Annotated in this window: 58 protein-coding genes and 1 tRNA gene (1 of these 59 only partly in view); 24 read left to right on the top strand and 35 right to left on the bottom strand. The window is 56.2% G+C overall.

All coding sequences use genetic code 11. The annotated features are described in order from the left end of the window. The 5 genes from QPJ95_RS07635 to QPJ95_RS07615 all read right to left on the bottom strand — a co-directional run. A protein-coding gene (locus QPJ95_RS07635; RefSeq protein ID WP_270920415.1) for a flagellin crosses the window boundary here: on the bottom strand, positions 1-763 show its 5' portion. It extends 242 nt beyond the left edge of the window; 763 of the gene's 1,005 nt are visible here — the first part of the coding sequence; it begins with the start codon at positions 761-763; the stop codon falls past the left edge of the window. A gap of 3 nt (positions 764-766) precedes the next feature. Then, positions 767-2,212, bottom strand: a complete 1,446-nt coding sequence (gene flgK, locus QPJ95_RS07630; RefSeq protein ID WP_270920416.1) for a flagellar hook-associated protein FlgK — start codon at positions 2,210-2,212, stop codon at positions 767-769. Between the two features lie 42 nt (positions 2,213-2,254). After that, positions 2,255-3,556 (bottom strand): flagellar hook protein FlgE, encoded by a 1,302-nt coding sequence (locus QPJ95_RS07625; protein ID WP_270920417.1) that lies wholly within the window; start codon positions 3,554-3,556, stop codon positions 2,255-2,257. Positions 3,557-3,672: 116 nt separating this feature from the next. Next, entirely contained in the window at positions 3,673-4,509 is an 837-nt protein-coding gene (locus QPJ95_RS07620) for a flagellar motor protein MotB (RefSeq protein WP_270920418.1), read from the bottom strand. 265 nt (positions 4,510-4,774) lie between these two features. Then, complete coding sequence (locus QPJ95_RS07615) at positions 4,775-5,224, bottom strand: Lrp/AsnC family transcriptional regulator (protein ID WP_270920419.1); 450 nt, start codon at positions 5,222-5,224, stop codon at positions 4,775-4,777. A gap of 168 nt (positions 5,225-5,392) precedes the next feature. On the opposite strand from QPJ95_RS07615, the gene QPJ95_RS07610 reads away from it, so the two are divergent. The 4 genes from QPJ95_RS07610 (at position 5,393) to QPJ95_RS24175 (ending at position 9,256) form a co-directional block, all read left to right on the top strand. After that, positions 5,393-6,583 (top strand): diaminopropionate ammonia-lyase, encoded by a 1,191-nt coding sequence (locus tag QPJ95_RS07610; RefSeq protein ID WP_270920420.1) that lies wholly within the window; start codon positions 5,393-5,395, stop codon positions 6,581-6,583. Then, on the top strand, positions 6,576-7,742 hold the full coding sequence (locus QPJ95_RS07605) for a M24 family metallopeptidase (RefSeq protein WP_270920421.1): 1,167 nt from the start codon (positions 6,576-6,578) through the stop codon (positions 7,740-7,742). The genes QPJ95_RS07610 and QPJ95_RS07605 overlap by 8 nt, the downstream gene beginning before the upstream one ends. Positions 7,743-7,752: 10 nt before the next feature. Further along, the gene (locus QPJ95_RS07600; RefSeq protein ID WP_270920422.1) at positions 7,753-8,502 is read left to right on the top strand and encodes a maleate cis-trans isomerase family protein; all 750 of its coding nucleotides are present in this window, start codon (positions 7,753-7,755) and stop codon (positions 8,500-8,502) included. 421 nt (positions 8,503-8,923) lie between these two features. Continuing rightward, on the top strand, positions 8,924-9,256 hold the full coding sequence (locus tag QPJ95_RS24175) for a PilZ domain-containing protein (protein WP_390923790.1): 333 nt from the start codon (positions 8,924-8,926) through the stop codon (positions 9,254-9,256). 32 nt (positions 9,257-9,288) lie between these two features. Here QPJ95_RS24175 and QPJ95_RS07595 read toward each other — a convergent pair whose 3' ends face one another. The 7 genes from QPJ95_RS07595 to fliF all read right to left on the bottom strand — a co-directional run bounded on the left by QPJ95_RS07595 (position 9,289) and on the right by fliF (position 15,115). Further along, positions 9,289-10,449, bottom strand: coding sequence for a DUF6538 domain-containing protein (locus QPJ95_RS07595; protein ID WP_313851670.1), 1,161 nt, complete (start codon positions 10,447-10,449; stop codon positions 9,289-9,291). Positions 10,450-10,514: 65 nt separating this feature from the next. Further along, positions 10,515-10,590 (bottom strand) — tRNA-Thr (locus QPJ95_RS07590). Positions 10,591-11,149: 559 nt separating this feature from the next. Beyond that, positions 11,150-11,671 (bottom strand): hypothetical protein, encoded by a 522-nt coding sequence (locus tag QPJ95_RS07585; RefSeq protein WP_270920424.1) that lies wholly within the window; start codon positions 11,669-11,671, stop codon positions 11,150-11,152. 154 nt (positions 11,672-11,825) lie between these two features. Beyond that, positions 11,826-12,569, bottom strand: coding sequence for a flagellar type III secretion system pore protein FliP (gene fliP, locus QPJ95_RS07580; protein ID WP_270920425.1), 744 nt, complete (start codon positions 12,567-12,569; stop codon positions 11,826-11,828). Next, entirely contained in the window at positions 12,566-12,862 is a 297-nt protein-coding gene (locus QPJ95_RS07575) for a FliM/FliN family flagellar motor C-terminal domain-containing protein (RefSeq protein WP_270920426.1), read from the bottom strand. Before QPJ95_RS07575 ends, fliP begins: the two co-directional genes overlap by 4 nt. Continuing rightward, positions 12,855-13,451 carry an ABC transporter ATP-binding protein gene (locus tag QPJ95_RS07570; protein ID WP_270920427.1) on the bottom strand — a complete coding sequence of 199 codons (597 nt, stop codon included), beginning with the start codon at positions 13,449-13,451 and terminating at the stop codon, positions 12,855-12,857. The genes QPJ95_RS07575 and QPJ95_RS07570 overlap by 8 nt, the downstream gene beginning before the upstream one ends. Next, positions 13,451-15,115 (bottom strand): flagellar basal-body MS-ring/collar protein FliF, encoded by a 1,665-nt coding sequence (fliF, locus tag QPJ95_RS07565; protein WP_270920428.1) that lies wholly within the window; start codon positions 15,113-15,115, stop codon positions 13,451-13,453. The genes QPJ95_RS07570 and fliF overlap by 1 nt, the downstream gene beginning before the upstream one ends. A gap of 119 nt (positions 15,116-15,234) precedes the next feature. On the opposite strand from fliF, the gene QPJ95_RS07560 reads away from it, so the two are divergent. The 10 genes from QPJ95_RS07560 (at position 15,235) to QPJ95_RS07515 (ending at position 25,462) form a co-directional block, all read left to right on the top strand. After that, a complete protein-coding gene (locus QPJ95_RS07560) occupies positions 15,235-15,756 on the top strand; it encodes a flagellar basal body-associated FliL family protein (protein WP_270920451.1) in 522 nt (173 codons plus the stop codon). A gap of 9 nt (positions 15,757-15,765) precedes the next feature. Continuing rightward, complete coding sequence (locus QPJ95_RS07555) at positions 15,766-16,212, top strand: hypothetical protein (RefSeq protein WP_270920429.1); 447 nt, start codon at positions 15,766-15,768, stop codon at positions 16,210-16,212. Further along, entirely contained in the window at positions 16,212-16,823 is a 612-nt protein-coding gene (locus QPJ95_RS07550; protein ID WP_270920430.1) for a MotE family protein, read from the top strand. Before QPJ95_RS07555 ends, QPJ95_RS07550 begins: the two co-directional genes overlap by 1 nt. Positions 16,824-16,900: 77 nt before the next feature. After that, positions 16,901-17,770, top strand: coding sequence for a flagellar motor stator protein MotA (motA, locus tag QPJ95_RS07545; RefSeq protein ID WP_270920431.1), 870 nt, complete (start codon positions 16,901-16,903; stop codon positions 17,768-17,770). After that, the gene (locus QPJ95_RS07540; protein ID WP_270920432.1) at positions 17,767-20,163 is read left to right on the top strand and encodes a hypothetical protein; all 2,397 of its coding nucleotides are present in this window, start codon (positions 17,767-17,769) and stop codon (positions 20,161-20,163) included. The genes motA and QPJ95_RS07540 overlap by 4 nt, the downstream gene beginning before the upstream one ends. Positions 20,164-20,314: 151 nt before the next feature. Next, positions 20,315-21,103, top strand: coding sequence for a transglycosylase SLT domain-containing protein (locus tag QPJ95_RS07535; RefSeq protein WP_270920433.1), 789 nt, complete (start codon positions 20,315-20,317; stop codon positions 21,101-21,103). Positions 21,104-21,175: 72 nt separating this feature from the next. Further along, a complete protein-coding gene (gene flhA, locus QPJ95_RS07530) occupies positions 21,176-23,209 on the top strand; it encodes a flagellar biosynthesis protein FlhA (RefSeq protein WP_390923789.1) in 2,034 nt (677 codons plus the stop codon). Beyond that, entirely contained in the window at positions 23,206-23,982 is a 777-nt protein-coding gene (locus QPJ95_RS07525) for a flagellar biosynthetic protein FliR (protein WP_270920435.1), read from the top strand. The genes flhA and QPJ95_RS07525 overlap by 4 nt, the downstream gene beginning before the upstream one ends. Further along, the gene (flhB, locus tag QPJ95_RS07520) at positions 23,979-25,064 is read left to right on the top strand and encodes a flagellar type III secretion system protein FlhB (protein ID WP_270920436.1); all 1,086 of its coding nucleotides are present in this window, start codon (positions 23,979-23,981) and stop codon (positions 25,062-25,064) included. Before QPJ95_RS07525 ends, flhB begins: the two co-directional genes overlap by 4 nt. Further along, positions 25,064-25,462 carry a hypothetical protein gene (locus QPJ95_RS07515; RefSeq protein WP_270920437.1) on the top strand — a complete coding sequence of 133 codons (399 nt, stop codon included), beginning with the start codon at positions 25,064-25,066 and terminating at the stop codon, positions 25,460-25,462. The genes flhB and QPJ95_RS07515 overlap by 1 nt, the downstream gene beginning before the upstream one ends. Positions 25,463-25,662: 200 nt before the next feature. Here the strand turns inward: QPJ95_RS07515 and QPJ95_RS07510 are convergent, their stop codons facing one another. The 10 genes from QPJ95_RS07510 to QPJ95_RS07465 form a co-directional block, all read right to left on the bottom strand. Then, entirely contained in the window at positions 25,663-26,556 is an 894-nt protein-coding gene (locus QPJ95_RS07510) for a glycosyltransferase family 2 protein (protein ID WP_270920438.1), read from the bottom strand. Positions 26,557-26,799: 243 nt separating this feature from the next. Then, positions 26,800-27,291 (bottom strand): nucleoside triphosphate pyrophosphohydrolase family protein, encoded by a 492-nt coding sequence (locus QPJ95_RS07505; RefSeq protein WP_270920439.1) that lies wholly within the window; start codon positions 27,289-27,291, stop codon positions 26,800-26,802. A gap of 8 nt (positions 27,292-27,299) precedes the next feature. Beyond that, positions 27,300-28,040, bottom strand: coding sequence for a flagellar basal body L-ring protein FlgH (gene flgH, locus QPJ95_RS07500; RefSeq protein ID WP_270920440.1), 741 nt, complete (start codon positions 28,038-28,040; stop codon positions 27,300-27,302). Beyond that, positions 28,040-28,456 carry a flagellar basal body P-ring formation chaperone FlgA gene (gene flgA, locus QPJ95_RS07495; protein WP_270920441.1) on the bottom strand — a complete coding sequence of 139 codons (417 nt, stop codon included), beginning with the start codon at positions 28,454-28,456 and terminating at the stop codon, positions 28,040-28,042. Before flgA ends, flgH begins: the two co-directional genes overlap by 1 nt. Beyond that, entirely contained in the window at positions 28,456-29,241 is a 786-nt protein-coding gene (flgG, locus tag QPJ95_RS07490; RefSeq protein WP_270920442.1) for a flagellar basal-body rod protein FlgG, read from the bottom strand. Before flgG ends, flgA begins: the two co-directional genes overlap by 1 nt. A 22-nt stretch (positions 29,242-29,263) precedes the next feature. Then, positions 29,264-29,977 carry a flagellar hook-basal body complex protein gene (locus QPJ95_RS07485; protein WP_270920443.1) on the bottom strand — a complete coding sequence of 238 codons (714 nt, stop codon included), beginning with the start codon at positions 29,975-29,977 and terminating at the stop codon, positions 29,264-29,266. Next, on the bottom strand, positions 29,977-30,249 hold the full coding sequence (locus QPJ95_RS07480) for a flagellar biosynthetic protein FliQ (RefSeq protein ID WP_270920444.1): 273 nt from the start codon (positions 30,247-30,249) through the stop codon (positions 29,977-29,979). The genes QPJ95_RS07485 and QPJ95_RS07480 overlap by 1 nt, the downstream gene beginning before the upstream one ends. 3 nt (positions 30,250-30,252) lie before the next feature. Next, positions 30,253-30,549 (bottom strand): flagellar hook-basal body complex protein FliE, encoded by a 297-nt coding sequence (gene fliE / locus QPJ95_RS07475; protein ID WP_270920445.1) that lies wholly within the window; start codon positions 30,547-30,549, stop codon positions 30,253-30,255. Between the two features lie 22 nt (positions 30,550-30,571). Further along, positions 30,572-30,964 (bottom strand): flagellar basal body rod protein FlgC, encoded by a 393-nt coding sequence (flgC, locus tag QPJ95_RS07470; RefSeq protein WP_270920446.1) that lies wholly within the window; start codon positions 30,962-30,964, stop codon positions 30,572-30,574. Between the two features lie 14 nt (positions 30,965-30,978). After that, complete coding sequence (locus tag QPJ95_RS07465) at positions 30,979-31,368, bottom strand: FlgB family protein (protein ID WP_270920447.1); 390 nt, start codon at positions 31,366-31,368, stop codon at positions 30,979-30,981. A gap of 86 nt (positions 31,369-31,454) precedes the next feature. Here QPJ95_RS07465 and QPJ95_RS07460 point away from each other — a divergent pair, with 86 nt between their 5' ends. Beyond that, positions 31,455-32,783: a FliI/YscN family ATPase gene (locus tag QPJ95_RS07460; protein WP_270920448.1), complete on the top strand. Its 1,329-nt coding sequence runs from the start codon at positions 31,455-31,457 to the stop codon at positions 32,781-32,783. A 90-nt stretch (positions 32,784-32,873) separates the two neighbouring features. Here QPJ95_RS07460 and QPJ95_RS07455 read toward each other — a convergent pair whose 3' ends face one another. The 6 genes from QPJ95_RS07455 to QPJ95_RS07430 all read right to left on the bottom strand — a co-directional run bounded on the left by QPJ95_RS07455 (position 32,874) and on the right by QPJ95_RS07430 (position 36,197). Further along, on the bottom strand, positions 32,874-33,665 hold the full coding sequence (locus QPJ95_RS07455) for a DUF1217 domain-containing protein (protein WP_270920449.1): 792 nt from the start codon (positions 33,663-33,665) through the stop codon (positions 32,874-32,876). Continuing rightward, on the bottom strand, positions 33,662-34,066 hold the full coding sequence (gene flbT, locus QPJ95_RS07450) for a flagellar biosynthesis repressor FlbT (protein ID WP_286018252.1): 405 nt from the start codon (positions 34,064-34,066) through the stop codon (positions 33,662-33,664). Before flbT ends, QPJ95_RS07455 begins: the two co-directional genes overlap by 4 nt. 1 nt (position 34,067) lies before the next feature. Next, positions 34,068-34,439: a flagellar biosynthesis regulator FlaF gene (gene flaF, locus QPJ95_RS07445; RefSeq protein ID WP_270921322.1), complete on the bottom strand. Its 372-nt coding sequence runs from the start codon at positions 34,437-34,439 to the stop codon at positions 34,068-34,070. A 76-nt stretch (positions 34,440-34,515) separates the two neighbouring features. Beyond that, positions 34,516-35,361 carry a flagellin N-terminal helical domain-containing protein gene (locus QPJ95_RS07440; protein ID WP_286018251.1) on the bottom strand — a complete coding sequence of 282 codons (846 nt, stop codon included), beginning with the start codon at positions 35,359-35,361 and terminating at the stop codon, positions 34,516-34,518. A 210-nt stretch (positions 35,362-35,571) separates the two neighbouring features. Further along, positions 35,572-35,931 (bottom strand): flagellar biosynthesis protein FlgN, encoded by a 360-nt coding sequence (locus QPJ95_RS07435; RefSeq protein WP_270917527.1) that lies wholly within the window; start codon positions 35,929-35,931, stop codon positions 35,572-35,574. Next, the gene (locus tag QPJ95_RS07430) at positions 35,928-36,197 is read right to left on the bottom strand and encodes a rod-binding protein (protein WP_270917820.1); all 270 of its coding nucleotides are present in this window, start codon (positions 36,195-36,197) and stop codon (positions 35,928-35,930) included. Before QPJ95_RS07430 ends, QPJ95_RS07435 begins: the two co-directional genes overlap by 4 nt. Before the next feature lie 200 nt (positions 36,198-36,397). Here QPJ95_RS07430 and fliK point away from each other — a divergent pair, with 200 nt between their 5' ends. From fliK to QPJ95_RS07415, 3 genes are all read left to right on the top strand, one after another. Further along, on the top strand, positions 36,398-37,888 hold the full coding sequence (fliK, locus tag QPJ95_RS07425; protein WP_270917528.1) for a flagellar hook-length control protein FliK: 1,491 nt from the start codon (positions 36,398-36,400) through the stop codon (positions 37,886-37,888). Between the two features lie 4 nt (positions 37,889-37,892). Then, positions 37,893-38,558, top strand: a complete 666-nt coding sequence (locus QPJ95_RS07420) for a flagellar hook capping FlgD N-terminal domain-containing protein (RefSeq protein ID WP_270917529.1) — start codon at positions 37,893-37,895, stop codon at positions 38,556-38,558. A gap of 78 nt (positions 38,559-38,636) precedes the next feature. Beyond that, positions 38,637-39,497, top strand: coding sequence for a phosphotransferase (locus QPJ95_RS07415; protein WP_270917530.1), 861 nt, complete (start codon positions 38,637-38,639; stop codon positions 39,495-39,497). On the opposite strand, the gene QPJ95_RS07410 is transcribed toward QPJ95_RS07415, so the two are convergent. The 5 genes from QPJ95_RS07410 to QPJ95_RS07390 form a co-directional block, all read right to left on the bottom strand. Continuing rightward, entirely contained in the window at positions 39,470-40,789 is a 1,320-nt protein-coding gene (locus tag QPJ95_RS07410; protein ID WP_270917531.1) for an NAD(P)/FAD-dependent oxidoreductase, read from the bottom strand. The genes QPJ95_RS07415 and QPJ95_RS07410 overlap by 28 nt on opposite strands. Next, entirely contained in the window at positions 40,789-41,604 is an 816-nt protein-coding gene (locus tag QPJ95_RS07405; protein ID WP_270917532.1) for an ABC transporter permease, read from the bottom strand. Before QPJ95_RS07405 ends, QPJ95_RS07410 begins: the two co-directional genes overlap by 1 nt. A 76-nt stretch (positions 41,605-41,680) precedes the next feature. After that, on the bottom strand, positions 41,681-42,562 hold the full coding sequence (locus tag QPJ95_RS07400; RefSeq protein WP_270917533.1) for an ABC transporter permease subunit: 882 nt from the start codon (positions 42,560-42,562) through the stop codon (positions 41,681-41,683). After that, positions 42,562-43,689 carry an ABC transporter ATP-binding protein gene (locus QPJ95_RS07395; protein ID WP_270917534.1) on the bottom strand — a complete coding sequence of 376 codons (1,128 nt, stop codon included), beginning with the start codon at positions 43,687-43,689 and terminating at the stop codon, positions 42,562-42,564. The genes QPJ95_RS07400 and QPJ95_RS07395 overlap by 1 nt, the downstream gene beginning before the upstream one ends. A 111-nt stretch (positions 43,690-43,800) precedes the next feature. Then, a complete protein-coding gene (locus QPJ95_RS07390) occupies positions 43,801-44,886 on the bottom strand; it encodes a polyamine ABC transporter substrate-binding protein (protein ID WP_270917535.1) in 1,086 nt (361 codons plus the stop codon). 140 nt (positions 44,887-45,026) lie between these two features. Between QPJ95_RS07390 and QPJ95_RS07385 the strand changes: the two genes are divergently transcribed. The 6 genes from QPJ95_RS07385 (at position 45,027) to QPJ95_RS07360 (ending at position 52,297) form a co-directional block, all read left to right on the top strand. Beyond that, complete coding sequence (locus QPJ95_RS07385) at positions 45,027-45,713, top strand: GntR family transcriptional regulator (RefSeq protein ID WP_286018250.1); 687 nt, start codon at positions 45,027-45,029, stop codon at positions 45,711-45,713. A gap of 64 nt (positions 45,714-45,777) precedes the next feature. Next, the gene (locus QPJ95_RS07380; RefSeq protein ID WP_270917537.1) at positions 45,778-47,169 is read left to right on the top strand and encodes an aspartate aminotransferase family protein; all 1,392 of its coding nucleotides are present in this window, start codon (positions 45,778-45,780) and stop codon (positions 47,167-47,169) included. 302 nt (positions 47,170-47,471) lie between these two features. Continuing rightward, positions 47,472-48,572 carry an ABC transporter ATP-binding protein gene (locus tag QPJ95_RS07375; RefSeq protein ID WP_270917538.1) on the top strand — a complete coding sequence of 367 codons (1,101 nt, stop codon included), beginning with the start codon at positions 47,472-47,474 and terminating at the stop codon, positions 48,570-48,572. 80 nt (positions 48,573-48,652) lie between these two features. After that, on the top strand, positions 48,653-49,756 hold the full coding sequence (locus tag QPJ95_RS07370; RefSeq protein WP_270917539.1) for an extracellular solute-binding protein: 1,104 nt from the start codon (positions 48,653-48,655) through the stop codon (positions 49,754-49,756). Positions 49,757-49,844: 88 nt separating this feature from the next. After that, positions 49,845-51,116: an ABC transporter permease gene (locus QPJ95_RS07365; RefSeq protein ID WP_270917540.1), complete on the top strand. Its 1,272-nt coding sequence runs from the start codon at positions 49,845-49,847 to the stop codon at positions 51,114-51,116. Positions 51,117-51,121: 5 nt separating this feature from the next. Next, entirely contained in the window at positions 51,122-52,297 is a 1,176-nt protein-coding gene (locus tag QPJ95_RS07360; RefSeq protein WP_270917541.1) for an ABC transporter permease, read from the top strand. 129 nt (positions 52,298-52,426) lie between these two features. On the opposite strand, the gene QPJ95_RS07355 is transcribed toward QPJ95_RS07360, so the two are convergent. Both QPJ95_RS07355 and rnr read right to left on the bottom strand, forming a co-directional pair. After that, a complete protein-coding gene (locus tag QPJ95_RS07355; protein WP_270917542.1) occupies positions 52,427-53,764 on the bottom strand; it encodes a lytic murein transglycosylase in 1,338 nt (445 codons plus the stop codon). A gap of 271 nt (positions 53,765-54,035) precedes the next feature. Next, a complete protein-coding gene (gene rnr, locus QPJ95_RS07350) occupies positions 54,036-56,297 on the bottom strand; it encodes a ribonuclease R (RefSeq protein ID WP_270917543.1) in 2,262 nt (753 codons plus the stop codon). Positions 56,298-56,302: the final 5 nt, after the last annotated feature.

The raw sequence follows: 56,302 nt of genomic DNA, 5'->3' as shown, positions 1-56,302 counted from the left end.
ACAACTCGTTGCCCGTGCCTGATATCAGATCGCTTTTAATTTTTGTCGAGAGAGTCAGGCCAGCCTCCGTTGCCAAAGCGCCGATGGCAAAGCTCTGCATGGCCTGCTTGAAGTTCTCGTCGTCCGCCCGCAGCGCAATATTGACCTGCTCATTGGGACCGATATTGACCGCACCCATCGAGGTCGTGGAGCCTTGATACATCACCGTATCAAACCCGGTCGGATCGGCGAACCAATCCTTCACCGCCTGGGTAATGTCTGCAGCGGTGGTCAGACCTGAAACCTCTGTCACCAGTGTCGACATCAGCGTGTCAACATCCGCCAGTGGCACACTGGTGGTCGCGGTTCCGGCAAACAGGCTGCGCCCGGCAACTTGCCCGTTCAGAGATCGGATTGTTTCTTCGAGATAAAGCCGCGATTGACTGGACAACAGATTGGTATTGTTTTCGCTGGTGGTACCGGTTGTGGCCAGAATGTCAGTGCTGAGAGAACTTGCGTTATCGTCGATTTTGGCAATCAACATTTGAGCTGATGAGGCGAACAAACCGGATTCTGTTGTGGCGACCTCAAATGATTCCAGGCGCGATAAGTTGCGATCGATATCCAGCAGATAGGTAAAGTCACCGCCAAGCGTCTTGCTTAGATCTGAGGCTTGGCCGGTGCTCAGCTCTACTGTTAATGTGGCCAAGCTTTCTTTCAGTTCAGCGGTACGGCTGCGCAGAAAAACACTATGTGCCATGTCTCCAAAAGACGTGATATTCATCTATTATATCCTCAAAAGGGTATTCATGAGTTCATCGACGACCGTCATCACCTTGGCATTGGCGGCATAGGCCTGTTCGATCAACATGAGGTTTTGCAACTCTTGATCGGTGTCCACAGCCTGAGCCAATTCCATTTGGTTCATCGCAGCGTAACTGGCCGATGCAAAGCTGAGCGCCTGATCAGCAGCAATGCCAGTTTGGCTGAAATGCGACAACAGGTTGGCGCTCAGCCCTGCCGCCGTAACGGTCGTAGACCCCAGACCGGCAGACGAAACGTTGCGCATGGTTGCAAGCGCATCCGTGTAGCCCTGCAACAGGCTGGCGTCGCCGGCGTTGCCGGGCGCCGCAGCATTCAAACCATCCCGCAGCCGCCAGGTTTCACCGTCACCATCCATAGATACGGTTTCATTCAGCACCAGACGATTGGCGATTCCAACTGTATTTGCGGGATCAAAATAGTTCCCGGCATCCGTGAACAAGCCAGGATCAGTGGCCCCCAGGGTGGCGTCCAGAGAGGTATCCTGGAACCGTTGGATAAGATCGGCTGCCATCGCATCAAGGTCGTCCTGAGCCTCAACTGAAATGGTGTCACGAACCTCAAAATGTGCGGCCAGAGAGCCGCCTTTGATGGCCCCGCCTGGCCCCGTATCAATCGGGATGCCGTTGATCTGCAGACCGGACAACAACCCATTGTCCTGCGTCATATGTGGCATCGTATCGGGCACGCTGTCAAAGCTCAGCTCAGCCGCTTTGCCATCCAGCAGAATGGCCCCCCCTTCGGAGAACAATGCGACCTGGCCGTTATCTCGCTGAATCACATTGACCGGAATGATCTCGTTGATTGCGTCAAGCACCTGCGCTCGCTGATCCTGCAGTGCAGCAGTATCCATGCCGCCAGCCTGTGACACCATGATGCGGGCATTCAGTTTCTCAACGTCTTTCAATGCCTGATTGACGATATCCACCTGGGTATCAATTGATCGCTCAGCAGCCGTTCGAGTGTCGCGCAATCCTTCAGCCGCCAGGGAAATAGTTTCCGAAAGGGCCTCTGCCTGCAGGGAGAGATCGTTGAGCCGTGGCCCGGAATCCGGGCGCGAAACGGCTTCGATCAGGCTGCTTTCAAAATTGGTCAGCCGGGCAGTGATCGAAAAAGGATCAGAGACAGTGCCGATCAAGGCTGACATTTTGGTGTAGAAGTCAGACTTCACCTGAGTGTTGCCCAGTTCTGCCTCAGTGCTCCGGCGACTCGATTGAATCGCCGGGTCGATATTTCGATTGATACCAACGATCTGGACGCCAACGGTGGACGCATTGCTGGTAAGTGTCAGAGTGCGTTTTGCGTAGCCTGGGGTCAGTGCGTTGGCCAGGTTTTCCGATACCACTGACGACGCGTAGCCGGCTGCGGTCAAGCCGGTCATAGCGGTATTGAAGGCGGAGGTGAGAGACATGGTAAGCCTTTCTATAAATCCAGATCGTTAAATATCAGGCTATTAGCGCTTGATGTTGGTTGTTTCCTGCAACATCTCATCCACGGTTTGGATGATTTTGGCACTTGACGAATAGGCCCGCTGAGTCTGGATCATATTGGTCAACTCGGTTGCTACATCCGTCGTGGATTCCTCACGGGCATAGCCCACAACATCGCCGGTCGGGCCGTCACCTGCATCCCACAGATAAATTGCACCGCTCGTATCCGAGGGCATATAAGTCTGCGAATCCAACGCAATCATTCCATTGGGGTTCGCCATGTCAACCAAGGGAACCTGGTAAACGACGCGGGTCGCACCGTTATCATAACTGGCCGTGACCATGCCATCTATGCCGACTTCGACACCAGTGAATGTACCGACAGGTGACCCGTCTTTGGTGACGCCTGACATGTTAAAGTCATCTGCAAGCTGAGTGAGGCCAGCACTGCTGCCCAGTTCACCGACATTGACCTCGATCGGGCCACCGGCGACATTGACAATCACCGATCCAGTCGCGGCATCATAGGCGCCACCTGAAACCATGGCAACCGAGGCCAGCGCACCACCCGCTGTGCGGCTATCCGTGAATGTTAAAGTGTATTCGCCAATAACCGCGCCCCCAGAGGCGGAATCTGTCAGTACCATTGTCCATTCATTGGATGAGCCAGCACCAGGTACAGTAGGGGTAAATTCCACTTGGATATTCTCAGAATTTCCAAGGTTGTCGTAATATTCAATCGGCAAGTTTTCGATGTCGCCGGCCGCCCCGGAAATGGTCGACGCCGCAGGCAGGTTGACACCCAGATCAACCGAAGTGGTCGGTTCGCCAGTCAACTGGGTCGTGTTGAACTGAATTGCTTCCAGACTAGAAGAACTGCCCCGAGAATAGGAGGGAATGGTTCCATCGGGTAGCGCAGGCCAACCCAACAGGACCAGGCCAGTTTCAGTTGTCAGCATGCCATCTGCGTTGGTGCTGAAAGACCCCGTGGTTGTCAGCATCATGTTCAGACCAACGTTATCGGCCTCAACGTCCGTGAGCGAGGCCACCGGCAACATGCCACGGCCACGGACCGCCAGATCCGTCGAATTACTGGTGGATATCAACGACCCACGCTCGTCGATCATGCGTGTGGTGGTGGTTGCTACCCCACCAGCAGTATAAGTGCCGCCATTCGTCGAAATCACCATGGAGTGAAAATCGGTCTGCACCCGCTTATAACCAGCGGTCGACGAATTTGCGATGTTGTCGGAGATCGAGGCCAGGCGGCTGGCATTCGCGGAAAGCCCGGCTACGCCGGCATTCAGCGAGGAAGATAAAGTCATAAGATACGCCTTTCTGCTGCATCAAATCATTCTTGACGCTACAGGTACCGCATCGGCCATTAACGGGCGGATAACAGATAAAATTCGATCTATCTCTTAGCCGCCCATTCTTTGTTTTACTGTCGTAAAAGTATGATTTCGACCCGGTTGTTTCGCTTTGCCATCGGGTCTGACACCGACAGATTGCGATCCGCATGCCCGGTCACCCGATGAATTCGCGCCGGTTTCATGCCACCCGATTCGAGGAGACGCCGCGTGGCGTCAGCCCGGGAGCTCGACAGTTCCCACACCGGATTATTCGCCAGAACAACCGGGTGTGACCGGATAAACCCGCTTATCGCGACGTTGTTGCTGACCACGTCGGTCACCCGCGCCACCATCCGCATCAGATCGCGCAAAAGCGCTGTCGGCGTTTCTTTGCCCTCTTCAAACAACGGCGCATTTTCGGTGGCGAACATCTCGATGATCAGCCCTTCGTCAGTGACGCGGGTTACAATGTGCCTGGCCATCTCGATACTGACCATACTTTCGCCGCCACGCCCTTGAAGAGCCTCTTCGATGGTCTTGAACTCTTCGTTTTCAGCCAGCTCTCTGGCCTGTTGATCCAGCCCGGTCTCTCCGCGTGCCTGCTGCGCATCTACCGGATTGGCGTCTGATGCGCCGGCCCCGCTCTTCGTCATGACATCCTCAGTGAACATGCTGTCGCCATTGAAAGCGCCACTGCCACCACCAGATATCCGACTGATTGGAATCGTCGGCGAGAAGTAGTCCGCAAGACCCTTTCGCTGTTTTTCCGTCGTTGCACTCAAAAGCCACATCAACATGAAGAAGGCCATCATCGCGGTCACAAAGTCAGCATAAGCCACTTTCCATGCACCGCCGTGGTGGCCACCGCCACTTACGACTTTTTTCCTCTTGATGATAATGGGCGCTACACCGTTTTGTGCGCTCATGATCCACCACCTTTTTCTACCCAATACCGGGATAGCAGTGTGATCATTAAACATGCCTTAACAGATAAATTTGCCGGCAGTTAAGGCAGGTAAATGGGGGCATTATTGGCTTTTCCACCCAATTGTCGCCCGAAATTCCACGCCCAATGAGAGAGTTGCCAAATTTTGAATTAATCACCCGCTAAAGCGTTAAGGAAACCGATACCTGTTGCTTGAGGTTTCGGAGATTTCGCCCTGTCCCGGATCAACCACGCGTCAACGGGGGTCACAGAACATCCAGCGACGTCTTGACCCGATCCATCACAATCGACGTCTTGAACCGGCTGATATTGGATTCATCAAAGAAATACGCCTGGGTGAACGCCTCGTACTCTTGGATATCACGGACCACCAGGATCAACATAAAATCCGCCTCTCCGGTGGTATAGTAACATTGCTGTACGCAGGGCGCGTTGCGCATCTTGCGCTTAAAGCTATCCAGATGCGCCCGGTTTTCCCGCTCAAGTATCACCTCAACGAGAATGGTCATCTCCCGCCCCAACTTGGCTGGCGACAACACCGCAATTTCCTTTTCAATCACCCCGGTCTCGCGCAGCTTCTTGAGCCGCTTTTGCACCGCCGCTGGCGACAGCCCTATATCCTGACCAATGGTTTCGGCGGTCAAACGGGCGTTGCCCTGAACCAGGCGGAGAATTTTCAGGTCATTGTCATCCATGGTCCGAAATTCATCGAAATTTTGCCGCTCCGCAATATAAATCGTCACCGATTTCCACAACAACAACTGCGAAAATCAATCTACCTTGGTAAACTGACCGCGACCATGAAGCGAACCCGTCAAGACCGCGTCAAGATGGGGCCTTCCCTCTATTGTAAGGACAAAATGATGGACCTGTTTGCCAAGGCCGAAATCCGCCATACCAAGGGAACGTCACCTGTGGCGACAACCGCCAATCAGCTGCTGTCCGAACAGGATTTTGAGCAGGCCTGGGCGGAAATCACCGCATGGGACGGATATGCCGCGACGCCGCTGGTTGATCTGGGCGCATTGGCCGACAGCCTGACCATTGCCAAAGTCCTGTATAAACACGAGGGGCCTCGGTTTGGGCTGGGCAGCTTCAAGGCGCTTGGCGCTGCTTATGCAGCTTTGCGGGTTCTGCAACGGCAAGTCTCGCGCCGGACCGGACAGCAGGTCAGTCTCAGCTCTATCCGCAGTGGCGAACACGCTGAAATCTGTTCTGAGATCACCTTGGTCTCTGCAACCGATGGCAATCACGGTCGCTCGCTCGCCTGGGGCTGTCAGCGGTTTGGGGTGCCTTGTCGGATATATATTCATGCCGAGGTCAGCGAAGGCCGGGCCCAGGCCATGCGAGACCTGGGCGCCAAAGTGATCCGGATTGATGGCGATTATGACGATTCGGTTGCCCTGGCCCGTGACGAGGCCGAGCAACAGGGCTGGTTTGTCGTCTCGGACACCTCTTGGCCCGGCTATACCGACCCACCCCGCGATGTGATGGCCGGTTATGGCGTGATGACGCGTGAGATCTGCGAGGCCCTGGATCAGGCTCCGACCCATATTTTCCTGCAAGGCGGCGTTGGCGGATTGGCCGCCTCAGTCGCCGCTGCATTGCGACAGTATTGGCAGCAGGGTGCACCCCGTGTGGTGGTGGTCGAGCCGGACCTGGCCGCCTGCCTCTATGAAAGCGCGCGCGCTGGCCGCGCAACCACTGTGACAATCTCTGAGGAAACCATAATGGCCGGCCTGTCCTGCGGTGAGCCATCAGAGATGGCCTGGGAGATCCTGGAGCAGGAAGCCAGCGATTTTATCACCATCCCCGATTCCATCGTCGCCCCGACAGTGCGCCTATTGGCCCGCCCACAAGGCACTGATCCGGTGGTCGAAGCTGGCGAAAGCGCGGTTGCTGGTCTGGCCGCATTAATCGCCGCGCGGCAAGACCCTGAACTGTCAGACAGATTGGGATTGAACGCCCAGTCGCGGGTCTTGCTGATCGGCTCTGAGGGGGTCACCGATCGCGAAATATTCGCTCAGATCATGGCGGAAAACGATGATGTCTAACAGCCCACCCCGGGGGTTCCCGCCCGAAGAATTTGAGGCCCGCACCGCCAAAGTGCAGGCCGAGATGGACCAGGCGGGCCTGTCCGGGCTGCTGCTGATGACAGAGGCCGAAGTGCGCTATTTCAGTGGCTTCCACACGTTGTTCTGGCAAAGCCCGACCCGTCCCTGGTTCCTGTTCATCCCAGCTCAGGGCAAACCCATCGCCGTCATCCCTGAAATCGGCGCCCTGCTGATGCGGCAAACCTGGATCGACGATATCCGCACCTGGCCTGCGCCGAACCCAGGTGATGATGGCATCAGCCTGCTGACCGAACTGCTGTCACCACTGGCCAGCCAGAGTGCCAGTATCGGCGTGCTCAAAGGCCACGAGACCGCATTGCGGATGCCTCTTGGCGACTATGAACACTTGATTGCCGCCCTTCCGGGCCTGCAAATCAAAGACGCCACCGGGCTGGTTCGGTCTCTTCGCATGGTCAAATCACCTCGGGAAATTGAAAAGCTCTCTCATATCTGCGCCATCGGCTCGCGGATCTTTGAGCGGGTGCCAGATTTCGCCAGGGCAGGCACCGCACTGGACGAGGTTTTCCGCGCGTTCCGCCGCGCCGCCCTGGATGTGGGTGCCGATGATGTGCCCTATCTTGTCGGCGGGGCTGATCAGGGCGGCTATCGCGATGTGATTTCACCACCCAGCGCCAGACCTCTACAGGCGGGCGACATTTTGATGCTGGACAGCGGCGCCACTTGGGATGGGTATTTTTGTGACTTTGATCGCAACTTTGCCATCACCCAAGCTGACGATTTATCCCGCCGCGCCTATGACGTGTTGTGGCGCGCCACCGAGGCAGGCCTTGCCGCTGCCCGCCCCGGCACCACCTGCCGCGAGCTGTTTCACACGATGCAATCGGTGATCGCACAAATGGATAGCGCTGGCGGAGACGTTGGCCGGTTGGGGCACGGGCTGGGAATGCAGCTGACGGAATGGCCCTCACACGCGGCATTTGATGACACCGTGATCCAAGAAAACATGGTGCTGACCTTGGAACCTTCGCTAAGCTATGGTGACGGGCGCATCATGGTGCATGAAGAAAACATCGTTATCCGGGCCTCCGGTGCCGAATTGCTGACCAGCCGCGCAGCCCCTGAACTGCCAGTTATCTGAAGGGCAAGGAATGAAACTCGACTATACGACCGACAATGGCATCGGCACCCGTGCGACCCTTGGCACCATCGTTTTGTCGACCGACGAAACACTAGAGCCCGAGTTTGCCCAAATGACCGCGCTGGACGGCGTGGCGCTGTATCACAGCCGAATTCCCATGGTGGACGAGATCAGCGCCGACACCCTGCAGCAAATGGAACAGGACCTTCCCGCCTCGGCCCGGCTGTTGCCAGCATCGCTTGACTTCGATGTGATCGGATATGGCTGCACATCGGCGGCGACCGTAATCGGACAGGCAGGGGTCGCCCGGGCGATCAATTCGGTTTTCCCGCGCGCCAAGGTGACCGACCCACTGACTGCCATCATCGCGGCGGCAAATGCGCTTGGCGCCAAACGGTTGGGGTTTATCACCCCTTATATACCTGACGTATCAATACGCATGCGGCGCAAACTGGAAGAGGCTGGCTTCGAAATCGTTGCTTTTGGCTCATTTGAGGAATCTGACGACCGGGTGGTCGCGCGGATATCTCCGGCGTCGATTGCCGCTGCCATTGATCAGGTTTCTGCGCAGGCCGATTGTGATGCCATTGTCGCAGCCTGCACCAACCTGCGGTGCCTGAAAATCATCGACGCGGCCGAGAGAAAAACTGGGACACAGGTGATTACAAGCAATCAGGCGCTGGCCTGGCACATGCTGCGCCTAGCCGGTATTGCCGAGCAACAAACAGGGTTCGGGACGCTATTCACCCAGCCACTTTAGGCCAAGGATATGACCATTGGGCAGGTCTTGCCGTGAGCTTTCAAAGACGAAGGCTGGTGCCCCAAGACGGAAGTTCTGTTCCCGTTACAGGCACCCACACCGTGGTTTGCATCACCTTTTGTCATGGACGAGGCGAGGCGTAGAACATTTTGGAGATTGCCACCTTCAAACTGCCTTCAATCCAACCAGCGCCACCATGAAAGCACCACTCGAAACCGCAATGCCCAATTGGTACAAGGGCTGACCGTATCCTGAAGAATGCCCAGATACCAATGAGCGGCCTCGCAGATACTTAGAGTCCATCCAGCTTTTTAAAGGGATTGAAGTGAGGGCAGGACATCGGCGGTTGGTAGGAGGAAATTAACGCCAACCGTGGCACCTTGGGAGCAGAGTGAAAACCCGCTTAACAGATAGTCCCGATATGAACCAAAATAAGTCGATATTCCGAAGCCCTACACCGACCGAAATGCGTATCCCACTATGCCTTCCCTGCTCGGTACAACTTCTTGAAGGCAATCTAAGTGCGGAGACATTTAACGTCAGTTATAGCGGTCTGGGCGTAGTCCTTGCGCCGGAGTATCCGGGTTTCACGTGGAAAGCGCTGCAGTCTGTCTCAGTTCAGGGACTCGGTGATTTTGACGTGGCGGTGAAATGGAGAAGAGGAAACCGGCTAGGCTTGAGATTTTGCTCCAAAACGACCGCACGACCCGTACTCAACGCCTATTTCATGCAAACTGGTAACTACCCTGTCTGACTAACTCAGCTGCGGTCAGCATCCTCTCACTGCTAAACTCTCTCCAGCCATTTCCGCAAGACGTGATCCGGGTATCCTTCTCCGTACCCATGGCCGACGCCCTCAGTGTTCCACCCGCCAATCTGATCCACGATATCAGACGGGCATTCGACAGCACGGAGGCGGTCTCGCATGGAGTGGCGAAATCCGTGCATCGTGCAGCCATCAGGCACATAGGCTTTCAGCCACTTGTTCAGACCGGCACTGGCTGAATTGGCATTGGTCTTCGCTGTCTTGTTGTACCGGGGAAAGGCATACTTGCTGCCATCCTCTCGGGCCAGAATACGCTGAGCAGCCCACTTGGCCGACCCGACCAGAGGGACAGTCCGCTTGCTACTATCAGTCTTCAGGCTCCTCCAGGGATGTGGGGTGATCCGTGCCACCAGCCCTCCTTCCTCACCCTCCAAGATATCTTCTCGCAGCAGCCCGGCGGCCTCAGCCAAACGCAGTCCCGTATCGGCGACTATTGCCACGAGCCAGCGCATCTCATCATCGATCTGATGGCATTGCTGCTGAATGGCACGGATCTCCTTGACCGGGATTGGGCTTCTCTCCGCGACCCCGGCACCCCGATCATAGTAGACGTTGGCAAAGGGTGAGGTGATTGACAGCCCCTCCTCCGCCACAGCGAAGTTGAAGACAGCCCGAACTGTCCCGAAGATACGGGTGATGCTGCTGCCAGCCAGTCCTCGCTGGATCAAAGCATCTCGGAAGGCATTTGCATTAGCCTTGGTGTAGTCTGGCAAAGGCTTGTCGCCACAGATGTCGATCACATAGCCACAGGCGCGTTCCGCAGCCCTAAGGAAGGTAGGTGCTTTACCTTTCCCCTTGAGACGCTGATACGTTACGACGGCCTCTGACAGCTTCAAAGCATCACTGGTGACAGGCGGCCCTGACTCTGGCCTGGACAGGCCATGACGCAGCAGATGCTTTCCTGGCAGTTCCGCATCCTGCGACCTCAGGTGATACCAGTACTCGTCCAACTTGCAGGCTGCATTGATCGCCCTAGAGACGGCAACAGATCTCGATCTGGTCCGCAGGGAATAGGCTATCTTCGCTGATGAATAATGAGTCCGCAGATCCACGGGAATCCGCCGGGTGAAGTAATAGATGCCTTCTTTTACAAAGACATGCCGGAAAGAAATGTACTCCAAAATGTACTACGCCTCGCCTCGTCCATGACAAAAGGTGATGCAAAACAAGTTGTTAGGTGATTGCGTGGTGCCCCAAGACGGATTCGAACCGCCGACCTACTATTTACGAAACAGTTGCTCTACCAGCTGAGCTATTGGGGCATTCCGGGCATCCATCTAAACGCTGGTGTTTCTCAGAGCAAGGCGAGATAGGGCGGTTGATAAAAGTACCACATTTGCGCACAATCTTGACTGCGCCAGAGGCGGTCTCCCGGCACTGCGGATTAGATCGCTTGGATCGTGAGCGGCGATGGTGATGGCATCAACCGGCACCTGTGGCAGGCCTTGCCCAGAGGGAACCCACGTTCGGCCGCCATCGCCGGATCGCAAGACACCGGCGGTCGCATGAGAGGCATAGATCAGTCCCAATTGATCTGGGTGGGAGACAGGATCCGTTACTTGTCCAAGGTCAGTACCTGCGTTCTTGTGCCAATTTGCACCACCATTTTCGCTCCGCCATATACCATCTTGAGCCCACAGCAAATTTGACCCGTCAAAAATGCGGCCCGCCCTGACAAAAGCGTGCGGCGGGATATCCCTTTTGGGATCCGGTTTGTCATCGTAAGTCATCCGGATGGAGGCCAGTCGGATCTTGGGATGCAGGTCTGCAAAATCAGAACACCCAAGCGTTGCTGTGGCCGGCCCCCAACAGGGTGCGGACTCATTGGATCAGGGTTGTGGTTCGTGGCGGCGACGGATCGAGCCCCAAGGTTATCCCAGTCTCTAGGCGACCAGACGCGACCCTGGCTGATTGCATGGTGGTTTGGGTCGCACGGAAGATATTATCAGCATTTAGGAAAGAGACTGATGAATGGAAAATTAGCTCGCAGGCACCAGAAGAATTCTCGTCAGAAACGCAACCACCGCAGTCTTCGCCTGAGTTGGCGACACTCATGTCGCTGTTCAGCGTGCCGAGCTCCATCTTTGCGGCCGCGAACAGCTGCGCCACAGGTTGAGTGGCTTTGAGGCCCGTTTGCAGGAGAGATTTGATCTGGACCTGAAGCGTCCCCGGCGGCAACGACGAACCGCCTTGCAGCGTTATGAACGACCGGTTGTCCCGCTCGGGACATTGCTGGCCAATGCGCTGCCGGACAGGAGAGGGATACACCCATATTCCCCGGAACAGCGCTTCATCCGGGATCTGAAGCGGGTGGGGTTGCGATCTGGCAATGCGTTCAACCATTGGCTGGCAGGTGAATGCGCAGCAATCACCGAGAAGTCCGTTTCAGTTCCAGGCTGGCGATGGCCCTCAGTTTGACTGGGGGCGCAGGTCAGCGCGGACGTAGAAAGACCCCTGGCTGGGATCCTAACCAGAGGTCCGATAACCGTGAGTGAGGTCAGGGATAGTAGCTACGAACCAGGGAACTGGCGATCAAGGTCCAGCCGTCCGCGACCACAAAGAATGCCAATTTGAACGGCAGTGACACCACCGCGGGGGGGACCATCATCATCCCCATCGACATCAGAATTGCCGCAACCACCAAATCGATGATGAGAAACGGCAGGAAGACCAAAAAGCCGATTTGAAAGGCCCGCGAAATTTCTGACAGCAGAAAGCTGGGAATCAGCACCGACAGTGGAGCGTCGGGGGTTGGATCTATCCCCTGGGTGTCGGGGCGTAGATCTGACATCGCATAAAACGTATCTGCATCCAGCCGCGCCGCCATAAAGGCTCGAAACGGCTCAAGTGCACGAATCATCGCCTCCTCTACCCCTAATTGTTCTTCGATCAGCGGTTTGATGCCATGGGTCCAAGCGTCGTTAAACACAGGTTCCATCACAAAATAGGTCAGAAACATCGCCAGGCTGATAATCAGCATATTGGGCGGTGCTTGCTGCATGCCCATACCCTGCCGGACAATCGACAAAACCGTTACAAGAAATGGAAAACAGGTGATCATGATGGCCAGGCCGGGGGCCAGGCTGAGCACGGTAAGCAAGAGAATCAGCTGTATGGACCGCGCGGAAATCGATCCATTGTCAGCCAGCGACAGGTTCAATTCCTGCGCCTGTGCGACCTGCGGCATCGCCAGCAGCGCAAAGGCTGCCAGCGTCAGAAAAAGGAAAGATCTTTGGATCATCCCAGCCCACTTTGTAGATCTGCAATTTCGGTCAATCGCACGGCCAGTTGTCCTGCCTGATCGCCTTCCAATTCTTCCAGCTGACCACGGGCAACCAAGCGGTCGCCAACATAAAGATCGACGGGATCTTCGACCCGTTTGTCCAGTGTCAGGACGGCGTTTTCGCCGAGATTAACCAGATCACGAATCAGTGGGCGGGCCTTGCCAACAGACACCACGACTTCGACTGGAACCGAATTAAACGGGTTGCCGGAATCAGCAGTTTTCTTCTTGAGATCGGTGTTATCATCCATATTTGGCGTCCTCTTTGACTTGGAAGGAGAAGGCATCAACCGACTCGCGGATTGAGTCGAGCAATGCCCCACTGTTGATTTCACGTTCTAGGTCGCCAACACGCAGATAGGCTTGACCCGGGGAAAAACTGGCGTCCTCACGGACTTTGATATCGACAGAAAAGCTTTGAGTGAGAGCGGATCGAACACCGCCGGCTTCACCTGCCGCCACCGTGATCACCAGTGGTTGATGCGTCTGCCCCTTCGCCATATCGGTCAGTTGCTCGACGATGTGGTGGCCAAAACTGGCGGCCATGGCGTCTGGCAAGATGGCGCTGGTCAACACCTTGAACATTGGGTCGAGCGATTCGATCAGCTGATTTTGCGCCTCGTGAAAGGTAAAACTCATATCTTCGAGCGAGTTCGCCAGGGTGGCGGAAATCTTGCTTGTTTCGCGCTCATGGGCGCCAACAGAATCGTCCCATCCAGCGGTATATCCGTTTTCAAATGAAACCAGTTTCTGCTCTTCAAGCAGCTCATCGGAAACCATGGCTACGGGTTCAACTTTCCCTGCATTGCCAAAATCTTCTAATAGGTGAGCAATAGTCATCAGGCTTTCTCCTCGCTCTCTTCAAGCCAGCCGCGCAGAATTTCGACCGTTTCTTCCTGGCGGTCTCCAATCATTGCACGCAGCCGGTCGACGGGATCCTGGGTGCCGCCGCCCAGAGCGGGAAGCCCGCCCATGCCGTCGCCGATACCGCCCATTCCACCCATGTCTCCAATGCCGCCCATGGAGCCAAAGCCATCGTCGATTTCGCCAGTCAAAGGGGCCATTTCCATGCCCACGCCCATATTGGGGTTGCTCATGAAATCACCCGATCCCAACTGGGGTAGATCTGACATCAGATCGGGACCCTCAATGGCAGGCTGAGGCGCCTTGTTGGCCAGGATTGGCCGGACCACGAACAGACCGAGAATCAGGCTGACAATTGCCAGAGCGGCGATCTGGATCAGCGCCATTGCATCGATAAAGACGTTATCCATGATGGAGTTGGACACGATGGTGCCCTGCGGCTCGATTGAGGGCAATTCCATCGACTTCAGGGTGATGACATCCCCACGTTCGGCATCAAAACCCACCGCCGCCGCGATCAGTTCCCGCATGGCTGACATTTCTTCCTCGGACCGTGGGGTGAATTCACTGACACCTGATTCGTTGGTTTCCGACAATCCGTTGACCAGCACCGCAATGGTAAGGCGCTTGATGGCGCCGGGACCGCGGGTGATGTGCATCTCGGTTTCTGAAATCTCGTAGTTGACGCGTTCACGGGTTGAGGTGGTATTGGCTTTGGAGCCGTCACCCGCGGCGCCATCGCCATCCGGGATATTTGAGGCCACGGTGACCTGACCGGATTGGTTGCTGGAGGAGTCGGCCCGCTCTTCTACGTCAGTGCTAATGGCGACCCGGCTTTCCGGGTCAATGCGTTTTTCGCGGACAGTTTCGGTTTCGGTGACAATGTCGACACTGACCTCGACCACTGCGTTGCCTTGGCCCACGCGCGCCTCGACCAGGCGAACAACCCGGTCGCGAATCGATTTTGAACGGTCATCATTGCCCACGCCTGCGGCCGCTGTTGCTTCCGGAGAGCTGATCAATGCGCCATTGGCATCGATCACTGCAACATTTTCGACCGCGAGACCGGTCACTGCGGATGCAATAAGAAAGCGAACGGCGTTGGCCTGAGCTGGTGTAATAGGCGAGCCTAAAGGCACCAGCGATACTGAAGCCGTCGGTTCAACGCTGCGCTGAAAGGGATTCGACCCGGTGTTGGCGATATGAACCCGGGCTTGGGAAATATGCGGACTGGCAACAACCGTGCGGGCCAGCTCACCTTCTTTTGCCCGCCAATAGGCGGCATCGAACATTTGCGACGTTGTGCCAAAACCACTGAGCGAATCAAGCAGCTCATAGCCGCGGCTGCCATTGGCCGGCAGTCCCTCACTTGCCAGCGTCATCCGCATTTCGTCGCGTTGTTCAACCGGGACATAAATTGACCCGCCCCGCACTTGGTATTCGGTACCGCGCTGTTCCAGCGATTGTACCACCTGACCTGCCGAGGCGCTGTCCAGCCCGGCATAGAGTAGTTTCATTGTGGGCGTATTCGCCACACGGGACATTGCAAGCACGCTGAGAATCATGATGACCGTGGAACCCACGATGATCAGACGCTTGCGCGTATCCAAACCTGCCCAGACATTCTTGATCTGCTGCACCTTAACCTCCGTCGAACCGACATTCTGATCGGCTTGCAAGTGTTTTGACGGATTGGCCTTAACATTCGGTTAGTCCCTCGCAGGTTATGAAGTGTTTGTACGACGTTTTAGGAATAGCCATGACAGACGCTGTAGCGAACGTAGAAGATACGCCGGCGAAGCCGAGCAAAATGCCACTGATCATAGGGTTAGTGCTGGCGATTGTGGGCGGCGGAGGCGGGTTTTATGCTGTCCAGGCCGGCCTGCTTCCATTTGGAAAGCCCGCGGCACCGGATGTGGCGCCAGCGGTTCATGCCGTGCCGACAGGTGTCGACAGTCATGAAACGGCGGCAGACATCGCCAACCTTGCTTTCATTGAAATGGACCCCCTTGTGATAACTCTGCGTAAGGCAGGCGGTTTGAAACATTTGCGGTTCCGCGCGCAGCTTGAGGTCGATGTGGTCCACCAGGTCGAAGTCGAAAGAATACTGCCGCGTGTTGTCGATGTACTGAACAGCTACCTCAGAGCTTTGGAAGTTTCGGATCTTGTGGATCCGATGGCGCTCCCAAAACTGCGGGCGCAGATGCTGCGACGGATCAACATTGCCACCGGCCAGGGGCGTGTTCGAGATCTGTTGATCATGGATTTTGTTTTAAACTAGGAGATCAGGATGGAAATGATTGCGGATATCCTGCTTGTTGCAGGCGCCCTTGGGGCTGGATTTTATTGCTTCGTGCTGGCACGGCGGCTGAATCGGTTTAACGACCTAGAACAGGGCGTTGGAGGTGCGGTTGCTGTGCTGTCATCGCAGGTTGATGATCTCAACAAATCTCTGGTGGCGGCCCGCGCGATGTCGGACGGCTCCACCAAATCTCTGGAAAGCCTGACCGGGCGTGCTGAAACAGTTGCTCAGCGGTTGGAACTGATGATGGCCTCGATGCATGATCTGCCCGCAGAGGCACCGAGACGACGACGTGCCAACGAAGAAAGCGATGCCTTGGCGGAAGCTCTGAATGCGGCGCCCAAATCAGACAGGAAATCTTTGGATGAGCCTGAAAAACCATCCTCGGGCCTGATGTTTGTCCGCCATAACCGCAATCAAAGCCGGGTTGCCTGATGAGCAAACAACTTAAATCCAAGCGCCCACGTCGGACTCGCGTCGGCACGTTGTTCATGTTGTCGGTGTTGTTGCTGGGCTCCGCCGCCCTGCGTCTTGGTTTCGAAGCCGGGCCGGCAATCGCCCGGGAAGTGGCCAGTCTGCCAGATGCGGAAACCAATAGCGGTGATGTTGCAAAGCAAGCTGTCTCAGTGCCATCGTCGGCTGAGCTGCAGCACATGCTTGCGGCGTTTCAGCAACGCGAAAAAAACCTGGCCGCACGGGAGGCCGAGGTCGAAGATCGGATGAAAGCGATGGAGATTGCGAATCAGGCCATCACTCAGAAATTGGCTGCACTTGAAGCGGCCGAGGTCAAGCTGGAAGCCACGCTATCTTTGGCAGATGGCGCAACCGAAGCGGATCTGACCCGCCTGACGGCTGTTTATGAGCAGATGAAGGCAAAGGAATCAGCTCCGTTGTTCGAGGAAATGGATCCTGATTTTGCTGCGGGTTTTCTGGCGCGGATGAAACCGGAGGCCGCAGCCGGGATCATGGCGGGTCTCAGCCCCCAGGCGGCCTATACAATCAGTGTCGTTCTGGCAGGGCGCAATAGTTCGGTGCCAAAGGAGTGATTTCTGTTTCGAAGCTTAGGGAATTTTAATCAGACTCACCTAAGCTTCTAAAAAATAACGAAATTCGGAGACCCCTTATGATCGGCATTCTTGGTATTATAGTTATCTTTGTCATGGTTTTTGGCGGTTATTTGGCCGCCGGTGGCAAGATGGGAATTATTTTAAAGGCCGCGCCCTTTGAAATGATGATGATCGGCGGTGCCGGAGTGGGCTCCTTTATGATCAGTAATGATATGGCGGGTATCAAGCACACCGTGAAAGACCTGGGGAAAGTGTTCAAAGGTCCCAAGTGGAAACCGGAAGACTATCGGGATTTGCTTTGCCTGATGTTTGCATTGATTCGGATCGCGCGTGCCAACCCGGTTGAGGTGGAGCAGCATATTGAAGACCCGGAAAATTCGTCAGTGTTTGGAAAATATCCCAGGATTCTGGCCGATCGGGAAGCTGTGAACTTGATTTGTGACACCATGCGTTCGGCGTCGATGAACTATGACGACCCGCATCAGGTCGAAGAGGTTCTGGAAAAGCGGATTGAAGCCAACCATCACCACGCGCTGCATTCCAGTCATGCATTGCAGACTCTTGCTGATGGTCTGCCGGCGCTGGGCATCGTTGCGGCTGTACTTGGTATTATCAAGACGATGGCGTCTATCGATCAGCCCCCAGAAATTCTGGGTAAAATGATCGGCGGCGCGCTTGTTGGCACATTCCTTGGGGTGTTCTTGGCTTATGGTCTTGTTGGCCCATTTGCCGCCAAGGTGAAAACAGTGACCGAGGAAGACGCGCATTTTCACCAGCTGATCCGAGAAGTCCTGGTCGCCAATCTGCACAATCACGCTGCTGCAATCTGCATTGAAGTCGGACGTCAAAATACTCCGTCGCATATCCGCCCTGGGTTTTCTGAATTGGAAGAAGCCCTGAAATCTGTGAAACAGGAAGCCGCATGATCCGTCAGGCAGTCGCATTAATGGCCTTGCTTTTGGTGGCCGTTCCGGCCCAGGCCGAGACCATTATCGCCCGTTCGGGTGAACATGACGGGTTCTCCCGTCTGGTTATGCGCCTGCCCGACAATGCCAATTGGGCGCTGACCCAGACAGGGAAATCAGCGGTTTTGAACATCGACAGCCCTGCGGCAATTATTGATACATCTCATGTCTTTAGTCGTATTCCTCGCACCCGGTTGCAATCCTTGCAACAGAACGGCGCGGGTACTCCCCTTCGGATGCAACTTGGATGTGACTGCGAAATACAATCCTATGTGCAGAAAAATGGCTATCTTGTCATCGATATTCGGGATGGCAAGGCCGAGAAACCTTATCCGACATTCAGCGGTGCCTTGCCGCTGGGACTCTTTCAGGGGGGAGCTGGCTATCGGTTCAACCTGTCGCCAGAGCCAGTCCAACAAGCCCGAATGGGTTTGGATTTGACTGCTGCGTTTGCCGGGCGTGCGGCGTCAGGAGCGCATGGGCTGCAGAGGGTTCTTCCTCAGCAGGCGCAAGAGCCCGAGCCAGACGCCGAGGTTGCAGTTGTTTTGCCTGGGCCACTTGCCAATTTACATCAGACGGAAGTCCAAGATCCGCCAGAAATGACACTGCCAACGGTGGATTTACTGTTGGACATGGATGAAACAGCGCGGGCCGCAATGGTCAATGCCTCTGAGCGGCGTCTGTTGCAGCAAATTGGGCGGGCAACCAACCAGGGTTTGCTAAATCTGGTCCTGACCGAAGTCGATGACGGCAATGCGCCGGTTAGCGTGGCGCCGCTTGACACTCCAGACCGCCCGATGAGCCCGTTGGACCATTTGGTTGTGACCACAGCTGTGGATCGGGAAATGGGGCTTATGTTGCAGCAGACACAGAGCTCAACCTCGCCGAACCACTGTATCCGGTCCAGGGATCTGGCGGTCTACAACTGGGGGGGCGAATCGTCTTTTGCAGATCAGATTAGCCCCCGTCGTTCGGCATTGTTCAAAGAATTTGATCGCGTTGATTTGGATGAAGTTTTAGCCCTGGCCAAAACATATCTCTATTTTGGTTTTGGGGTAGAGGCCCGCACCATGCTGGATATGTTGCCGTCCGACGACACCCGTTTGGACAAATTGTCAGCAATGGCCATGCTGATGGATGGGGATCCCTTGCCGATCACTCATCCTTTTGCGGGGCAACAGGCATGTGATGGCGATGCGGCCCTTTGGGCTGCCCTTGCCGATGGGGAATTGAAAAATAATGCAAATGCTGAGGCGATTCAGCAGACACTGTCCCGTATGCCGGTGCATCTGCGCGTCCATCTCGGACCCAAAATCAGCAAATTGTTTGCAGAAGCTGGCGACCAACATATGGCTGCGGCCGCTTTGCGCTCTGTTGACCGAACCGGAGTCGAAGGCGTGCCAGATATCAATTTGGCCCAGGCGGCCATCGCCGACATGGTCGGGGACACCGAAACTGTGGTCGAAGAGCTGAAAGAAGAACTGGCGGAACGCACCGAAAACGCACCGAAGGCGCTGATTGATCTGATTTTGCTAAGTTATAAAGAGCGTAAGGCTCTGTCTCCGGATCTGCCAGAATTGGTTGCCTCTTACGAGTTGGAGATACGCGACAGTGATCTGGGGGCGGAACTTCGTCTGGCTGAGGTCGTGGCGCTGTCTTTGACCGACAGTTTTACCGAGGCTTTTGTGGCGCTTGGGGCGTTGGCCGAACGCGATGGGCCGATGGCACATGCCGCTGCAGTTGAGCCGGTCCTGACCCTGTTGACCGAACGGGCAGATGACGTCACTTTTTTGCAATACGCCCTCATTTTCACCGAGGAGGCAACTGCAGCAGAGGCAGTCCCGGTGGCGGATATGATGACACGGCGTTTGTTGGATCTGGGATTTGCGCAGCAGGCTCAATCCATGCTGATGAAAATGGCGCTGGAGCCAAAGGATGACTCGCGCCGGTTGATGATGGCCGAGGCTGCGTTGGGTCTGGACCTGCCGCATCGGGCTTTGGTTGAATTGATGGGGCTTGATGGCCCCGAGGCCAATAGACTTCGGGCCCAGGCCCTGTGGCGCAACGGGGAATTTGGCCGGGCCGGAGAATATTTTCTGGCCGAACAGGATGTCGACGCCGCAGCGCGGGGGTTTTGGCATTCAGAAAATCTGGAGGCCATCACATCGGATGATGAGGGGCAATTCAGTCGAGTTGCGGATGTTACGGCTCAGTTGGATGCACAGGCCCAGGAACCTGAGGACATGACGCCATTGGCGCATGCCCGCGCTTTGGTTGAAAGCAGTGTTGGGACCCGCAACCAAATCGAGGCTTTGCTGCAGGGTGTTGCGCCTGTTTCAAGCGGCGATGAATAGGCGGTGATTTGATCTTTAGGGGGGAAACCCCCGGAGAGCGAACATGCAAAGGCCGCCCAATTCGGGCGGTCTTTTGCATTTTACGATAACGCTTTGTAAATCCTCTGAGCCTACTTTGGGGACGGGACAACCCAGAGCTGGAATTGGCAGAATGCCGAAGAAAAACAAAGAATTATGTTGCCAAAAATCCGTTGTGCGACGCCTGTGCCCTGAAGGCTGGGGACTCACTGCCGCAATTGTCTGCTTGGCGGTGCTGTTTGGTGTGGCCCCGAAGGGCAGTGCCCAGGCGTCTGCAAAACAGGTGGCGGCGTTGTGCGATGCAGCCGCGCAGCGTGCCGCGCGGGATTCTGGGGTGCCGCTGGATGTGCTGCGCACGATCACCCGAACCGAAACCGGACGGGGTGGTAAACAGGGTCTTCAGCCCTGGCCCTGGACCGTCAACATGGAAGGCGCCGGTAAATGGTTTGAAACCGAAGATGAGGCGCGCGCCTACGTCTTTTCGCATTTCAAACGCGGCGCCCGCAGTTTTGACGTTGGCTGTTTCCAGATAAATTTCAAATGGCATGGCGCAGAATTTGAGTCGATCGATCAAATGTTCGATCCGGTTGCCAATGCGCAATATGCTGCCCGGTTTCTTAAAAAATTATATGCTGAAATGGGGGACTGGTCCAAGGCTGCCGGAGCTTATCATTCCCGCACACCAACTTATGCCAACCGTTACACCGCACGCTTCGACAGAATTCGCGCTGATCTGGCACCGGCCACCACGGTGGCCGCCTTGCCAGGTCGCACCCGTCGCCGCTCCTCTGACGGGCCGCTTCCATTGGCCAGCCTTCACACGCCGTCACCGCTAATTGCACAGGGTTCTGTTTCCATGGGTTCGCTTGTTCCCATGGCTAGATCTGTTGCATCCCCGCTTGCCCTGATCATGATCGAATGAGAGCTCATCAACGTGCCTAAATTTACAATCAAAGAGCTGTTTAGCCCCACCGTATTGCTGGCGCTGGCGTTGATGGCGATCATTGTGATGATGATTTTACCGGTGCCTGCCTGGGTTCTTGACGTTGGGCTTGCCGCCTCGTTTGGTCTGGCGATCCTGATTTTCACCATAACCCTGTTTATCGAGCGGCCACTGGAGTTTTCAGCCTTTCCGACGGTGCTGTTGGCCTCGCTGATGTTGCGACTGTCGCTGAACGTATCCTCGACCAAGCTGATTATCGGTCAGGGTCATACGGGGACGGATGCGGCCGGCAATGTGATCCAAGGGTTTGCGCATTTTGTCATGGGCGGCAGTGTGTTTCTTGGCTTGGTGGTGTTTGGCGTGCTTTTGATCGTCAACTTTATGGTCATCAACAAGGGGGCCACCCGGATGGCCGAGGTTGGCGCCCGTTTCGCCTTGGATGCGATGCCAGGCAAGCAGATGGCAATTGATGCGGATTTGTCGGCTGGGGCCATTGACCATGCTGGGGCCAAAGAGCGACGGGAGCGGGAACAGCAGGAAACCACCTTTTTCGGCTCTCTCGACGGTGCCTCGAAATTTGTAAAAGGGGACGCTGTAGCAGGTTTGCTGATTACCATGATGAACCTAGTCATGGGATTGGCGATGGGGGTGCTGGTCAAGGGCATGCCTATTGGCGCCGCCTTTGAAACCTATGCGATTTTGACCGTCGGGGATGGCTTGGTTTCGCAAATCCCTTCGGTGATCATTTCAATTGCTGCGGCGCTTTTGTTGGCGCGCGGTGGAAATCAGGGCACAACTGATGTCGCGATTGGTGACCAGCTGGGTAAGCACCCCGCAGCCTTGGCCACCGTGTCCATTTTGATGTGCCTGTTTGCCTTGGTGCCGGGTTTGCCCTTTGTTCCCTTCATGATTGGCGGTCTCGTTCTTGGGTATTTTGCTTACCGGACGCATAAAAAGATCGTCGATGAAGCAGAGGCCGAAATTGAAGAACAGATCGAAGAAGGCACCGAAGCCGTTGCAGCCAGACCACTGGGCGACATCCTGGATCTGGATGACGTGCATCTGGAGTTTTCCCCCGATCTGGTTGGTATGGTGCTGGATGCGGGAACCGGTCTGGATACCCGAATTGCCAATATGCGGACACATGTGGCCAGCGTCTTTGGCTTGATTCTACCCGAAATTCGCCTGACGGATGAACCTGAATTGCAGATGGGAACTTATCTTATCAGGGTGCAGGGGGTCGAACAGGCGCGGGGCACTTTACATCCGGACATGGTGCTGGCCTTGATGCCTGATTCACATGAATCGCTGCCCAGTGGTACCGATGTGACAGAGCCGGTCTATGGCGCTCCTGCACGTTGGATTTCCACGAAATACCAAGAAGATGCGGCGCTGATAGGGGCCACGATCGTATCGCCGCCAGAAATTCTGGCCACCCATTTGCTGGAAGTGATGAAACAGAACTTCTCGCGGCTGCTGACTTTGAAATCACTGCGTCGGCTGTTGAACGAGATGACACAATTGTCTGATGACTTTCGATCCGAGGCCAACAAAAAGCTATTGGATGAGCTGATTCCCGACAAAGTGCCAATCGATACGCTGCATGCGGTCCTGCGTTTGTTGCTGGATGAAAAAGTATCCATCCGCAATATGCCGCTTATTCTGGAATCGATTGCCGAGGCGCGGATGCAAAGCACCCAGCCGGAGATGATCTGTGAACTTGTCCGCCAGCGTCTTGGCTTTCAGCTGGTGGCCGAAATGAAGCGCGAAGATGGCACCATCCCGCTGGTGCAACTTGCTCCGGAATGGGAAGATAAATTCACGACCTACCAGATCGACACTCAGAATGGCGGGATGGACATTGCCCTGCCGCCGGATCTTTTCAATCGATTGGCCGAGGGCCTGTCAGAGCGGCTGAATATGATTTCCGAACAGGGAATATTTCCAGCGGTGGTCACGTCGACCCGCCGTCGCCGCTATCTGCGCACAATTCTCAAGGCGCGCGGCATATCCAACCCAGTGCTGTCCTTCGAGGAAATTGGGTTGGACGCCCGTCCGGCGTTGGTCGGAATGGTTGCCGCATGACACCGTTCTTACCACCGGAACTGGTGGCGCTCATGGGGGTTGGATTCTGGCACGGCGCCATTGTTTTCCTACGTGTTGCGGCTCTGACGGCGCTGCTCCCGGGGTTCGGTGAGCAATATGTATCGATGCGGATTAAACTGGGTATTGCGCTGTCCTTCACCCTTATCGTGGCCCCGGCCTTGCCGACCTTCCCGCAACCTGACAGCTTGATGCATTATGCCAGTTTTGTGGTGACAGAGTCGATCATCGGGGTGGCTCTTGGGGTCAGTATCCGGTTTTTTGTTCATGTTCTGCAGACGGCCGGGACAATGGCGGCGCAAGCGACATCCCTGTCACAGGTCCTTGGTGGTATCGGCGCAGAACAGATGCCCGCCATTGGTGCTGTTTTGCTGATCAGCGGATTGGCCCTGGCAATGATGATGGGGCTGCACGTACGGGTCGCCGAGTTTTTGATTTATTCCTATCAGATGTTTCCAGCCGGGGTCTTTCCCGACGGTAGTGGATTGTCTGAATGGGGCGTCCATCGAGTTTCCAGCGCCTTTTCACTGGCCTTTACCCTAGCCGCCCCCTTTCTCATTGCGTCGGTGCTGTACAATCTGACTCTTGGTGTCATCAACCGGGCGATGCCTGCGCTGATGGTCGCCTTTGTCGGTGCCCCGGTCATTACCTTTGGCGGGTTGTTCATTCTCATGGTCGCCAGCCCGATGATCCTGCAGGTCTGGAGTGACGCAATGATGTCGTTCTTCGCCAATCCCGGAGGCGGCATGCCATGAGCGATCAGGACGATGATACCGATAAGTCATTTGATCCAACGCCAGAGAAACTTCGCAAGGCGCGGGAAAAGGGTGAGGTTGCCAAATCCACTGACTTGTCGGTGGCCGCTGCTTATGCGGGTCTGGTGATTGCATTTTATTCCATGGGCGGCGAATCCGTTCGGTCACTTGGCTCGGCCCTGATGGCGTTTCTCGATCAACCTGAACGCCTGGCACCGCTGTTTTTTGAGGGTCCGGCTGCGGCCCCAACCGGTGGTTTGATGATGGCCGTAACCGGTGCCGTTCTACCCTGGTTTTTTATCCCTTTTATCTTGGTCCTTCTGTCGATTATTGGTCAAAAAGCTCTGGTATTCGCCCCCAGCAAACTTGCGATGAAACTGTCGCGGATTTCGGTGATTTCCAATGCCAAGAACAAATTCGGCCGTGCCGGCCTTTTTGAATTTGGCAAAAGCTTCACAAAGCTGGTTCTTTATTCGGTGTGTCTCGGGTTTTATATGAACTTGCGGTTGCCGGAAATGATTGCAGCCTCCGCCACCAGTGCCTTTACCGTGGTGGCACTCTTGGCGCAGTTGGGGATGGAGTTCCTGGGCATATCTCTGGTGATTTCGCTGGTGGTCGGAGTTTTGGATGCCGGGTTCCAACATGCCGAACATCACCGCAAGAACATGATGTCGCGCAAAGAAATCCAGGACGAAACTAAGGATTCTGAGGGGGATCCACAAATGAAAGCCAAGCGTCGCCAGCGCGCAATGGAAATTTCCATGAACTCGATGATAGCGGAGGTCCCGAAGGCTGATGTGATTATCGTGAACCCAACCCACTATGCGGTTGCGTTGCAATGGGGCCGTGAACGTGGAACGGCTCCGACCTGTATTGCCAAAGGGGTCGACGAAGTGGCAGCCGTGATCCGCCAGATTGCCAATGAAAACGCAATCCCAATTCACAGCGACCCACCAACGGCGCGGGCGTTGCATGCCACAATCGAAATCGGTGGAGAGATTCTGGAAGAGCATTATGCCCCGGTGGCTGCAGCTATTCAGTTTGCTGAGAAAATGCGCCAGCGCGCCAAGGGTCAGGTTTGATGAAGCAGAAAAAACTGGACCAAATGGCGGCCATAACCGAGGCGCAATATCTGCGTGAACACGCCAAAATCAAACCAATCCTGGATGAAGACGCGGCTCTGCGTGGCAAGCTTTCCAAACTTGACATCCAGATGAAGGAAACACGCCAGCAAGGTGAACAGGATCACGCCATGAGGGCCCTTGGCGCTGACCTGTTATGGCAAGGATGGCACAGCCGGACCCGCCGTCAGCTCAACATCGAACTGGCTCAGGTTACCGCACGCAAGCTGAAGGCAATGGACCAGGTTCGCAAAGCCTTTGGCCGCAAACATGCTGTTCAGACCATGGCGGATCAAGAGCGCAAGCGGCAAAGGACCGAGCGGACCAAGGCGCTTGAAGCGAAACTGCTTGGGCATTGAGCAATACTTGGGTAATGGCCCCGGAAACTAAGGGGATGCGAGAGCCGAATTTTTTCGGCAAAACTGACTGAGGGGGATGGCGCGCGCTAGTCTGACTTGCGGTTTTTGAGTGATAACAGGCTGTTGTCAGCGCAAAAGGCGCAGTTCAGGTATCGTTCACAATGTCGTAAGAAGGACCAGGATAGGCGAGCCCGCAAACCTTAAAAAACTCCAGAGAATCTTTCCGGTATACGGTACAAGTTGCGGTTCGCTGCCGGGCCCCAGATATACTGACCGGAGTATTTCTCGAATTGTTCGAGCAGAGCCGCCCGAAATTCGGGTAGATCAATATCCTCTCCTGCAAGCGTCGTTGTCTCAATGATTTCGTAGTAGGATTTCTGAGTATTGTTCCATTGATGGCTCTGATTATATTGCGACCCGAGTTTTCCAGCATCCGATACCAGCTTCTTTTTCTCTTCGCCCCTTGCCTCGACCGTGTCCCTGTCGAAATATTTCAAGTGTAAGGTATAGAGATCCGAGGGAAGATGCCGAGGCCCCAAAGTGTTCCTATGTCCTCCGGGGCCAAAGCCGACCGGGGCACTGACAAGGCAAGGTTTGCTGTAATTTTTGTTGGGGCGAAATATTCTTCGTCGAGAAAGTATTGTCTCGTTCTCTTCGATTGGCAGCGGCTCCTCTCCTGGCAGATGTATCAATTCCAGACATAACGGAGAGATGTTTTTGGGCGCGGTCCTTACGTTCCCATACTTGTCAACAATATGATCAACCAAGTTTGCCGCAGCCATGGGGTCAACCACCACGATCTCATCAACGTCAGACACAATCATCCAGTTATAAAAGTCGAGAAGCCCGGTGGCAAAGTGCCCCAACATCCTCCACCGGCGCCGGTCGAACTTATACATCGCAGAGTCACGCGGTAGATTCATGACATTTGCGTCTTTGGCAATTTCCTTATGTTTCGGGTCATTTCCGTGACTGAAGACATAAAGGTTTTCGGCACCAACCTGCTTGCGATAGTAATTGTACCAGCGCTCCAAGAAGAAGTAATCTTCGTAGACCATTGTTACGACGCCAAGCGGTTTCTTGTAACTGTCCATCGCAATATGCCTTGTATATGGTTTCCCTCAAATCATGAAGGTCGGAGAGGGCTGATCCCATTTATTCGACCAGACTGGAAATTGGTTTAAGCTGCTACTATCAAAGGTTGTACGTTGGTCTCACGCGCTTCATCCGGCGTCAATATCCCACAGTTGAATGTGGGATATTGACGCCGGATGAAGCGCCAGAAGCCGCGGCCGGGTTGCCCCGGAATGCGCAGGGTCAACCTGTTGCAGAGTCTATCAGACGTCCTGTCGGGAAATACCCATGATCAACACGTCTACAATGTCGGGGCCAATCTCCCTTTGTGCGGCCTCCCGCAGGGCTGTTCGCAGCGGCATCATGACGTCTGAACGGGTAAAAGCGCCGCGAAACCCTCCCATGTTGGCGTGGTCAAACAGAACCTGCAAAAGGACGTCCCTCAGCTTTGGCTCCAAGGCATAAATACGATCGCTCATGCCTTCGACGGCCTCTAGGCTGAGTGACACAACCACCAGGGCTGACAACTTGTCGCGCTCAACCACAGGCACCACAAACTGGCTATTTAGTTTGATATAGATGTATTCCGGCTTTTCTCCTTCCGGATGAGCCTCTTCCGCCGCAGGCGGCGTTTGATGGGCTTCGCCTGCCGCCAGGTCTTGGGTTTCCGGTGTCGGTGCTAACATTATGCCAGCGCCGATGCCGCCGCCTGTGCCGATGATAAGCAGGATGATGGGCAGTAGTTTCGATAACATGGTAACCCTCAGAATGGCAGGATGACGTCAAGCAACTGCTGGCCATAGCGCGGCTGTTGCACATCGGTGATTTGTCCACGACCGCCGTAGGAAACACGGGCCGAAGCAATTTTATCATAGGTGATTTCGTTCTGGCGGCTGATGTCTTCGGGGCGAACATAACCGGTCACCAACAGCTCGCGCATTTCGAAGTTGACCCGCAGCTCTTGGGATCCATTGATCGCCAGAACACCGTTTGGCAAAACATCAACAATAGTTGCGGCGACCCGCAGGGTCAGTTTTTCGTTTCGTTTGACCGAGCCCTTACCGGATGAACTGCTGCTGCTGTTCAGGTCAACGGCGGTGGCCATGCTGGCCCCATCAGGCATATATTCGTCTATACGCTGAGGAACGCCCAGAAGATTGGAAACGCCCATCGATTCGTCGCCCGCGCGGGACCGCGAGGTATCGTTTGAAATTTCAGCTTTTTCGTCGATTTCAATCACCACAGTCAGGATATCGCCCTTGCGAACGGCGCGGCGGTCCCCCAGCAGGGATTGCCGTGCACCGCTCCATAGCGATGCATTGTCGACCGCGCGTTGGGGGTGAGTGGTTGTTGGCAGGCCTTGCCACAGCATGGCCACATGTTCGGGGGTTTCATTGGCGGGAGAAAAGCTGGGCGCTTTGCCCACATGGTCCAGGCGGGCACAGGCACCCAGCAAAACCAGTCCCAAAACCGCCATTCTGGCCAGTGTCAGTTTTTTATGCATTATCTTACCTCGATAGAGCCGTCAGCGCTGATGCGCCCGGATATTGTCGTGCGCGACGCCAGGTTCATTGCCCGGATGATGTCGCCTTCTGAACCGCGCCCCAAAGAGCGGCCTTCGGTTAAGATCAATAAGCTGCCACGGCGAAATCTGAGCATGATCAAATCGTTACGCTCAACGATTGCAGGTGGGCCAATGTCGCCGGGACGGATGGGGCGTCCGGCGTAAAGCGACACTCGGGCCTCTTGACCGACCACGTCGACCGGATCTGAAAAGGCACCGGCAATCTCCACTGACTTGTAAGCCAGATCCTCGGCGTAGATGATTTGCTTGGCCCTGATCGTGCGCACTGGCACCAGGGTGTCGGCCCAACTGGATTGGGCCATCAGAACCATCAGAAATGTCAGGACCAATTTCATCAGCGCACCTGTGTGGTGGCGCCCATCATCTGGTCGACAGCCGAGATGACTTTGGCGTTCATTTCATAGCCGCGCTGGGCTTCGATCAGTTCGGTGACTTCACGGACCGCATCCACCGAGCTGGCCTCGATGTAACCTTGGCGCAATGACCCCAATCCATCTTCGCCCGGTGTCGAGACCACCGGCGCGCCGGATGCTTCGGTCTCGGTGAACAGGTTGCTACCGCGGGCCTCAAGCCCCTTTGGGTTGGCAAATCCCGCCAGGGTTAGTTGCCCGAGCAACTGGCCTTCGGCGGTTTCTTCAAAATAGGCATAGACTTCGCCTTCACCATTGATCGAAATGCTGCGCGCGTCGGTGGGGATGGTGATATCAGGAGAAACCGCCAGCCCGTCAGAGGTGACGATCAAACCTTCGGCGGATCGTTTCAGAGACCCGTCCCGGGTAAAGGCCGACTCACCAGAGGCCAGTGTCACCTCCAGGTAGCCTTTGCCATCAATCGCCACGTCCAGGTCATTGCCGGTCTGCGTCAGCGCCCCCTGAGACAGGTAGACAGAGATTGCGGCAGGCCGCACACCCAAACCAACTTGAACACCGGTAGGCAGTACAGTGCCGTCAGACGAATTGACGGTGCCGGCCCGGGAGATCTGCTGATAGTGCAGATCTGCAAACTCCGCACGCCGCGGATTGTAGGCCGTAGTGTTCATATTGGCGAGGTTGTTGGCAATGGTTTCGACGCGCATCTGTTGGGCGCTCATTCCGGTGGCAGCAATCTTTAGGGCACGCATCGGGATTCTCCTACGACTTGTATTATTTGATTAGGTTTTTGATGGCATTGCGGATGCGCTGATCTTCGGTCTCAAGGAAACTCTGACCCATTTCATAGGCGCGCTGGATTTCGATCATCCGTGCCAATTGTGAAATTGCGTTGACGTTGGACCCTTCGACAAACCCTTGCAGGATTTTTGCCTGATCGGTTTCTTCGACGTCACCATCGACCCGGAACATCACCCCATCTTCGCGCACCAGGGTGTGCGGCTCCGTTGGCATAAACAATCCGATCTGGCCCAGTGGGTTGCCGTCGGCGCTGATTGTGCCGTCGGGGGCGATATTAATGGTCTCGGCGTCGCCCGGGACGAACACCGGTGAGCCCCCCGCATCCAGCACCCGGTTGCCATCCGCGGTGACCAGGTCACCATCAGCATTTGGTGAGAAGGCCCCAGCCCGGGTCAGCCGTTCGCCCATCGGGGTCTCGACCTTGAAGTATCCATCGCCTTCGATGGCCAGGTCAAAGGTGCCGTTGGTCTGTGTCAGCGCGCCTTGCTCTGCCGATGTGTTGCGGATATTTGCCCGCGACATCGAAATTGACGATTGACCCGGGGTGGACTGGATGAACTCCGAAAAAATCAGCCCCTCCTGCCGGTAGCCGGTGGTGGCAGAGTTGGCGATGTTGTTGGCCACGACCTGCATTTCACGCATTAGGCCTGTCTGGCGGGAGAGGGTGACATAACCGGTCGTTTCCATTACGAACCTCCAATAATCATGGGGATGATATGGCCATGAAAAAAGGCCAGCATCGTTTGTGTCATGAAGCCCATGGTCATCCAGAAAACGACCATGATTGCAGCCAGTTTAGGCACAAATGTCAGAGTCATTTCCTGGACCGAAGTGAGAGCCTGAAACAGGCCGATGCTCAACCCGACAACCAGCGCCACCGTCAGGATGGGAGTCGACGAAATGACGGCGGTCCACATGGCCTGACGCAGAGTGTCGTAGAATTGCCCTTCGCTCATCATGGCTTAGACCGGCATCCGTAGGATTTCTTGATAGGCCTCGACCACCTTGTTGCGAACGGTCACGGCTGTTTCAACCGCCAGCTCGGTCTGCGCCAGCGCCTGGACAAGCGCATGCGGATCAGCATCACCGGTCATCGCTCCAATCGAAGTTTGCTCACTTTGCTGTAGCGTTGCGGTGAAGTCCTGAAAACTCTTTTTCAGAAGTGCGCCGGCATCACTGCCTGATTGCTCGGGGTCAATTTTGGTCGCTGGGCGTGCTGCGGCATAGCCACTGGCGGCGGAAAGACTGCGAATATCCATTCTGGATCTCCTTAGGTTCTAGTTATCGGCGTAGTAATTCCATCAGAGAGGCGGACATTTGCCGCGTCTGATCGAACATTTTCAGGTTAGCTTCATAGCTGCGCTGGGCCTCACGGGCGTCAGCGATCTCAATCATCAGGTTGACGTTTGACCCCTCATAGTGGCCACTTTCATTGGCCAGCGGGTGCGACGGATCATAAACCTGCGCCAGGTCAGTGCGGTCCAGGTGGACCCGCCCCACCTCGACGGTTTCAACGTCTCTGTTCATGTCGCGCACGGCCTCAAACGGGACTGTCTTGCGACGATAACCGGGTGTGTCTGCGTTCGAGATGTTCTCGGACACGTGGCGCAACCGGGTGGCCTGGGCCTTTAGTCCGCTGGACGAAGCGGATAATGCATTGGAAAATTCACTCATTATTCGGTGCCTCCTTAATTGCGACCCAGGCTGGTCCGCAGGATGTTCATGGACGATTTGTAGATCGCGAGAGCCTTGTCATGCTGACGCTTTACCTCGACCCCTTTCAGGATTTCGGTCTCGATCGAAACTGAGTTATTATTTGGATCGCGACCGTCCTCGGAGGTGCGGACAGTCCAGTCCAACCCCTGACCGGATGATCCGTTCAGGTGATTGCTTCGACTGGCGCGCATGTCACCCGGTTGGCTGTTGTCGTCAATGACTTCGGAAAAGGGTTTGATGTCTTTGGCGTGGTACCCAGGCGTATCGGCATTTGCGATATTCTGCGACACCAGCGCCTGACGAGTCCCGGCATGGGTCGCCATAGCATTTGCTAGTTTAAAGACATTCAGCTTTGTGAACATCGGGGCTTCTCCCTCGATTGATTTCAACCAAGGCTTAACCCTGATTCCTTTAGAAATTGTTTTCAGAAACGTTTTGGAGATCGACAATGACCGCTGACCTGAATGCACTGACCCAGGAAATAGCCAGCAAACGGCTGAGCACTCCGCTAGGGCGGGTGACCGGAATTTCAGCAGGTGTGATCGAGATTTCAGGTCTCGGTAATACCGCGCGAATCGGTGATCGACTGGTTTTGAAACGCCAGGATGGCGACCCGCTGTCCGGCGAAGTGATGATGATTAATAGTGTTTATATCAGTATGTTACCTGATGTTGCGCCAAATCGTGTAGCCATAAATGATCCTGTTTTACTGTATCCGACACCAGATTTTGCCCCGGACGACAGGTGGATTGGCAGGGTGATTGACCCCTTCGGCGCGCCGCTGGATGGCAAGCCGATGTTGCGTGGTGGATCGCCCCGAGACCTGATGTCGCCCCCCCCACGGGCGGCCGAGCGCAAGCCGTTAGGAGCCCGTATTGCCACTGGCATGTCGGTGCTCAATACGATTCTCCCGATTGTTCGTGGCCAGCGAGTCGGTCTTTTTGCCGGTTCCGGGGTTGGTAAATCGACTTTGTTGGCGCAGTTGGCCCAGAATATGGATGCCGATGTGGTGGTGATGGCGTTGATTGGTGAACGGGGTCGTGAAGTGAATCACTTTGTTGACAACGTGCTTGGCCCCGAGGGTATGAAGCGCGCCATCGTGGTGGCCGCAACCTCGGATCAGTCTGCTTTGGTGCGGCGGCGCTGCGCCTGGTCGGCAATGGCCGTGGCCGAACATTTCCGGGATCAGGGCAAGAACGTGCTGTTTCTGGCTGATTCGGTGACGCGTTTTGCCGAAGCACATCGCGAGATTTCAGTGGCCTCTGGAGAGGCACCAGCCCTGCGTGGCTATCCGCCATCGGTGACCCCACTGATTACCGGTCTGTGTGAACGGGCTGGCCCCGGTGCCGCAGGCCAGGGTGATATCACTGCAGTGTTCAGTGTGCTGGTTGCAGGCTCGGATATGGATGAGCCGATTGCCGATATTCTGCGCGGCGTTCTGGACGGTCATATCGTGCTGAACCGAGAGATTGCCGAGCGTGGGCGGTTCCCGGCCATCGATGTCTCCCGGTCGGTTTCGCGCAGCCTGCCTGCCGCGGCCACCGCCGGAGAAAACGATATCATCTCAAATGTGCGCAAGTATCTGGGTACATATGAGCAATCCGAGGTGATGATCCGGGCCGGTCTATATGCCGAAGGCAGCGATGTAACCCTGGATCAGGCAGTCAAGATCTGGCCGGAACTGGACAGCTTTTTTGGTAAGGATGATTCAGAGGGTATTCAGAACAGTTTCAACCGTCTGACTCTATTGCTGCGTCGTGCGGGTAAAACCCGCTGACCCTGGCTCTGGGTGGTCAAACCATCGTCGACGTGGAAATAGCGCGGTTCGGGATATGCCCGCCGCGCCATTATCCAATGATGTCCAAAGTTAGGACTGCAGCAACATTAAGGCTGTTGCGCCCGAGGACTGCGACGCGTCAAAATCTTTAAGTTGTTCGCGCGCCAGGTAGGTGTTGACCAGCTTGTCCATCAAATCCGGATCTGAAAAATCACTGACATTATCGGTTCCAAATATCGATTCAGCGCGTGATTTGAATGCTTCCAGTTGTTGGTCCAGATCGATTTGAGACAGGCTTTCCGGTAGCCCCAGTGCCACTTCGAACATTTCCCGAAGGGCAGACTGACCCATGATGTTGAACCATTGGGTGTCGGTACTGGTTCCATCCTCGGCCAGATTGACGAGTTCACGCTGCCCATACAGGGCGATCCGCATCGATGCCTCCTGCTCCCCAACGGCTTCCTCAAAGGATTGTACCTTATTGGTGAATACCAGATCTGCCATTTCCTGAGCAGATCCGGTTTTGATGGTGTCGCCGGGGCCAAATCCGAAGGCATCGCTGAATTGCACATACCGGTCGTCGCCCAACTTGTTAGCTAAAGCGTCATCAGCTGCAGTGCCATCCGTCAGGATTTTTTCAAGATACGCCTTTTTGTAAATATCCTCGCCAAGTCCAAAAGCGTCGAGTGCAACAGACAATAGCCGCGGGTCAGCCATTAGATCCTCGGCTGATTTTACATTGCCGATATTCTCCACAAAGTAGTCTGTTTCCCGTTGTAAAACAGCATCCTTAGTGAAGGTTTCGAACTGCTTGTCATAGGTCGCCTGCAAGAAGTTCCAGCCAACGATACCATTAGAGGGGATGATCGGTTGATAGCTCATGTTTGAGCAACCGCGATTAATCGGTCCTCGCGCGGCAGCAGGCCGCGCAGCGCCTTGAGGCAGCGATAGTGGTTGTTCTGGATCACCGCCTCGGTCGCCTCGGCCAGTGAGGTGCGGCTATCGGGGTCGGTGAAGACCTGGCTCAGGTCTTCGATGCGGCGCAGCATCGGCAGTCGATCCTCCTGCGGATCGATGTCGCCGGTCAGGACCAGCTGGGCGGCGTAACAGACCCGACGCACCGGAGTGTTGGCGTCCTCGGGGTGGATTGCATCTCGCAGGCGCAGGATATTGGCGTCCGGCGTCATGATCGACAACCGGCTGCGCCGGTCGCCGTTTTCAATCACCGCGCCATTGACCAGGACGCGTTCTTTGGGGGCAAGTTTCAGGACAAGTCCGCTCATTTCATGGGGCTCCGCTTCGTAGGCCACGCATAATGGCCGTGTTGATTTCAACCAGAGGTGTGACGCCGGCTTTGCGGGCCAGCACTTTACTGGTGTGTTGTCGCGTGAACTCGGTCAGATAGGTGAGATGGTCCTTCAGCTCCAACGGCAGCTGGTTGTTGGGGCTGGCAATATCGGCCATGAAAATGGACCACAGCTTGCGATTGTCGGTGAGGGCAGCTGCCAGAGAGTTGAACCCGTCGGGGCCCTTGTTTGCGGCTGCAACCAGCCGGTGAGTCACCCGCGCAATGGCGTCGTACTCAAGGTTTTTAAGGGTGCGGGTCGGGGCTTTTGCCGCCGAATAGGCTTGCTTCGCATGTCTGAGCGCGTTCACGTCAATTCCTTACGTAGTATCTTCAGATTCTCTGAGATGGGAAGCCGGGGCGCGGTGACGCCCCGGCTCAGAGTTCTTAGCGGAACAGTGTCATCAGTGTTTCTGGCGCGCTATTGGCAATCGACAGCGATTGCACCGCCAGTTGCTGCTGGGTTTGCAGGGCTTTCAATCGCGCCGAGGCCTCTTCCATATCGGTATCGGTCATCGAGCTGACACCCATTTTCATGGAATCGGTCAGCTTGGAGACAAATTCGCCCTGGTCCTTCAGGCGGGCGCTGTCGGACCCCAGTTGCGCCGCGCCGGTAATGGCAATGGCCAGGAAGCCCTCGATGTCAATCAAGGCTTGGACCGCGTCGGTAGAGTCTCCGATCGGTGTCAGGTTAGTGGCTAGATCCAAAGTGTTCGTGAAATCAAGAGCATTAATGTCAATCTCAGTTCCCGCTGGTGTGCCGGTTGGGCCAACCCGGTCAAGCGAGGCAAGAACACCCAGCTTGGATTCGGTGCCGTCAACGGTGTCCAGCAGCAGATTGACGCCGTTGAACTGAGCCGCAGCCATAATCGCAGCAACCTGTGCGGATTTCTTGTCGATGTCGAGCTGGATTTTGCCGTGATCGACGTTCTCAGATTGGGCCGATACGATCAATTCTTTGATTTCGATCAGTTTATCCACGATCTGTTCGGCACCGGCAGAGGCGACGGCGACAGTCGCTTCGCCCACGGCCAGGCTTTCCGAAATCGCGTTGAAGCCTGCAATGTCAGATTCCATGGTTTTGGAAATGGCCCAGACCGCAGCGTTGTCACCGGCGGACCCAACACGTTTCCCTGTTGAAATCTCGTTTTGCGCATCGGTCAGGCTGTTGTTCACGGACTGCAGAGTCTGCAGGGCAACCATTGCGCCGTTGTTTGTCAGAATGCTGGTCATAGCATATATCCTTTAACTGTGAGGCGCTTTGGCCCCATCTAATGCTGCCCCAATAGGGGCATTTTTGACGTCGTTCTGACTAGTGCGTTTGGCCGTTAGGCGTTCGCGCCACCTCGTATTTGAGATGCAAGGTGACATTGCCCCAACAGGTGCTAAAGGAATGCTAATTCCAAAATTCGCATAATTAGAATTTTCTCCAAATTGCGAAGTTCATGCGCGTTTCTCCAGGCTCATGCTTCCGCGTGTGTTGAAACGTGTCTTGCGCCCGGATTGGTCATATACGTCCAGGCCTTTACGAACCCGGCGCAGTTCGGCCATGCGGGCCGATACCGCACGGATGCCCTCCATGGCGCTGTCCAGCAGCACTTGGTTGCGCGATACTTTGTCTTGAACCTGGGACAGCGCCTCGCGTTCCAAGTCTGTAACGGCGTTCAGATCACTGATCAGCGATTCTTTCCTGGTCATCAATCCGCCCAACTTGGTCAGATCACCTTTGACCAGGGCCTGGCGCTCTTGGTCGAGGATTGAATCGAGGTCGTCGATCAGGGTTTGTGGGTTCAGGTTGGTCATTTTTGAGACTCCTTCAAAGAGTGGTACAGTGATTCGGCCAGGCCGATTCCACCTGCCTTGGCCATCTGTTCCGCCTGTGCGCGGATTAGAAATGTGGAAAACTGGTCTTCACCGGAGCCGCCGCCAAAAGTTTCACGGCTTTCGCCCAAGCCGGCGGATTTCAACATTTCCGCAAGAAACGTTGTCTCTAACTGCATTGCAGCCTTGCGCAGCGGGTCTTGCTGACTGGCGGATACCTGGTGCGATCTGGGCATGGAGAGCGGCATTGATGGCGTCAGGTCGGTCATTGGAGTCTCCAGATGAATAATTTCGAATTGCTTCGATTTTTATGAGACTGCGCCATAACCGGTTAAAATTACCGTAACCGGTTGTCTGTACTAAGGAGGTGACGAGATAGAATGTCCGGAACAAAATGATAAAAAATATTCATTCAGAATCGGCTTTTGGCGTGGTCAAAAGTTCGAGCATGCCAAAACCTGTGTCGACCGATTCGGGCAGCAAAGGCGCGACTTTTCAGAGTTACTATTCCGCCTCTGATGCGCATCAGGGCGCTGTCCGTGATCCAGTTCAACCGGACAAGTCCGAAGCCACAGAAGATACACAGGCACCGGTATCTACAGATGTTGCCGATCCAAGTGGACCGGAAATGGATCAGGAGCGCGCTGCCAGTGGCCACGAGGATGTGGTGGTATTGGAGGCCGCCGGTGCTGAAATTTTGGCCAGGCAGCAAACCCGATCTGGTGCCGTCACATTCTCCCAAGGGGGGGCTGCAAATGGCGACGTGGCGAATGATTCCGCCACCAATGTGACTGCAAATGTGGTGGCGTCTCAGCCAGAGCCTGGGTTTACTGAGGCTCAGTCAGGGCAGCCTGTCCTGAATAAGGGGGCCGAACAGCCGACGCATCGCAGTATTGCCGAATTGCGCATGATAGCAGCGCAACCTGGCGCCGGGGCGGACCGTCAAGCAATGCAAATTCCGGGTCAAATTCCGGATTCGATGCCACCAGAAGACCCTCTCATCGCAACGGAGAGGGCCGATGCTGGACAAAAGAGAGCGGCTTTGGGAACCGCAGCTGGCGCGGGACAGAGTGCACCTGAGTTGCAGGCGACGCAGCAGGTAATAAGGACCGCCGATCCGCGCCGGGCACAGGTTTCGCCAACCGGCATCAGGTCAAATCCGCAAGGCATTGTGACGATGGCGGCAGATCAGGGAAAGGTCGCGGGTCTCGCCGATGGGGTGCAGCCTTTGGTGACATCCTCGCAAGAGGAGCAGGCAACACCGGGCGCGGCAGCTGCATCCGATGAGGTGCAGACCCGCACCAACCGGCAACCGAATCACCAGGTAGCGGCCGCAACGCCGCAACCGTCGGTTCAGGTGAATCCGGCATCGCAAACTGCCGCAGCAGGGCAGATTGCTGTCACGGGTGCAGAGCCCTTGGCAGATACTTTGGGCGCCAGCCTGATATTGGACCCGATGGGATCTGAACCCGCCGGTCTGGCGCAATTGCTGACCGAAGCGGTGATGAGCCCCGGGACCACGTACCGGCCTGAAACCCCGCGTTTGGTGGCGGCGCAACTGGCCGAGGCGCTGGCAACCAAGGGAGAACGCAACATTGATATCGCGCTCAGCCCAGAGGAGCTGGGCCGGGTGAAAATGCGGGTGAGCACCACTGAAACTTCGGTCGTTGTCATGATCACCACAGAACGTCCTGAAACCGGCGATCTGATGCGCCGCCACATTAATGAACTGTCTGAAGAGTTCCGCCGCATGGGATTCGAAGACATCTCCTTTGAGTTCAGCGGCGAGGGCCTGTCCGGCGATGAGAGCGAGCAGGGAGATTCACTTGAAAACGGATCATCCGGATCAAGTGACGGCGGCCCAAGTGCCGAAAATATGCAGCAACCTGAAAAACAGAACCTTCGCCTGGGAGAATCCGGGCTGGATATGAGGATTTAAGTCGATGACCACAGCCGTTAGTACAGCCACTGCAGTGGCAACCACGACAAGCGCAGCAACCACGACTGCCACTCAAAAATCTGATTATGAAACATTTCTCATAATGCTGACCGCACAGGCGAAGTATCAAGATCCGCTGGAGCCGATGGATTCGTCGGAATATGCATCGCAGCTGGCACAGTTTTCGATGGTCGAAAAGCAAACTGAAAACAACGATATCTTGTCGTCAATTGCCCAACAAATTGGTTTGGCGAACATGGCGGCGATGTCGGGCTGGGTTGGCATGGAGGCGAGGGCTGCCGCGCCAGGATATTTTGATGGATCAACGCCGATTACTATTGCGCCAAACCCAGCGGCCGCCTCGGACACCGTTCAACTGGTGGTCAGTGATTCTGATGGGACTGAGGTGCAGCGTGTCACGTTGCCGGTTTCTGCGGACGCCTATGAATGGGACGGTGTGGATGATGATGGTTCGGCATTTGCCAGCGGAAGCTACACTTTTGTGGTCGAAAGTATCGCAAATGGCGAAGTGCTGATGTCAGAAATGGCCGAAGTCTATTCCAATGTGGCGGAAACTCAGATGCAGGGCACTAATGTGGTCTTGATTCTTGAAGGTGGGTCGGCGATTTTGGCCTCATCGGTGACCGCACTACGTAGTTCAGACAGCTAGGGACGAATTCGGCGTGCTCCGTGAATGTTTGCCCCTCGGTAATCGAGGGGCTGTTGAACGGAGACGATCCTGTGGCCCATGACTTTTGAATTTGAGGCCGATCTGTTTGCCCATATCGCGGTGCGGGGATTGGCAGTGGAAAACCCCGAACGATTGGCCGGTGGGCGATCGAACCTGGTCTGGCGCGCCGGCTCTGTGGTTATTAAGCTTTATCAGCAGCCGGGCGAGAACCCATTGTTTGCCAATGATGCCTTGCGGGAAGGGGCCAGCCTAAAAGCTTTGGCCGGGACTGGATTGGCACCGAAATTTCTGGATGCAGGCATGTTCAATGGCTGCAAGTGGTTAGCATACAGTCATATTGAGGGCACTGTTTGGCAGCAAGACACGGCCCATGTGGCGCAACTGCTGGGGCGTTTGCACGATCAGGCTGGCTTTTCCGGCTTGCCGATGGGATGCAATGGCAGCGCCGACCTAACTGAACAAACTCTGACGGTACTGGCGCAATGTAACAGTTCAAATCCGCTGCGCGGGCTGGCGCCCTCGGGGCAGGTCGCCGCCTGTAAAAACCCGGTGGTGATCCACGGCGATCCGGTTCCCGGTAATCTGGTGGACCATGGCGGCACCCTGACGCTGATTGACTGGCAATGCCCACAGCTAGGGGACCCGGCTGAGGATCTGGCGCTTTTTCTGTCCCCGGCGATGCAATTGCTGTACCGGGGGACACAGCTGACGCGTCTTGAGGAAGACGCTTTTCTGGGCGCTTATCCGGATCGAAGGGTGGTGACGCGACTGCTGGCATTGAAACCCTGGTTTCACTGGCGCATGGCAGCCTATTGCCTGTGGAGGTCAGGCCAGAGCAACCAGGGCAGTCACCGCGATCACGATGCGATGGTGCTGGAACTGGAGGCTCTTCAGTCCATCAGCCCAAGTGCGGCATAGGCAGGCGGCATCAGCAAACGCCGAAAGCGGCCAAGCGGAAAGCGCGGCATCGACTGGATCGCCGGGGAATACGGCAGGTCGGATGTCTGGCTCAGCACCAGATCGCTTAACAAACGCCCGGCATAGGTTCCCATTGCAACGCCGTTTCCGTGGTAGCACAGGCCTGCGAACATGCCTTTTACCTCGGGTACGGGGCCGACAAAAGGCACCAGGTTGCGTGCCAGGCAGACCATGCCGGACCAGCAATGCGTTGTTTCGACGTCCTTCCATGCGGCGAACATACGGTCAAAATCGCGCCGAAGTTTGTGGCGGATCGCTGTTTCAGACCGGGCCGAGGACAAAAGTCCGCCGCGCATGCCAAACAGGAAACGGCGGTCGGGCATCAGGCGAAAATAATGCAGCAGGTTTCGACTGTCATAAGCCATCTGATCGCTGAACCAGCCTTGTTTTTGCAGCTCATCTTCGCTGAGTACCCGCGTCACCATGACGGTCGACTGGGTTGGCAAATAGCGTCCCGCCAGCCAGGGCGGCAGGTCCTCAGAGGAATACCCATTGGTTGCGATGATCAGCTGACTGACACGCAATGTTCCGTTGGGAGTGGCAATCACATGTTTTCCGTCGCGCTGCGATATGCGGCTGGCGCCACTGCGTTGAAACAGTTGGGCGCCCGCTGTCTGGGCTGAACGGCACAAGCCGAATAAATACTTGCGGGGGTTCAGGCCAAAGCCGACTGGCGTGGTCAAGGCCCCGTGGAACGGACCATTCAACCCCTGTTCTGCCAGTTGATCTGCTTCCAGCAGGTCGACCTTCTGGCTGTTTCTGGCCATATCTTCGGCTTCGACGCGGAGGCGTTGCATGGCGCGTGGTGAATGCGCCAGTTGGGTTTCGCCGCGCGAATGGCTGTCGGCGTTGATGCTATATTTATCGAGCAATTCACCTACCAAAGAGACCGCGGCAACTTCTCCGGCCTCATAGATTTTGGTGGCCTGATCACCGAACCGCCGTTGCATCGCCGCGCTGCTCAGCTTTGATCCTCCCAAACAGCAAAATCCGCCATTGCGACCTGAGGCACCCCAACCAGGGGATTCGGCCTCCAGTACCACAACGCTGGCGCCGGCTTCAGCCAGATGCAGAGCGGCGGAAATACCTGTAAAACCGCCACCGATTATTGCCACATCGGCATCCATGGTACCGTTGAGGACCGGCCAATCGGGCTCTGCAATGGTCTGGTCCCACCAACAATGGTCGCGCGGACCAGGACCATAGGCATAGTTCGAGTAAAGGCGCCGCATCAGCTGCGCACCGCTTCTTGCTCTTCGCGTTTTTGCCGGACCATTTGATGTTTGGTGACCAGAGATGTGGTGATCACTCCAAATGTGACAATGGCAATCATGATCGTGGATAGTGCGTTGATTTCGGGGCTGACCCCCAGCCGCACTGCCGAGAAAATCTTAATTGGCAGGGTGGTTGCAGAGGGGCCGGTGGTAAAGGATGCGATCACCAGATCATCCAGCGACAGGGTAAAGGCCAGCAACCAGCCGGAAATCACCGCCGGGGCAATGATCGGCAGGGTCACCAACCGGAACGCCTGCGCTGGGGAACAGCCCAGATCCAGCGCGGCCTCTTCCAGTGAACGGTCAAAGGTGACTAGCCGCGAAGACACCACAACTGAGACATAGCACATCGAAAAAGTGGTATGGGCCAGCACAATGGTCAGCACGCCACGGTCCAAGCCGATACCGATGAACAGCAACAGAAGCGACAGACCAGTGATGACTTCGGGCATCACCAGTGGCGCATAGATCATGCCGGAAAACAGGGTACGGCCCCGGAAGCGGCCTCCGCGTACCATCACATAGGCTGCCATCGTTCCCAAAACCGTGGCAAGGGTTGACGAGAACACCGCCACCTTGATGGTCACCCATGCGGCATTGAGAAAGGCTTCGTTCTGCATCAGCTCGCCATACCACTTGGTCGAAAACCCGGCCCAGACAGTGACCAGTTTGCTTTCGTTGAAGCTGAAAATAATCAGGATGATCATCGGAATATAGAGAAAGGCAAACCCCAGTGTCAGGGATACCACATTGAACCAGCTGGTTTTGTTCATTGCGCTCTCCTCCAGTTCGAATTCTTCAAAGAATTCGGGTCGGAAAATTCGAATTTTCCGGAGACAATACGAAAACTCATTGTTCTGCCTCTTGTTGGTTTTGCTGATTGCGTTGGAACAGCACGATTGGGATCACCAGGAGGAGCAGCAGAATCACCGCCACCGCGCTGGCGACTGGCCAATCCCGGTTGGAGAAAAACTCCTCCCACAGCACTTTGCCGATCATCAGCGAGTTCGAGCCACCCAAGAGAGATGGGATCACAAATTCTCCAAGTGCCGGGATGAAGACCAGAAAACAACCGGCGATGATGCCTGTTTTGGAGAGAGGAATTGTCACTAGCCAGAAGGCAGTAAGCCGCGAACAGCCCAGGTCTTCGGCGGCCTCGATCAGCGAATCGTCCAAACGTTCCAGTGCGGAATAGATCGGTAGGATCATGAAGGGCAGGTAGGTGTAGACAATGCCGATGTAGACGGCGGTATTGGTGTTGAGGATGGTCAGCGGTGTGTCGATGATGCCGGTCCACAACAACAACTGGTTCAAATAGCCCTCGTTGCTGAGAATGCCCATCCAGGCGTAGACCCGGATCAGGAACGAGGTCCAGAAGGGTAGGATCACCAACATCATCAGGGTTGGTCGCCATTCCGAGGGCACCCGCGTCATGCCATAAGCGATCGGATAACCAACCAGCAGCGTCAGCGCGGTTGAGATCGCGGCGATTTTGAAGGAACTCAGGTAGGCCTTCCAGTATAGATTGTCCTCGGTCAGGAAGATGAAGTTCTCAAAATCAAGCTGGTTGAGATAGGCCCAGATCCCTTCATCCCAGCTGAATTTCGGGACATAGGGTGGAATCGCCAACGCGATATCCGACAGAGAGATTTTCACCACGATAGCAAAGGGTGTCAGAAACAGCAGCAGCAGCCAGGCATAGGGGGGGGCGATCAGGAGAAAACGGCGCATCAGCTGGCCAGTAGCACGCCGGCCGTGGCGGTCCAGGACAGCCAGACAGTGTCTTCCCAAGTGTAACTGCGTCGCGAGATTCGCCGGGTATTTGCGGCCTGTGCCTTGATCACCACGCCAGTTGGCAGCTCGACGTGATAGGTGGAAATGTTGCCGAGATAGGCAATGTCCAGAATCTTGCCCTGCACTGCATTCGCCGCGTCTTCGGGTTTATCGGCCGAGATCGCCACTTTTTCCGGACGAATGGCCAGATGGCAGTTTTGCCCATCCGAGAATGGCTGGTTTGAATTGGCGGTCAGCGGTGCCTGTGCATCCGCCCAGGCGATGGCGTAGCTGTCTTTGCCATTGGCTGTGGTTGTGCCTTGGATGATATTCACATCGCCAATAAAATCAGCAACATAGACAGAATTTGGGGTTTCATATATCCGGTCTGGCGTGGCCACCTGGATGATCTTGCCGTGGTCCATCACCGCCACCCGGCTGGCCACTGTCATCGCCTCTTCCTGGTCGTGGGTCACGATCATAAAGGTGGTGCCGGTTTTTTCTTGGATATCCATCAGTTCAAACTGGGTTTCCTGGCGCAGCTTCTTGTCGAGCGCCCCCATGGGTTCATCCAACAGCAGCAGTTTTGGCGCCTTGGCCAGGGATCGCGCCAGCGCCACCCGTTGCCGCTGCCCGCCAGAGATCTGATGCGGCTTGCGCCTGGCGAATTGTTCCAGCCGGGTCAGCCGCAGCATTTCTTCGACCCGATCATTGATATCTGCTTTGGGCATAGCTTGGCGTTTCAGGCCAAAGGCGATGTTCTCCCAGATTGAGAGATGTGGGAACAGCGCGTAGGACTGGAACATCATGTTGGTTGCGCGCTTGTTCGGCGGCACCGAGACGATGTCCTGACCGGCCAGAAGAATGGTGCCTTCGGTTGGTGTCTCAAACCCGGCCAGCATGCGCATCAGGGTGGTTTTGCCACAACCAGACGGACCCAGAAGTGCGTAGAATTCGCGCTCGTAGATATCGATGGTCAGATTGTCGATGGCGACAAAGGAGCCAAACCGTTTGGTGATGTTCTGGAAATGGATCAGCGGTTTTTCCTGCGGATCATTCCAGGGTTCGAATTCAATAGTGGTCAAGCCGGGCTCCCCTGCGTGTTTGCAAAAATGCGAATTTCAGGTGGCTGCATCGCCAGGGGCGGCAGCGCATGGGGTGGGGCGCATGCCGCGTCCCACCCCATCTGGCAGAGATTAGATGCCGGATTTGATCTTGGTCCACATGCGGGTGACTTTGCGCTGTACTTTTACCGGGTAGGGGCGGGTGGTATACAGGTTCTGCAAGGTTGCTGCGTCCGGGTAGATGGCCGGGTCGCCGATCACGTCTTCTTCCAGCATTGGCTGGCTCGCCTTGTTACCATTGGCGTAATAGACGTAGTTCGATGCTGCGGCCATGTTGCCCGCATCCATGATGAAGTTCAGGAACTTGTGGGCGGCGTCGGGGTTGGGGGCGTCAACGGGAATGGCCATTTGGTCAAACCACATCAGCGCACCTTCGCTGGGGGCGTTATAGGCAATCACCACACCATTGTCGGCCTCGTCAGCGCGGTCACGGGCCTGCAGGATGTCGCCGGACCAGCCGACTGCCACGCAGATGTCACCGTTGGCCAATGCGTTGATGTATTCCGAGCTGTGGAATTTTTGCACATAGGGGCGAATGGCCGACAAAACGGGTTCGGCCTTGGCGATGATGTCCGGGTCCTGACTGTCGGGGTCTTCCCCGATGTAGGCCAGGGCTGCCGGAATGATCTCAGCCGGAGCATCCAGGAAATGCACGCCACAGGCGGCCAGTTTTTCCATGTTGGCGGGATCAAACACCAGTGCCAGCGATCCCACTGGGGCGTCGTCACCCAGGGCTTCGGCAACTTTGGCAGTGTTGATGCCAATGCCGGTGGTGCCCCACATGTAGTTGATCGAATGGGCGTTGTCGGGATCATACTGGGCGGTGCGCGCCTCGATCACATCCCACATGTTGCTGGCGTTGGGCAATTTGGACAGATCCAGTGGCTGGAACGCGCCCGCCGTTATCTGCCGCTGCAGGAATGTCCCCGAAGGCACCACAACATCATAACCCGAGCCACCCGCCAGCATTTTGGTTTCCAGAACCTCGTTGCTGTCGAAAACATCATAGATCAGCTTGATGCCGGTTTCGTCTTCGAACTTGGTCAGCAGCTCTTCGTCGATATAGTCGGACCAGTTGTAGACGCGAACTTCTTCGGCCATGGCAGCGGCACTGTTCAGCGCAATGATGGCGGTGAGTGTCATCGTTTTAAATGTCATGAGTATCTCCCTGTGCGTGCCGGTGTCAGCCCCGGCTAAAAAGGATTTGATCAAGTTTTGCCTCTTTCGGCAATAGTGTTTATGTTTAGACCAGCGGCGGCGTTACAAAAGCTGTGCCAAAAACAAGAGGAATGGGTGACGTGACTACCACCAAAAATGCAAGCCTACCGGTGCCGGATAGCGGCGCCAAAGCCCCGGCGCATGAGACCGTTTATCAGACGTTACGAGGGCAGATTCTGTTTGGCGAACTGGCGCCTGGGCAGGCGGTGACAATCCAGGGTCTGACCGAGGCGTTGAACGTCGGCATGACGCCGGTGCGCGAAGCGATCCGTCGGCTGATTTCGGACGGGGCGCTGGTCTTTCAGGGCAACCGCCGGGTGTCCGTACCGGTGCTGCGCCTTGAGGATCTTGATGAGCTCAGTTATGCAAGAAAAACAATAGAGTGTGAGCTAGCGCGGCGGGCAACTTTACGTATTACTGCTGAACATATTGCGGTGCTTACTCGTATAGATGATGCTTTGGACCGGGCTATCTCTGCCGGTGATGTGGCCGGTTACCTGGCCCAGAACTATGCCTTCCACACGGCGTTGTACCAGCATGCCAGGGCGCCGATATTGACGGATCTGGCGGACCGGATGTGGCTGCGGTTTGGCCCGTCCCTGCGGGTGGTCTGTGGTCGTCTCGGCACCCAGAGCTTTCCTGACCGTCACAAGGACATCCTCGACGCGCTGCGAAAGGCCGATCCGGAATTGGCAGCACTGGCGATGGAACGGGACGTCATGCAGGGCATGGAACAGGTGAGCCAGGGAATAGCCGCAGTTAGCTGATTCGATTGACACCGCAGAATATGATCATATTCTTGGGGTAACCCTCTGAAACAGGAATCTTGCCATGAGTGCGATCACCAATCATTTGCCCACAGCCGAGCTACAGGCCCTGGATGCGGCGCATCACATGCATCCATTTACCACCAACGACGAGTTGGCGGAAAAAGGTGTCCGCATTATCACGCGGGCCAGTGGCATCTACCTGACCGACAGCGAAGGCAACGAAATCCTCGACGCCATGGCGGGTCTGTGGTGCGTCAACATTGGCTATGGGCGTGATGAGCTGGCCGACGTGGCCGCCCGCCAAATGCGCGAGCTGCCTTATTACAACACCTTCTTCATGACCACGCATGTGCCGGTCATTGCGCTGGCCAAAAAAATCGCCGAACTGGCGCCGGGTGATCTGAACCATGTATTCTTTGCGGGTTCGGGCTCCGAGGCGAATGACACCAACATCCGCATGGTGCGCCATTACTGGGCGGAAAAGGGCAAGCCAACCAAGTCGATAATCATCAGTCGCAACAACGCCTATCACGGCTCCTCGGTGGGCAGTGGATCGCTGGGCGGGATGAGCGCAATGCATGCCCAGGGTGGTTTGCCGATCCCAGACATCCACCACATTGAGCAGCCGCATTGGTGGGCCGAAGGCGGTGATATGGACCCCGAGGAATTTGGTCTGCAGCGGGCGCAAGAGCTGGAAAAGGCGATTTTGGAGCTGGGTGAAGATCGTGTTGCAGCGTTTATCGCCGAACCTGTTCAGGGCGCCGGTGGGGTCATTATACCGCCAGCCAGCTATTGGCCGGAAATTCAGCGCATCTGCGACAAGTATGAAATCCTGCTGATCGCGGACGAGGTGATCTGCGGCTTTGGCCGGACCGGCAATTGGTTTGGCAGTGAGACCATGGGCATCCGCCCTGACATCATGACCATCGCCAAGGGGCTTAGCTCGGGCTATGCGCCGATCGGCGGATCGATTGTCAGCGATGAAGTTGCAGCGGTCATTGGCGCCAGTGAATTCAACCACGGCTATACATATTCAGGTCATCCGGTGGCCGCTGCGGTGGCGCTGGAAAACCTGCGCATCCTGGAAGAAGAGGGCGTTGTCGCGCATGTGCGCGACGTAGCCGGACCTTATCTTAAGGAAAAGTGGGAAGCGCTGGGCGACCATCCACTGGTGGGTGAGGCCAAGATTGTTGGCATGATGGGGTCGATTGCGCTGGTGCCCAATAAAAATAGCAGGGCGCCGTTTGCAGAGGCCGGCACCGCCGGGTTTGTGTGCCGGGAACGGTGTTTTGCCAACAACCTGGTGATGCGCCATGTCGGCGACCGGATGATTATCTCACCGCCGCTGGTGATCACCACAGAAGAAATAGATGTGATGATCGGGCGTGCACGCACCGCACTGGATGAATGCTATGCCGAGCTGCAAAAGCGAAACCTGCTGAGCGTCGACTGAATATTATCCGAGCATTGGCCGCCAAATAGGTCGTTTTTGGAACATTCTGTCTCGGCCCCACTCGTTTTTTGAGTGGGGCCGTTTTTCTGATTTTTGTACAGTGGTAACCAAAAGCTGGATGAAGGCGCAGAAACAGACGTATTATGTCCGATATCTGTCGCGCAACGTCCGATGAAGCAACTGAAAGCGGCTAGAATAATATTCTGATCAAACGGTTGCATACTGTCGCTTAGGTATGTTTACATGAAACAGTTACAAGTGCAGAGCCAATCTGCCGGACCGAAATAACCAGGGAGCTTGTTTTGGCTGATGTGTCAAACCTTGACGCGTTCGTAGAATTCGAACGTGTTCAAAAAAGTTACGACGGCGAAAACCTCGTTGTCAAAGACCTTAACCTTTCCATGCCCAAGGGCGAGTTCCTTACGATGCTCGGCCCCTCAGGATCCGGGAAGACCACCTGTTTGATGATGCTCGCCGGTTTTGAAACGGCAACCCACGGCGATATTCGTCTTGGCGGCACCTCTATCAACAACATCCCCCCGCACAAACGCGGCATCGGTATGGTGTTCCAGAACTACGCGCTATTTCCACATATGACGATTGCTGAAAACCTCAGCTTTCCGTTGGAAGTGCGCAAGATGGGCAAATCCGATCGCGAAAAGAAAGTGATGCGGGCGCTGGACATGGTAGAGATGGGGGCCTTTGGTGGTCGCCGTCCGTCGCAATTGTCCGGTGGTCAGCAACAGCGGATCGCCCTGGCGCGCGCCCTGGTGTTTGAACCCGAATTGGTGCTGATGGACGAACCGCTGGGCGCGCTGGATAAGCAGCTGCGCGAAAAGATGCAGTTTGAGATCACTCACCTTGCGCACCGTCTGGGCATTACCGTGGTCTACGTGACCCACGACCAGACCGAAGCCCTGACCATGTCAGACCGGGTTGCGGTGTTCGACGATGGCCGCATTCAGCAGTTGGATCCGCCAGATAAGCTGTACGAAGCGCCACAAAACAGTTTCGTCGCCCAGTTTATCGGTGAGAACAATACGCTGGAAGGCGTGGTCAAAGAGATCAAGGGTGGCACGGCGCTGGTTCAGTTGGACAACGGTGATCTGATCGACGCCAAGCCGGTCAATGTGACCAAGGCCGGCGAGCGCACTCGTGTTTCGATCCGCCCTGAGCGGGTCGAGTTCAATAAAGACCGGATGCCAGAGGGCGCCCATACGCTGAAAGCGGAAGTGATGGAGTTCATTTACATGGGCGATATCTTCCGCACCCGCTTGCGGGTTGCTGGCACCGACGACTTCTATGTCAAAACCCGTAATGCACCCGATCAGGCGCGTCTGACACCTGGCCAGGAGATCGAAATTGGCTGGCTGGCAGAAGACTGCCGCGCACTGGACGCCTGATCCGGTCACGACCTTTACCCCCGGCGAACAACGACCGGGGGAATTGAAAATTCCAAGAATACTTAACAAGGAGAGCCTAAATGAAACTCACCAAACTGTCTGCTCTGGTGGCCTCGACTGCGCTGTGCGCACCGATGGCAATGGCCCAGGACATGGCCAACGAATTGACTATCGTTTCCTGGGGTGGTTCGTATTCGGCGTCGCAAAAGAACGCCTATCACGACCCCTATACCGCCATGACTGGCGTCAAGATCATCAACGACGAAAGCTCGGCCGAAGCGGTTGCAAAACTGCGTGCGATGAACGAAGCCGGCAACGTCACTTGGGATGTTGTTGACGTTGTTGCCTCTGACGCAATGCGCCTGTGCGACGAAGGTCTGGCTGAAGAAATCGATCACGATGCGGATCTGGCTCCTGCTCCTGATGGAACGCCTGCGTCCGAAGACTTCGGTGACCTGCTGGTTTCTGAGTGCTTTGTGCCTCAGATCGTCTATTCGACCACCTTTGGCTATCGCACCGACCTGGTTGGTGACACTCCGCCAACATCGGTTTGTGCCATTTTTGATCTGGAAGCCTATCCTGGCAAGCGTTCGCTGCAGAAGCGTCCGATCGACAACATGGAATGGGCTCTGTACTGCGACGGCGTTGCCAAAGACGAAATCTATGACGTCTTGAGCACCCCTGAAGGTGTGACACGTGGGTTGGACAAACTGGCCACCATTAAAGACAATGTTGTTTGGTGGTCTGCTGGTGCCGAAACGCCCCAGTTGCTGGCTGATGGCGAAGTTGTGATGGGATCGACCTTTAACGGTCGCCTGTTCTCGGCCATCGCCGAGCAGAACCAACCAATCGGGATGCTGTGGGACATGCAGTCCTTTGACTTGGATGGCTGGATCATTCCAACAGGCCTGAGCCCTGAGCGCAAAGCCCGTGCAATGGATTACCTGCGTTTTGCCACAGACACACAGCGTTTGGCAGATCAGGCAAAGTACATCTCCTACGGTCCGGCTCGTGCCTCTTCGGCACCTCTGGTTGGTAAGCACGCAGAATTGGGCATCGAAATGGCACCACACATGCCAACAGATCCGGCCAACTCCGCCAATGTTCACTCCTATGACTACGAATGGTGGGCAGACAACCGTGACGATCTGAATGCCAAATTCCAGGCTTGGTTGGCCAAGTAATTCCGACTTGAGTTGAAAATGGGAAAAGGCCCGCGCGCACAGTAGTTCGGGCCTTTTCTCCACCAAAGATTTCACGGGGACTCCTAACATGAGCGACACAACCCAGTCCGGACCAGTGATGGCCGCTGACGGCACGCCGCTAAAGCGCAGCTTAAACCGCGCGCTCCGGAGGCAAAAAAACCGGGCACTGATGTTGATTGCACCGCTGCTGCTGTTTGTTTTAGTGACATTCATTCTTCCGATTGGCGACATGTTGTTCCGCTCGGTTGAGAACCAGATTGTTTCTGAGACGCTGCCACGCACCGTTGTTGCTCTGGAGTCCTGGGACGCCACCAGCGGCGAAACGCCCGATGAGGCGGTATATGCGGCTTTGGCCATCGATCTCCAGATTGCCGCCGAAGCCAAGCTACACACCCGTGTTGGCTCGCGTCTGAACTACGAAAAGCCGGGGATCTCTTCGCTATTTCGCAAGGCAGGTCGCCAGGTCAAAAAATGGGATGTGGAAAACGATGGGCCCTATAAGGAGCGTTTCCTTGAACTCCACAAGGGCTGGGGCGATCCTGATGTCTGGAGCACCATTCAGACCTATTCGCCAAAATTCACCAATGGCTACTTCCTCAATTCGGCAGACCTGAAAAAAGGTGCCGATGGGCCCGAATGGCGCCCTGAGGACGAGCAAATCTATTGGCTGCTCCTCAAACGCACCATGTTCATGTCGATGGCGATCACCCTCAGCTGTATTGCGCTGGCCTATCCGGTGGCCTGGATCCTGGCCAATCTGCCAGCCCGTACCTCCAACATGCTGATGATCCTGGTGCTGTTACCCTTCTGGACCTCGCTGCTGGTGCGCACCTCCGCCTGGAAGGTGATGCTGCAACAACAGGGGGTGATCAATGACACCCTAGTCTGGCTGGGCCTGGTTGGCGATGATGCCCGCTTGGCGATGATCAACAACCAGTTTGGCACTATTGTCACAATGACCCATATTCTGCTGCCCTTCATGATCCTGCCAATGTTTTCGGTGATGAAGACCATCCAGCCGACCTATCTGCGCGCCGCCAAATCACTTGGGGCGACCAACTGGACCGCGTTCTGGCGAGTCTACTTTCCGCAGTCGGTACCGGGCATTGGCGCGGGGTCTATCCTCGTGTTCATCCTGTCGATTGGTTACTATATCACCCCGGAACTGGTTGGTGGCACCAAGGGCGTGTTCATCTCCAACAGGATTGCCTACCACATTTCCACCTCGCTGAACTGGGGGCTGGCCGCCGCGCTGGGTGCCATTCTGTTGGCTCTGGTTCTGGTTCTGTACTGGGCTTATGATAAAATTGTCGGCATCGACAACGTGAAGTTGGGATAAGACAGATGACAATAACACCTGTAGAAAACCAAACGCCCGGATTTGTTGCGGCAGTTGCCGCGGCCTCCGGTGCCTTTTTCGGCCTCTTTATCGGCACCTCTCAAGGGTCCGGTTTGCTGGGCATATTGATCGGGGCTGCCATCCTGGCTGCTTTGGGCTTTGCTTTGACTGCAATGCTGGACAAGGAGAAACCAATCCGCTGGCTGCTGATTGCAGCCTTTGCTGTGGCGGGATTTGGCCTCGGAGGCCTGCCAGGAGCGGTGCTTGGCGGCGCGGCTGGCTGGTTTTCCGGTTGGTTCATCTTCTGGCTCGCCACTTCACGGTATCGGGCGCATCTGGCACCCTACCTGACCTCGGGCCAGGTGCTGTGGCACTATACATTCCGGGTCATCTGCGGCGCGATCTTCACCTTCCTGATTACCCCGATCCTGGTGGTGATGCCGCTCAGCTTCAATGCCCAGGATTTCTTCACCTTCACGCCCGAGATGCTGCGGTTTGATCCAGCCGGTTATTCGCTGAAACACTACAGAGACTTCTTCGGCAATCAGGATTGGCAGAACGCCCTTTGGAACTCTATCAGGATCGCGCCAATGGCAACGGTGTTGTCAGTTACCTTTGGTACTCTGGCAGCCATTGGCCTCAGCCAGCCGCATGTGCCGTTCCGCCGCGCCATCATGGCGATCCTGATTTCGCCAATGATCGTGCCGCTGATCATCTCGGCGGCTGGCATGTATTTCTTCTACAGCCGTATTGGATTGCAAGGCACCTATATGGGCGTGGTTATGGCGCATGCTGCATTGGGTATTCCCTTTGTCATCATCACGGTGACGGCCACATTGGTGGGCTTTGACCGGTCCCTGACCCGGGCTGCCGCCAATATGGGCGCGGACCCGGTCACCACCTTCTTTCGGGTGCAAATGCCGCTGATTCTTCCGGGCGTCGTTTCCGGCGGGCTGTTTGCCTTTATCACCTCGTTCGACGAGGTGGTGGTGGTGATGTTTGTCGGCTCCGCCGGTCAGAAAACCCTGCCATGGCAGATGTTCATCGGCCTGCGAGAGCAACTGTCTCCGACGATTCTGGCGGTGGCAACGATCCTGGTGGGAATTTCCGTACTCTTGCTGGCAACGCTTGAATTGCTGCGGCGACGCTCCGAACGCCTGCGCGGCATGTCCCCAGGCTAAGGCTAAAACGCTTTAAAAGACAAAGGCCCCGGCAAACACCGGGGCCTAATTCATTCTGGATCCTTCATCTGGCCACAAATATCCCAGGGGTGAATTGGCCAAAGGCCAAGAGGGGGCTGCCCCCCTTTTCTACCGCAATGCCTTCAACAGGTTAAGCGAGGCATGTCCATCCGGAACCAGACCATTGGCGAACTGATAGGCGCGCACCGCTGCGCTGGTGTTGGGGCCGACTTTTCCATCCACACCGCCGGTATCAAAGCCCTGACGGGTCAGTCGCTTTTGCATCTCCTGCCGCTCCCCAAAGCTCAAACCCCGATCGTCGCGCGGCCAGGGCTGTTGGATCGGGCTGCCGCCTTTGATCCTGTCACTCAGGTGGCCGACACCAATCACATAGGCATCGGCGGCATTGTAGCGTTCAATCACCTGAAAGTTCTTGAACACCATAAAGGCCGCGCCATTGCTTCCGGCCGGAAGCAAGATCGAACCGGAACCGTGATTTGGCACCGGGCGGCCATTGACCCCCCTGACCCCCATTGCAGCCCATTGCGCCGGGCTTTTCTTGATCCTGCGATGGGCCAAACCATAGTTGAACCCGCGCGGCAGCCTGACCTCAACCCCCCAGGGTTGTCCCTTGACCCAGCCAAACCGCGCCAGATAGGCCGCAGTTGAGGCCAGTGCATCGCTGGGATTGTCAGACCAGATATCGCGCTTTCCGTCGCCGGTGAAATCCACCGCATAGGCCAAATAGGATGTCGGGATAAACTGGGTGTGGCCCATGGCACCGGCCCAGCTTCCGGTCATTTTGCGGGCGGGCACATCACCCGCCTGCAAGATTTCAAGGGCGGCAATCAACTGACTCTCAAAGAAGCGGCCGCGGCGGCCGTCAAAAGCCAGCGTCGACAGCGAGCGTATGACATCCATGTCGCCGCGGTAGCTCCCATAGGAGCTCTCCATCCCCCAGACGGCCAGAACGATTTCCTTGTCGACGCCATAGGTCGCCTCGATTTGTTGCAGCCGCCGCCGCTGGGCCCGCAGGGCCTTTTTACCATTTTTGATTCTCTTGTCAGATACCGCGCTATCAAGATAGTCCCAGATCGATTTGGTGAATTCCGACTGATTTTGATCACGGCGGATGACCTCGGGGTCGTAGGTCACTGTTTCAAAGGCACGGTTCAGGGTGCTGTTGGTAATGCCCTGGGCCAATGCCCGCTGGCGAAACCGCTTGATCCAGCTCTGAAAGTCACGATTTGCGGAAGCGTTCTGCGGGGTCAGAATCGTCCCGGTGACAGGTCGTGCACTGGGCTGTGAACTGGGCCGCAATATCGCCACAGCGGCCGTTTGATAACTGCCTTGGCTCAAAGCAATCACGTCCGGTCGCGCCTCAGGTCGTAAGGGTGACAGCGGAGCGGCACCGGATAGCGGTGCCATCAGACAGGCCACAACTGTGGCAATAACCAAAACACGCATTCTGCACCTCATTTTACTCTGCTCTGAGACAATGTAGCCGGTAAGCAACACTGGCAAAAGTGCTCAGTCAGCTGGCCTGCGGGGATCCGCCGTTGCGGCTCGCCGGTCGCCGCTCCTCAACCCGAATGCGGGGCAGTCCGGCGCTGATCCGCCGCCCGTTGACGACCTTGCTAAGGGATAAACCCTTTCTGTTGGACGGCCAGATCACCCGCGCAGCGATTGCGGGCGGAACTGGCAAGCAGAGGTGCGTGCATGCACGCACCCTACACTGTCAGTGCCGTTTGCGCACCAGCTTGCGCTTGACCTTGTCTGTCTTGCGCTTGGCCTTAACTTGTTTACGCTTGCCACCGGATCGACCTGCCGGGCTGCGGCTGCCGCCACGGGGCAGCGGTTTGTCGTCGATGGTCAGCAACTCCAGCTGCAGCCCGCCGGTGACCGGTGTTGCCTCGGTCAGGCGCACCGATACCTGTTGGCCGATGGCGATGACCAGGCCGGTGTCTGAGCCCTTGAGGGTGCTTGAATCAGCGTCGAAGTGAAAGAATTCACGCCCCAGGCTGCGCACGGGGACCAAGCCGTCGGCGCCGGTCTCATCCAGTTTCACAAAGGCGCCAAAGCGCGCGATACCGTTGATACGGCCCGTGAATTCATTGCCCACCCGTTCCGACAGAAAGGCCGCCAGATAGCGGTCGGTGGTGTCGCGCTCGGCCATCATCGAGCGCCGTTCGGTTTCGGAAATATGGGTGGCGGTTTGCTCCAGCTGATCGACCTCAGCCGGGTCCAGCCCGTCCTTGCCCCAGCCGTGTGAGGTCACCAGCGCCCGGTGCACGATCAGATCGGCATAGCGGCGGATCGGTGAGGTGAAATGGGCATAGTTGCGCAATGCCAGACCAAAGTGGCCAAAGTTCTCAATGCCGTAATAGGCCTGTGTCATCGAGCGCAGGGTTGAGATATTGATCAACTCGGCGTCGTCGGTGCCAGCCGCAGCATTCAGCAGGGCGTTCAGATGCCGGGTTTGCAGCACCTGACCCTTGGCCAGTGTCAGTCCCGCGGCGGATGCCGTTTCTCGCAGGGCATCCAGTTTCTCGGGCGCGGGCTCTTCGTGCACCCGGAACAGTTGCGGTGCGCGTTTGGCGATCAGTGTTTCGGCGGTGGCGACATTGGCCAGCACCATGAACTCTTCGATCAGCCGGTGCGCGTCCAGCCGGTCCCGGAAGTTGATCGAGCGGACCTTGCCACTGTCATCCAGAATAATCTTCCGCTCGGGCAGGTCCAGCTCTAGCGGCTGTCGGGCGGCGCGGGCTGTTTTCAGAGCGGCGTAGGCGGCATAAAGCGGCCTGATCACCGCGTCGAGCAGCACTCCGGTGCGATCATTAGGTGCGCCATCCATGGCCTCCTGGACCTCGGCGTAATGCAGCGAGGCGGCGGAGCGCATCAGCGCACGTTCAAAGTGATGCGCGATCTTGTTGCCGGTCGCATCCAGTTGCATGCGCACGGCGATACAGGGGCGCGGGACCCCTTCGTGTAGGGAGCACAGATCACCCGACAGGCTATCCGGCAGCATCGGCACCACCCGGTCGGGGAAATAGCTGGAGTTGCCGCGTTTGCGGGCCTCGCGGTCCAGCGCGGTGCCGGGGCGCACATAGGCGGCGACATCGGCGATGGCGACCCAGACGATGTGGCCACCGGGGTTACTGGGGTCGTCATCGGCGTGGGCATAGCAGGCGTCATCGTGGTCGCGCGCATCCGAAGGGTCGATGGTGATCAGCGGCATGTCACGCAGATCTGTGCGGCCCTTCAGTTCCATCGGTTTGGCCTTGTCGGCCTCGGCCACTACGGCGTCCGGGAAATTGTCGGGAATGCCGTGTTGGTGAATGGCAATCAGCGACACTGCCTTGGGGGCGGATGGATCGCCCAGGCGGTCAACGATGCGGGCGCGGGGCAGGCCCATGCGGCCCTTGGGGCCGGCCTGTTCTGCCTCGACCAATTCGCCGTCGCGGGCGCCCTGGGTGGCATCATCTGCGACGATCCATTCGCTGGAGCCCGATTTGTCGATTGGCACAATACGGCCACCTTCCGAGCGCTTGCGGAATATGCCCAGCACCCGTTTTGGATTGGAGCCGATGCGGCGGATCAGCCGGGCCTCGTAATTGTAGTCCTGATCCTGCACCAGGGTCAGCCGGGCCAGAATCTTGTCACCGGCCCCCAGCGCCGGATCCTTGGCGCCTGTCATGATCAGAACAATGGGTTCAACCCCGTCGCCGTGCCACTCCAGCGGCTGCGCGAACAGATCGCCATCGCCGTCCGGCGCCTTGACCAGCAGCACCGATACCGGCGGCAAACGCTCCGGGTCGCCATAGCTTTTCTTGCGCTTTTCCAGATGGCCTTCGGTCTCTAGCTCTTTCAGCATCCGCTTTAGGTCAATGCGGTCAGATCCTTTGATACCAAAGGCCTTGGCAATGTCGCGTTTCGAGGTGAGGGTCGGGTTCGCTGAAATCCAGTCGAGGATCTCTGCCTTGGAGGGTATACGGCTCATATGCC

Origin of the sequence: Parasedimentitalea psychrophila, from assembly GCF_030285785.1 — a bacterium.
GTDB classification, from domain to species: Bacteria; Pseudomonadota; Alphaproteobacteria; order Rhodobacterales; family Rhodobacteraceae; genus Parasedimentitalea; species Parasedimentitalea psychrophila.
The sequence above is the reverse complement of the archived record's forward strand: the minus strand, read 5'-3'. Positions and strand labels throughout refer to the sequence as shown.

Coding starts and splice junctions, on each gene's coding strand:
- flhA (WP_390923789.1), top strand. CDS start 21,176: ATGGCGATCATTGTGATGATGATTTTACCGGTGCCTGCCTGGGTTCTT.
- QPJ95_RS07535 (WP_270920433.1), top strand. CDS start 20,315: ATGCCGAAGAAAAACAAAGAATTATGTTGCCAAAAATCCGTTGTGCGA.
- flhB (WP_270920436.1), top strand. CDS start 23,979: ATGAGCGATCAGGACGATGATACCGATAAGTCATTTGATCCAACGCCA.
- flgA (WP_270920441.1), bottom strand. CDS start 28,456: ATGAAATTGGTCCTGACATTTCTGATGGTTCTGATGGCCCAATCCAGT.
- QPJ95_RS07570 (WP_270920427.1), bottom strand. CDS start 13,451: ATGACTATTGCTCACCTATTAGAAGATTTTGGCAATGCAGGGAAAGTT.
- QPJ95_RS07510 (WP_270920438.1), bottom strand. CDS start 26,556: ATGGACAGTTACAAGAAACCGCTTGGCGTCGTAACAATGGTCTACGAA.
- QPJ95_RS07430 (WP_270917820.1), bottom strand. CDS start 36,197: ATGCCGCTCTCCATGCCCAGATCGCACCAGGTATCCGCCAGTCAGCAA.
- QPJ95_RS07555 (WP_270920429.1), top strand. CDS start 15,766: ATGGAAATGATTGCGGATATCCTGCTTGTTGCAGGCGCCCTTGGGGCT.
- QPJ95_RS07465 (WP_270920447.1), bottom strand. CDS start 31,368: ATGTTCACAAAGCTGAATGTCTTTAAACTAGCAAATGCTATGGCGACC.
- QPJ95_RS07550 (WP_270920430.1), top strand. CDS start 16,212: ATGAGCAAACAACTTAAATCCAAGCGCCCACGTCGGACTCGCGTCGGC.
- QPJ95_RS07560 (WP_270920451.1), top strand. CDS start 15,235: ATGACAGACGCTGTAGCGAACGTAGAAGATACGCCGGCGAAGCCGAGC.
- QPJ95_RS07435 (WP_270917527.1), bottom strand. CDS start 35,931: ATGACCAACCTGAACCCACAAACCCTGATCGACGACCTCGATTCAATC.
- QPJ95_RS07505 (WP_270920439.1), bottom strand. CDS start 27,291: ATGTTATCGAAACTACTGCCCATCATCCTGCTTATCATCGGCACAGGC.
- QPJ95_RS07420 (WP_270917529.1), top strand. CDS start 37,893: ATGACCACAGCCGTTAGTACAGCCACTGCAGTGGCAACCACGACAAGC.
- QPJ95_RS07525 (WP_270920435.1), top strand. CDS start 23,206: ATGACACCGTTCTTACCACCGGAACTGGTGGCGCTCATGGGGGTTGGA.
- QPJ95_RS07625 (WP_270920417.1), bottom strand. CDS start 3,556: ATGACTTTATCTTCCTCGCTGAATGCCGGCGTAGCCGGGCTTTCCGCG.
- QPJ95_RS07480 (WP_270920444.1), bottom strand. CDS start 30,249: ATGATGAGCGAAGGGCAATTCTACGACACTCTGCGTCAGGCCATGTGG.
- QPJ95_RS07460 (WP_270920448.1), top strand. CDS start 31,455: ATGACCGCTGACCTGAATGCACTGACCCAGGAAATAGCCAGCAAACGG.
- QPJ95_RS07605 (WP_270920421.1), top strand. CDS start 6,576: ATGTCTAACAGCCCACCCCGGGGGTTCCCGCCCGAAGAATTTGAGGCC.
- QPJ95_RS07485 (WP_270920443.1), bottom strand. CDS start 29,977: ATGGAAACGACCGGTTATGTCACCCTCTCCCGCCAGACAGGCCTAATG.
- QPJ95_RS07440 (WP_286018251.1), bottom strand. CDS start 35,361: ATGACCAGCATTCTGACAAACAACGGCGCAATGGTTGCCCTGCAGACT.
- QPJ95_RS07575 (WP_270920426.1), bottom strand. CDS start 12,862: ATGGATGATAACACCGATCTCAAGAAGAAAACTGCTGATTCCGGCAAC.
- rnr (WP_270917543.1), bottom strand. CDS start 56,297: ATGAGCCGTATACCCTCCAAGGCAGAGATCCTCGACTGGATTTCAGCG.
- QPJ95_RS07400 (WP_270917533.1), bottom strand. CDS start 42,562: ATGCGCCGTTTTCTCCTGATCGCCCCCCCCTATGCCTGGCTGCTGCTG.
- motA (WP_270920431.1), top strand. CDS start 16,901: ATGATCGGCATTCTTGGTATTATAGTTATCTTTGTCATGGTTTTTGGC.
- QPJ95_RS07540 (WP_270920432.1), top strand. CDS start 17,767: ATGATCCGTCAGGCAGTCGCATTAATGGCCTTGCTTTTGGTGGCCGTT.
- fliP (WP_270920425.1), bottom strand. CDS start 12,569: ATGATCCAAAGATCTTTCCTTTTTCTGACGCTGGCAGCCTTTGCGCTG.
- flgH (WP_270920440.1), bottom strand. CDS start 28,040: ATGCATAAAAAACTGACACTGGCCAGAATGGCGGTTTTGGGACTGGTT.
- flgG (WP_270920442.1), bottom strand. CDS start 29,241: ATGCGTGCCCTAAAGATTGCTGCCACCGGAATGAGCGCCCAACAGATG.
- QPJ95_RS07620 (WP_270920418.1), bottom strand. CDS start 4,509: ATGAGCGCACAAAACGGTGTAGCGCCCATTATCATCAAGAGGAAAAAA.
- QPJ95_RS07610 (WP_270920420.1), top strand. CDS start 5,393: ATGGACCTGTTTGCCAAGGCCGAAATCCGCCATACCAAGGGAACGTCA.
- fliK (WP_270917528.1), top strand. CDS start 36,398: ATGCCAAAACCTGTGTCGACCGATTCGGGCAGCAAAGGCGCGACTTTT.
- fliE (WP_270920445.1), bottom strand. CDS start 30,549: ATGGATATTCGCAGTCTTTCCGCCGCCAGTGGCTATGCCGCAGCACGC.
- QPJ95_RS07390 (WP_270917535.1), bottom strand. CDS start 44,886: ATGACATTTAAAACGATGACACTCACCGCCATCATTGCGCTGAACAGT.
- QPJ95_RS07405 (WP_270917532.1), bottom strand. CDS start 41,604: ATGAACAAAACCAGCTGGTTCAATGTGGTATCCCTGACACTGGGGTTT.
- QPJ95_RS07370 (WP_270917539.1), top strand. CDS start 48,653: ATGAAACTCACCAAACTGTCTGCTCTGGTGGCCTCGACTGCGCTGTGC.
- QPJ95_RS07585 (WP_270920424.1), bottom strand. CDS start 11,671: ATGGTTGAACGCATTGCCAGATCGCAACCCCACCCGCTTCAGATCCCG.
- QPJ95_RS07410 (WP_270917531.1), bottom strand. CDS start 40,789: ATGCGGCGCCTTTACTCGAACTATGCCTATGGTCCTGGTCCGCGCGAC.
- flbT (WP_286018252.1), bottom strand. CDS start 34,066: ATGAGCGGACTTGTCCTGAAACTTGCCCCCAAAGAACGCGTCCTGGTC.
- QPJ95_RS07360 (WP_270917541.1), top strand. CDS start 51,122: ATGACAATAACACCTGTAGAAAACCAAACGCCCGGATTTGTTGCGGCA.
- QPJ95_RS07355 (WP_270917542.1), bottom strand. CDS start 53,764: ATGCGTGTTTTGGTTATTGCCACAGTTGTGGCCTGTCTGATGGCACCG.
- QPJ95_RS07455 (WP_270920449.1), bottom strand. CDS start 33,665: ATGAGCTATCAACCGATCATCCCCTCTAATGGTATCGTTGGCTGGAAC.
- QPJ95_RS07365 (WP_270917540.1), top strand. CDS start 49,845: ATGAGCGACACAACCCAGTCCGGACCAGTGATGGCCGCTGACGGCACG.
- QPJ95_RS07615 (WP_270920419.1), bottom strand. CDS start 5,224: ATGGATGACAATGACCTGAAAATTCTCCGCCTGGTTCAGGGCAACGCC.
- QPJ95_RS07515 (WP_270920437.1), top strand. CDS start 25,064: ATGAAGCAGAAAAAACTGGACCAAATGGCGGCCATAACCGAGGCGCAA.
- QPJ95_RS07380 (WP_270917537.1), top strand. CDS start 45,778: ATGAGTGCGATCACCAATCATTTGCCCACAGCCGAGCTACAGGCCCTG.
- QPJ95_RS07415 (WP_270917530.1), top strand. CDS start 38,637: ATGACTTTTGAATTTGAGGCCGATCTGTTTGCCCATATCGCGGTGCGG.
- QPJ95_RS24175 (WP_390923790.1), top strand. CDS start 8,924: ATGAACCAAAATAAGTCGATATTCCGAAGCCCTACACCGACCGAAATG.
- flgK (WP_270920416.1), bottom strand. CDS start 2,212: ATGTCTCTCACCTCCGCCTTCAATACCGCTATGACCGGCTTGACCGCA.
- flgC (WP_270920446.1), bottom strand. CDS start 30,964: ATGAGTGAATTTTCCAATGCATTATCCGCTTCGTCCAGCGGACTAAAG.
- QPJ95_RS07600 (WP_270920422.1), top strand. CDS start 7,753: ATGAAACTCGACTATACGACCGACAATGGCATCGGCACCCGTGCGACC.